Annotated in this window: 54 protein-coding genes, 1 other RNA gene and 3 pseudogenes (2 of these 58 cut by a window edge); 37 read left to right on the top strand and 21 right to left on the bottom strand. The window is 62.6% G+C overall.

The features are described from left to right. Positions 1-1,147, bottom strand: the start of a protein-coding gene (mprF, locus tag MHI61_RS27165; protein WP_239791256.1) for a bifunctional lysylphosphatidylglycerol flippase/synthetase MprF. 1,457 nt of this gene lie to the left of the window's left edge; only the first 1,147 of its 2,604 coding nucleotides appear in the window; the start codon lies at positions 1,145-1,147; the stop codon falls past the left edge of the window. 238 nt (positions 1,148-1,385) lie between these two features. Between mprF and MHI61_RS27160 the strand changes: the two genes are divergently transcribed. After that, positions 1,386-1,763, top strand: coding sequence for a DoxX family protein (locus tag MHI61_RS27160; protein WP_222139343.1), 378 nt, complete (start codon positions 1,386-1,388; stop codon positions 1,761-1,763). A 4-nt stretch (positions 1,764-1,767) separates the two neighbouring features. Here MHI61_RS27160 and MHI61_RS27155 read toward each other — a convergent pair whose 3' ends face one another. The 3 genes from MHI61_RS27155 to MHI61_RS27145 all read right to left on the bottom strand — a co-directional run bounded on the left by MHI61_RS27155 (position 1,768) and on the right by MHI61_RS27145 (position 5,751). Beyond that, a complete protein-coding gene (locus MHI61_RS27155) occupies positions 1,768-3,879 on the bottom strand; it encodes a mechanosensitive ion channel family protein (RefSeq protein WP_239791255.1) in 2,112 nt (703 codons plus the stop codon). 205 nt (positions 3,880-4,084) lie between these two features. Continuing rightward, on the bottom strand, positions 4,085-5,116 hold the full coding sequence (gene gnd, locus MHI61_RS27150) for a phosphogluconate dehydrogenase (NAD(+)-dependent, decarboxylating) (protein WP_239791254.1): 1,032 nt from the start codon (positions 5,114-5,116) through the stop codon (positions 4,085-4,087). A gap of 152 nt (positions 5,117-5,268) precedes the next feature. Next, positions 5,269-5,751: an SRPBCC domain-containing protein gene (locus MHI61_RS27145; protein WP_097604004.1), complete on the bottom strand. Its 483-nt coding sequence runs from the start codon at positions 5,749-5,751 to the stop codon at positions 5,269-5,271. A 55-nt stretch (positions 5,752-5,806) separates the two neighbouring features. Here MHI61_RS27145 and MHI61_RS27140 point away from each other — a divergent pair, with 55 nt between their 5' ends. From MHI61_RS27140 to MHI61_RS27130, 3 genes are all read left to right on the top strand, one after another. Continuing rightward, positions 5,807-6,142, top strand: a complete 336-nt coding sequence (locus tag MHI61_RS27140) for a helix-turn-helix domain-containing protein (protein WP_239791253.1) — start codon at positions 5,807-5,809, stop codon at positions 6,140-6,142. Positions 6,143-6,212: 70 nt separating this feature from the next. After that, on the top strand, positions 6,213-6,779 hold the full coding sequence (locus MHI61_RS27135) for a helix-turn-helix transcriptional regulator (RefSeq protein WP_239791252.1): 567 nt from the start codon (positions 6,213-6,215) through the stop codon (positions 6,777-6,779). A gap of 67 nt (positions 6,780-6,846) precedes the next feature. Further along, entirely contained in the window at positions 6,847-7,830 is a 984-nt protein-coding gene (locus tag MHI61_RS27130) for an NAD(P)-dependent oxidoreductase (RefSeq protein ID WP_239791251.1), read from the top strand. Between the two features lie 201 nt (positions 7,831-8,031). On the opposite strand, the gene ssrS is transcribed toward MHI61_RS27130, so the two are convergent. The 3 genes from ssrS to MHI61_RS27115 all read right to left on the bottom strand — a co-directional run bounded on the left by ssrS (position 8,032) and on the right by MHI61_RS27115 (position 8,929). Beyond that, a non-coding RNA gene (ssrS, locus tag MHI61_RS27125) (6S RNA) lies at positions 8,032-8,190 on the bottom strand. 69 nt (positions 8,191-8,259) lie between these two features. Next, on the bottom strand, positions 8,260-8,637 hold the full coding sequence (locus MHI61_RS27120) for a cell division protein ZapA (protein ID WP_239791250.1): 378 nt from the start codon (positions 8,635-8,637) through the stop codon (positions 8,260-8,262). A 16-nt stretch (positions 8,638-8,653) separates the two neighbouring features. After that, positions 8,654-8,929 carry a DUF4164 domain-containing protein gene (locus MHI61_RS27115; protein WP_009994078.1) on the bottom strand — a complete coding sequence of 92 codons (276 nt, stop codon included), beginning with the start codon at positions 8,927-8,929 and terminating at the stop codon, positions 8,654-8,656. A gap of 334 nt (positions 8,930-9,263) precedes the next feature. Here MHI61_RS27115 and tkt point away from each other — a divergent pair, with 334 nt between their 5' ends. The 8 genes from tkt to MHI61_RS27075 all read left to right on the top strand — a co-directional run bounded on the left by tkt (position 9,264) and on the right by MHI61_RS27075 (position 19,205). Then, positions 9,264-11,237 carry a transketolase gene (tkt, locus tag MHI61_RS27110; RefSeq protein ID WP_096769884.1) on the top strand — a complete coding sequence of 658 codons (1,974 nt, stop codon included), beginning with the start codon at positions 9,264-9,266 and terminating at the stop codon, positions 11,235-11,237. Between the two features lie 80 nt (positions 11,238-11,317). Next, on the top strand, positions 11,318-12,328 hold the full coding sequence (gene gap / locus MHI61_RS27105) for a type I glyceraldehyde-3-phosphate dehydrogenase (RefSeq protein ID WP_239791249.1): 1,011 nt from the start codon (positions 11,318-11,320) through the stop codon (positions 12,326-12,328). Between the two features lie 142 nt (positions 12,329-12,470). Further along, positions 12,471-12,785 carry a hypothetical protein gene (locus tag MHI61_RS27100; protein ID WP_097603999.1) on the top strand — a complete coding sequence of 105 codons (315 nt, stop codon included), beginning with the start codon at positions 12,471-12,473 and terminating at the stop codon, positions 12,783-12,785. A 134-nt stretch (positions 12,786-12,919) separates the two neighbouring features. After that, entirely contained in the window at positions 12,920-13,099 is a 180-nt protein-coding gene (locus MHI61_RS27095) for a hypothetical protein (protein ID WP_097603998.1), read from the top strand. A gap of 354 nt (positions 13,100-13,453) precedes the next feature. Further along, a complete protein-coding gene (locus MHI61_RS27090; protein ID WP_239791248.1) occupies positions 13,454-15,328 on the top strand; it encodes a potassium/proton antiporter in 1,875 nt (624 codons plus the stop codon). A gap of 70 nt (positions 15,329-15,398) precedes the next feature. Beyond that, the gene (locus MHI61_RS27085) at positions 15,399-16,601 is read left to right on the top strand and encodes a phosphoglycerate kinase (RefSeq protein ID WP_239791247.1); all 1,203 of its coding nucleotides are present in this window, start codon (positions 15,399-15,401) and stop codon (positions 16,599-16,601) included. A gap of 286 nt (positions 16,602-16,887) precedes the next feature. Further along, positions 16,888-17,913 (top strand): class I fructose-bisphosphate aldolase, encoded by a 1,026-nt coding sequence (locus tag MHI61_RS27080; protein ID WP_239791246.1) that lies wholly within the window; start codon positions 16,888-16,890, stop codon positions 17,911-17,913. Positions 17,914-18,281: 368 nt separating this feature from the next. Beyond that, positions 18,282-19,205, top strand: coding sequence for a PhzF family phenazine biosynthesis protein (locus MHI61_RS27075; RefSeq protein WP_239791245.1), 924 nt, complete (start codon positions 18,282-18,284; stop codon positions 19,203-19,205). A 22-nt stretch (positions 19,206-19,227) separates the two neighbouring features. Here the strand turns inward: MHI61_RS27075 and MHI61_RS27070 are convergent, their stop codons facing one another. Beyond that, positions 19,228-19,392 carry a hypothetical protein gene (locus tag MHI61_RS27070; protein ID WP_239791244.1) on the bottom strand — a complete coding sequence of 55 codons (165 nt, stop codon included), beginning with the start codon at positions 19,390-19,392 and terminating at the stop codon, positions 19,228-19,230. A gap of 173 nt (positions 19,393-19,565) precedes the next feature. On the opposite strand from MHI61_RS27070, the gene MHI61_RS27065 reads away from it, so the two are divergent. The 3 genes from MHI61_RS27065 (at position 19,566) to MHI61_RS27055 (ending at position 22,097) form a co-directional block, all read left to right on the top strand. After that, positions 19,566-20,846, top strand: a complete 1,281-nt coding sequence (locus tag MHI61_RS27065) for an MFS transporter (protein WP_239791243.1) — start codon at positions 19,566-19,568, stop codon at positions 20,844-20,846. A 154-nt stretch (positions 20,847-21,000) separates the two neighbouring features. Further along, positions 21,001-21,192: a DUF1192 domain-containing protein gene (locus MHI61_RS27060; RefSeq protein WP_010031580.1), complete on the top strand. Its 192-nt coding sequence runs from the start codon at positions 21,001-21,003 to the stop codon at positions 21,190-21,192. A 389-nt stretch (positions 21,193-21,581) separates the two neighbouring features. Continuing rightward, complete coding sequence (locus tag MHI61_RS27055; protein ID WP_004679442.1) at positions 21,582-22,097, top strand: DUF1465 family protein; 516 nt, start codon at positions 21,582-21,584, stop codon at positions 22,095-22,097. Between the two features lie 138 nt (positions 22,098-22,235). On the opposite strand, the gene rpmE is transcribed toward MHI61_RS27055, so the two are convergent. Next, positions 22,236-22,457, bottom strand: coding sequence for a 50S ribosomal protein L31 (gene rpmE / locus MHI61_RS27050; RefSeq protein WP_003566413.1), 222 nt, complete (start codon positions 22,455-22,457; stop codon positions 22,236-22,238). A gap of 192 nt (positions 22,458-22,649) precedes the next feature. Here rpmE and MHI61_RS27045 point away from each other — a divergent pair, with 192 nt between their 5' ends. The 5 genes from MHI61_RS27045 (at position 22,650) to MHI61_RS27025 (ending at position 27,828) form a co-directional block, all read left to right on the top strand. Then, a complete protein-coding gene (locus MHI61_RS27045) occupies positions 22,650-24,452 on the top strand; it encodes an ABC transporter transmembrane domain-containing protein (protein WP_239791242.1) in 1,803 nt (600 codons plus the stop codon). 141 nt (positions 24,453-24,593) lie between these two features. Further along, the gene (locus MHI61_RS27040) at positions 24,594-25,586 is read left to right on the top strand and encodes a tripartite tricarboxylate transporter substrate binding protein (protein ID WP_239791241.1); all 993 of its coding nucleotides are present in this window, start codon (positions 24,594-24,596) and stop codon (positions 25,584-25,586) included. A gap of 207 nt (positions 25,587-25,793) precedes the next feature. Next, entirely contained in the window at positions 25,794-25,982 is a 189-nt protein-coding gene (locus MHI61_RS27035) for a YegP family protein (RefSeq protein WP_097603990.1), read from the top strand. Positions 25,983-26,231: 249 nt separating this feature from the next. Further along, positions 26,232-26,570, top strand: a complete 339-nt coding sequence (locus MHI61_RS27030; RefSeq protein ID WP_097580340.1) for a YciI family protein — start codon at positions 26,232-26,234, stop codon at positions 26,568-26,570. A gap of 7 nt (positions 26,571-26,577) precedes the next feature. Next, the gene (locus tag MHI61_RS27025; RefSeq protein WP_239791240.1) at positions 26,578-27,828 is read left to right on the top strand and encodes a DUF6596 domain-containing protein; all 1,251 of its coding nucleotides are present in this window, start codon (positions 26,578-26,580) and stop codon (positions 27,826-27,828) included. On the opposite strand, the gene MHI61_RS27020 is transcribed toward MHI61_RS27025, so the two are convergent. From MHI61_RS27020 to MHI61_RS27010, 3 genes are all read right to left on the bottom strand, one after another. Then, complete coding sequence (locus MHI61_RS27020) at positions 27,829-28,860, bottom strand: peptidoglycan -binding protein (RefSeq protein WP_239791239.1); 1,032 nt, start codon at positions 28,858-28,860, stop codon at positions 27,829-27,831. A gap of 3 nt (positions 28,861-28,863) precedes the next feature. Next, entirely contained in the window at positions 28,864-29,967 is a 1,104-nt protein-coding gene (locus tag MHI61_RS27015) for a MotA/TolQ/ExbB proton channel family protein (RefSeq protein WP_097603986.1), read from the bottom strand. 112 nt (positions 29,968-30,079) lie between these two features. Then, complete coding sequence (locus MHI61_RS27010; protein ID WP_012485142.1) at positions 30,080-30,880, bottom strand: inositol monophosphatase family protein; 801 nt, start codon at positions 30,878-30,880, stop codon at positions 30,080-30,082. A 547-nt stretch (positions 30,881-31,427) separates the two neighbouring features. Here MHI61_RS27010 and MHI61_RS27005 point away from each other — a divergent pair. Continuing rightward, positions 31,428-33,174, top strand: a pseudogene (locus MHI61_RS27005) (chemotaxis protein). A gap of 30 nt (positions 33,175-33,204) precedes the next feature. Here MHI61_RS27005 and MHI61_RS27000 read toward each other — a convergent pair. Both MHI61_RS27000 and MHI61_RS26995 read right to left on the bottom strand, forming a co-directional pair. Further along, a complete protein-coding gene (locus tag MHI61_RS27000) occupies positions 33,205-34,287 on the bottom strand; it encodes a tetratricopeptide repeat protein (protein ID WP_239791238.1) in 1,083 nt (360 codons plus the stop codon). A gap of 10 nt (positions 34,288-34,297) precedes the next feature. Further along, positions 34,298-34,951, bottom strand: a complete 654-nt coding sequence (locus MHI61_RS26995; RefSeq protein ID WP_239791237.1) for a thiamine phosphate synthase — start codon at positions 34,949-34,951, stop codon at positions 34,298-34,300. A 108-nt stretch (positions 34,952-35,059) separates the two neighbouring features. Here MHI61_RS26995 and MHI61_RS26990 point away from each other — a divergent pair, with 108 nt between their 5' ends. Together MHI61_RS26990 and MHI61_RS26985 are read left to right on the top strand one after the other, a co-directional pair. Next, the gene (locus MHI61_RS26990) at positions 35,060-35,824 is read left to right on the top strand and encodes a sulfite exporter TauE/SafE family protein (RefSeq protein ID WP_239791236.1); all 765 of its coding nucleotides are present in this window, start codon (positions 35,060-35,062) and stop codon (positions 35,822-35,824) included. Positions 35,825-35,896: 72 nt separating this feature from the next. After that, on the top strand, positions 35,897-36,157 hold the full coding sequence (locus MHI61_RS26985; protein ID WP_003552646.1) for a metalloregulator ArsR/SmtB family transcription factor: 261 nt from the start codon (positions 35,897-35,899) through the stop codon (positions 36,155-36,157). 197 nt (positions 36,158-36,354) lie between these two features. Here MHI61_RS26985 and MHI61_RS26980 read toward each other — a convergent pair whose 3' ends face one another. After that, complete coding sequence (locus MHI61_RS26980) at positions 36,355-36,528, bottom strand: DUF465 domain-containing protein (RefSeq protein WP_009996782.1); 174 nt, start codon at positions 36,526-36,528, stop codon at positions 36,355-36,357. A 228-nt stretch (positions 36,529-36,756) separates the two neighbouring features. Between MHI61_RS26980 and MHI61_RS26975 the strand changes: the two genes are divergently transcribed. The 8 genes from MHI61_RS26975 to MHI61_RS26940 all read left to right on the top strand — a co-directional run bounded on the left by MHI61_RS26975 (position 36,757) and on the right by MHI61_RS26940 (position 43,702). Beyond that, positions 36,757-36,960 carry a DUF465 domain-containing protein gene (locus tag MHI61_RS26975; protein WP_010028538.1) on the top strand — a complete coding sequence of 68 codons (204 nt, stop codon included), beginning with the start codon at positions 36,757-36,759 and terminating at the stop codon, positions 36,958-36,960. Positions 36,961-37,003: 43 nt separating this feature from the next. Next, positions 37,004-37,498, top strand: a complete 495-nt coding sequence (gene purE / locus MHI61_RS26970) for a 5-(carboxyamino)imidazole ribonucleotide mutase (protein WP_004679370.1) — start codon at positions 37,004-37,006, stop codon at positions 37,496-37,498. After that, positions 37,495-38,571 carry a 5-(carboxyamino)imidazole ribonucleotide synthase gene (locus MHI61_RS26965; protein WP_239791235.1) on the top strand — a complete coding sequence of 359 codons (1,077 nt, stop codon included), beginning with the start codon at positions 37,495-37,497 and terminating at the stop codon, positions 38,569-38,571. The genes purE and MHI61_RS26965 overlap by 4 nt, the downstream gene beginning before the upstream one ends. 165 nt (positions 38,572-38,736) lie before the next feature. Beyond that, the gene (gene ykgO / locus MHI61_RS26960; RefSeq protein WP_003582204.1) at positions 38,737-38,862 is read left to right on the top strand and encodes a type B 50S ribosomal protein L36; all 126 of its coding nucleotides are present in this window, start codon (positions 38,737-38,739) and stop codon (positions 38,860-38,862) included. Positions 38,863-38,971: 109 nt separating this feature from the next. Next, positions 38,972-39,586, top strand: a complete 615-nt coding sequence (locus tag MHI61_RS26955) for a hypothetical protein (protein ID WP_239791234.1) — start codon at positions 38,972-38,974, stop codon at positions 39,584-39,586. Between the two features lie 120 nt (positions 39,587-39,706). Next, complete coding sequence (locus MHI61_RS26950) at positions 39,707-40,792, top strand: alpha/beta hydrolase (RefSeq protein WP_239791233.1); 1,086 nt, start codon at positions 39,707-39,709, stop codon at positions 40,790-40,792. A gap of 75 nt (positions 40,793-40,867) precedes the next feature. Beyond that, complete coding sequence (gene ggt, locus MHI61_RS26945; protein ID WP_239791232.1) at positions 40,868-42,604, top strand: gamma-glutamyltransferase; 1,737 nt, start codon at positions 40,868-40,870, stop codon at positions 42,602-42,604. 123 nt (positions 42,605-42,727) lie between these two features. Continuing rightward, the gene (locus MHI61_RS26940; RefSeq protein ID WP_239791231.1) at positions 42,728-43,702 is read left to right on the top strand and encodes a threonine/serine dehydratase; all 975 of its coding nucleotides are present in this window, start codon (positions 42,728-42,730) and stop codon (positions 43,700-43,702) included. 4 nt (positions 43,703-43,706) lie between these two features. On the opposite strand, the gene MHI61_RS26935 is transcribed toward MHI61_RS26940, so the two are convergent. After that, positions 43,707-44,600, bottom strand: coding sequence for a LysR substrate-binding domain-containing protein (locus MHI61_RS26935; RefSeq protein ID WP_183918224.1), 894 nt, complete (start codon positions 44,598-44,600; stop codon positions 43,707-43,709). Between the two features lie 117 nt (positions 44,601-44,717). Here MHI61_RS26935 and MHI61_RS26930 point away from each other — a divergent pair, with 117 nt between their 5' ends. Further along, positions 44,718-45,137 carry a tautomerase family protein gene (locus MHI61_RS26930; RefSeq protein WP_239791230.1) on the top strand — a complete coding sequence of 140 codons (420 nt, stop codon included), beginning with the start codon at positions 44,718-44,720 and terminating at the stop codon, positions 45,135-45,137. Continuing rightward, positions 45,134-45,685 carry a DUF4865 family protein gene (locus MHI61_RS26925; protein WP_239791229.1) on the top strand — a complete coding sequence of 184 codons (552 nt, stop codon included), beginning with the start codon at positions 45,134-45,136 and terminating at the stop codon, positions 45,683-45,685. The genes MHI61_RS26930 and MHI61_RS26925 overlap by 4 nt, the downstream gene beginning before the upstream one ends. Positions 45,686-45,687: 2 nt before the next feature. Here the strand turns inward: MHI61_RS26925 and MHI61_RS26920 are convergent, their stop codons facing one another. The 3 genes from MHI61_RS26920 to MHI61_RS26910 form a co-directional block, all read right to left on the bottom strand. After that, the gene (locus MHI61_RS26920) at positions 45,688-46,323 is read right to left on the bottom strand and encodes a LysE family translocator (RefSeq protein ID WP_239791228.1); all 636 of its coding nucleotides are present in this window, start codon (positions 46,321-46,323) and stop codon (positions 45,688-45,690) included. A gap of 124 nt (positions 46,324-46,447) precedes the next feature. Continuing rightward, on the bottom strand, positions 46,448-47,887 hold the full coding sequence (gene pyk, locus MHI61_RS26915) for a pyruvate kinase (RefSeq protein WP_097603966.1): 1,440 nt from the start codon (positions 47,885-47,887) through the stop codon (positions 46,448-46,450). Beyond that, complete coding sequence (locus tag MHI61_RS26910; RefSeq protein ID WP_010059370.1) at positions 47,887-48,282, bottom strand: DUF1036 domain-containing protein; 396 nt, start codon at positions 48,280-48,282, stop codon at positions 47,887-47,889. Before MHI61_RS26910 ends, pyk begins: the two co-directional genes overlap by 1 nt. A 292-nt stretch (positions 48,283-48,574) precedes the next feature. Between MHI61_RS26910 and MHI61_RS26905 the strand changes: the two genes are divergently transcribed. From MHI61_RS26905 to MHI61_RS26895, 3 genes and pseudogenes are all read left to right on the top strand, one after another. Next, on the top strand, positions 48,575-49,363 hold the full coding sequence (locus tag MHI61_RS26905; protein ID WP_239792919.1) for an N-formylglutamate amidohydrolase: 789 nt from the start codon (positions 48,575-48,577) through the stop codon (positions 49,361-49,363). Between the two features lie 15 nt (positions 49,364-49,378). Continuing rightward, positions 49,379-49,674 (top strand): annotated as a pseudogene (locus tag MHI61_RS26900) (DUF1244 domain-containing protein). An 87-nt stretch (positions 49,675-49,761) separates the two neighbouring features. Further along, positions 49,762-50,024 (top strand): annotated as a pseudogene (locus MHI61_RS26895) (DUF2312 domain-containing protein). Positions 50,025-50,189: 165 nt separating this feature from the next. Here MHI61_RS26895 and MHI61_RS26890 read toward each other — a convergent pair. Together MHI61_RS26890 and MHI61_RS26885 are read right to left on the bottom strand one after the other, a co-directional pair. Next, positions 50,190-52,031, bottom strand: a complete 1,842-nt coding sequence (locus tag MHI61_RS26890; RefSeq protein WP_239791227.1) for a DUF882 domain-containing protein — start codon at positions 52,029-52,031, stop codon at positions 50,190-50,192. A gap of 179 nt (positions 52,032-52,210) precedes the next feature. Continuing rightward, positions 52,211-53,758: a sigma-54 dependent transcriptional regulator gene (locus MHI61_RS26885; protein WP_239791226.1), complete on the bottom strand. Its 1,548-nt coding sequence runs from the start codon at positions 53,756-53,758 to the stop codon at positions 52,211-52,213. A 207-nt stretch (positions 53,759-53,965) separates the two neighbouring features. Between MHI61_RS26885 and MHI61_RS26880 the strand changes: the two genes are divergently transcribed. Continuing rightward, on the top strand, positions 53,966-55,674 hold the 5' portion of the coding sequence (locus MHI61_RS26880; protein ID WP_239791225.1) for a M3 family oligoendopeptidase. It continues 145 nt past the right edge of the window; the window shows 1,709 of its 1,854 coding nt (coding positions 1-1,709); the start codon lies at positions 53,966-53,968; its stop codon lies off the right edge, out of view.

The following is a 55,674-nucleotide window of genomic DNA, read 5'->3' as shown; positions in this document are numbered from 1 at the left end:
CGACCATCGGCAGCGGCAGATAGTTGGACAGAAATTCCAGATTCTGATCCGGCGTCGGTGTGACGCTCGAAAACACCAGCATGACACCGAGCAGCAGGGCCAAGGTCGACAGCAGCTGCGGCATCAGCCGTCCGCCGATGCGCCGGACGCTGGAGGCGGCCGGGTGATCGACAAAACGGCGCAGCTCCGTCGCGGAGACCGCGAGCACGGCAATCAACAGCGGCAATACATGATAGATCAGCCGATAGAGCACCAGCGATCCCAGCACCGCGTCGATATTCACCGCGCTGCCGAGCGAGGCGATGATCACGGTCTCGAACACGCCGAGCCCGGCCGGAACGTGGCTGAGCACGCCGAGACCGACGGCGATCGCATAGACGGCCAGGAAGGCCGGCCAGCCGATCGCCGTCTGCGGCAAGAGCACATAGAGCACCGAGGCCGAGGCGGCGATATCGAAGGCCGTCACCAGGAATTGGCGCGACCAGGTGCGTGAATCCGGCAAGCGGATCGCCACCGCACCGAGGTCGAGCACGCGGCCTTCGCGGCCGATGATCATGACAGCTCCGAGAATGGCGATGATCGAGCCGGCAATCAGCCGGAGAAGGAACGCGCTGACACCGATCAGCGGCCCGATCTCGCTGGCGATGATAATGAGGGCGATCGACGCGACCGCCGCGAGCCCGAGACCGAAGGACAGCGTGACGAAGGCGATGATGCGGCCGATATCTTCCGGCGAGAGGCCGAGGCGCGTATAGGCGCGATAGCGGATCGCACCGCCCGAAAGCGCCCCGAAGCCGGCTGTATTGCCGACTGCATAGGCGCTGAAAGCCGTCAGCGCCACATGCGGAAAGGGCAGCTTCTTGCCGATATATTCGATGGCGTTGAGGTCATAGAAGACCAGCGAGAGGAAACTGAGGGCCGTGAAGAGCAGCGCGAGCAGGATCGCGCTCGGCCTGGTCGCCGCCAGCGCACCGACGACATCATCATAGCGAACCTCGTTGGTGAGCTGCATGATCGCATAACCGACGAGACAGAAGACAACGAGTGTCGCGGCGGCCGTCAGTGGCGTCCTGTACCGTCTGAAAAGGGCGCGAAAAGAAAACCCGTCCGTCGCTTCCATCTCTTCCAAATTGCCGTGACCCGACATCTCGTACCTGCGCAATTTCCAAATTCGGCGGGAATCATTTTTCGAAGACGTAACATGGCAGGCATAGAAGCTCCATGAGGCCATGTCGCCGCTGCCCCAGCCCCGCCGCCTGCGCCTCAATCATCCTCAAATGGGGCGAAAGTGAGCAGGCAAACTGTATTGCCACATTGCATTTTCGTAAGCTTGCGAAGAGTTTGCGGTGATGACGAAGATTTGAGACGCGAGCGAAGGATTAGACATGCAGGATGACCTGGCCTTCCTGATCCTCATCCTCGGCAGATTGCTGCTCGGCGGCTTTTTCCTTGCCGCCGGTATCCATCATTTTTTCGTCATCGTGCCGATAACCGACGCCATCGAAGCCCGCGGCATACCTTTTGCGAAATGGGTGCTGCTGTCCGGCAGCGTCTTTCAAATTGCTGCCGGCCTCCTCATGATGCTGGGTCTCTTCGTCGCCGCGGCAGCGTTCGGCCTCATCGTCTTCACGCTTGCCGCCTCCGTGATGCTGCTGAATTTCTGGGACATGGAAGGCACTGCCCGCGACAGCGCCATCAGCAGCTGGAAAAGCAACATGGCCATTATCGGCGGTCTGCTAACCGCAGCCGCTGCGGCGATGTGAGACGTCAGGTGGACGGCTCACCGCCGGCCCCCGCATGCGCAGCATAGCGCGCCGCGGCGGCATCCACTTCTACTGCGCGATCGCCGGCCACGTGCACCGTCGGCACGGCGAATTCGATGCCGTTTTCCTTGAAAGCATTGCGGATCATCGCCAGTGCATTGCGGCGGATAACGAACTGTTCGCCAGGCTTCGTCATCATCGACAGGCGGATCTCGATCGCGAATTCGCCGAACTGCTCGACACCCTTCATCTTCAGCGTCTCGATGATGTGCGGGCCGAATTCGGGGTTTTCGAGCAACGTCTGGCCGATCTGCTTGATCACCTTCTTCGCTTTGACGAGATCGGTGTCGTAGGTGACGTTGAGGCTGATCTTGTCGATCGTCCAATCGCGGTTCAGGTTCTTCACCGCGCCAAGTTCACCGAACGGCACCGTCGTCAGCGGCCCGCGATGATGCCGCAGCTTCACCGAGCGCAGGCTGAAGGCCTCGACGACGCCTTTGTGACTGCCGCTTTCGATATATTCGCCGACGCGGAAGGCATCGTCCCACAGATAGAACATGCCGCTGATGACGTCCTTGACGATCGTCTGGGCGCCGAAACCCACCGCAACGCCGACGACGCCGGCGCCGGCAATCAATGGCCCGATCTCGATGCCGAGGCCCGAGAGCACCATGAGAACCGCAATGACGGCGATGACCACGGCAAGAATATTGCGGAAGATCGGCAGCAGCGTCTGAAACCGTGCATGTTTGGCCTTCTCCTCGTCCGTCGCGCCGCCGTCCAAGGGCGAGCCGAGCAGCTTGCCGTCGATATAGGCTTTGACGACGTGCCAGAGCAGATCGGCAGCAAGCAGGATGACGATTCCGCCGATGACGCCGCGGGCGATCTTATCGACCATTTTGTCGCCGGCCGCCATCGTGTCGGCGCCGACGCCGAGCAGTTGGCCGAGCCAGATGGCCGCGAATCCGATAATCAGCGCCCGCACGCCGCGGTCGAGCAATACGGCGGCAATGCGGCGCGTGGCAAGGAAGCTTGCCTCGGTCTGCTGCAGCGATTTCACCGCAATCGTCGAGACGGCGAGCACTCGCGGCAGCATCAGCACATAGATGCCGAGCCAGAGCAGCCAATTGAACCCGGTGACCCACAGCCCCCAGAGCAACAGGAAATAAACGGTGAGCGCCCAGGACATCCCATGACTGCGCTTCTCGTCCTTCTGAGGCCGCGACCAGACAGCTTCGATCGCGATCAGCAGCAGCCCGATGCCAAGGATGTAGCCGACGAAGAGCCGGGCGCTCGGGGAAAAGCCGAGCGGCTCCATCGACTGGATGGCCGCCCAGCCAAGCATGAAATAGATGACGAAAATCGCAGAGCGGCGATACCAGAAGAGCGCGACTGCGCGTGACGGCATGGTCGGCACGGTCACGCCTTGCCGCTCTTCCTCGGCCCGCGCCAGCCCGATGAGATCGACCAGGACGCCACCCACGCAAATCGTGAAACGCTGGACGATGAGCGCGACAGCGCAGAGGATCGCCACGCTCTGGCTAAGCGGCGGCCAACTGAGGCTGAAAAGCGCGAGCATGGTTGCTGCGGCAAAAATGAGAGCCGGCACGACGCGCGGCGTCAGATGCATGCCCGCCATCTGAGCCAGGCGCCGCCGACGACGGCGGAAGGCATAGCGGGCCATGCTTTCGACGATGGCCCCGAGCAGGAAGATCGCCAGAAATTGCGCGATCATTCGACTCCAGCCGGTGGCGGCGACTTCGCCGAAGAACAGCGAGGACGCATTGCCGAGCTGCGAGGGCAAGCTCATCGCCGCGTCGGACACCATCGAGACATGCTGGCGGGCATGCTGCAGCAGGCCCGAGAGAACCGACATCTGGTTCTGGGTCGCCGAATCGGCCGCAGAGGGTGCCGCCATCTGCGTCGCCATCCACTGCCTGACCTCCGGTGCCTGCATGAGCTGCATCATCTCACGCACCTGCGCCGGTGGGGTATTGGCAGCCGGCGCTTGCGCAGGCGTTTGGGACAAGCCGGGTGAAGCCCCCGCGAAAAGCGCAACGCATGCCAAGATGCCGAATATGGCGGCCTTCAAGCCCGCCGCCGTGCCACGTCCCATGACCGCCCTTCCAATGGAGTGTCGGCCGCTCTGATGGAAGCACCCCCGACATTTCCCTTTCCGCAATGGATACTCGTGACCGCAGCCGCCAGCAAGCGGCAGGAAAACCATACCAATGGCTAGGCATGGCGCCGAAAAATGTGAGCGGTTTTCGAGCGACGTCATGCTCTAACAGTTAATTTAGAACAGGATTCAGCTGCGGCCCTTAAGATTTCGGCGCCGGCTTTTCCACGTGGCCGCCGAAGCCGGCGCGCATCGCCGACAGAACCTTGTTGGCGAATTCGTCATTGTCGCGCGAGGAGAAGCGGCCGTAGAGAGCCGCACTCAGCACCGGCGTCGGCACGCTTTCGTCGATTGCCGCCATGATCGTCCAGCGGCCCTCGCCGCTGTCCGAGACACGGCCGGCAAACTTCGAAAGTGCCGGATCGGCATGCAGCGCATCGGCGGTCAGATCGAGCAGCCACGAGGTGATGACGCTGCCGCGGCGCCAGACTTCGGCGACATCCTGCAGATTGAAATCGTATTGGAAATGTTCGGGATGGGCGAGCGGCGCGGTTTCCGCATCGGCCTCATGCGAGGCGGCGCCGATATTGGCGTGTTTCAGGATGTTGATGCCTTCGGCATAGGCAGCCATCAGGCCGTATTCGATGCCGTTATGGACCATCTTGACGAAATGGCCGGCGCCATGCGGGCCGCAATGCAGGTAGCCCTGTTCCGCGGTGCTCACCGCTGCCGCTTCGGCGGTGCGGTTCGGCGATGCTTCCGTCGTGCCGGCGCCGGGGGCGAGTGTTGCAAAGATCGGCGAAAGATGGGCGACGGTGCCCTTTTCGCCGCCGATCATCAGGCAATAGCCGCGCTCCAGGCCGAAGACGCCGCCGCTGGTGCCGACATCGACATAATGGATGCCTTTGGTGATCAGCTCGGCGCCGCGGCGGATGTCGTCGTGGTAATAGGAATTGCCGCCGTCGATGACGATATCGCCGTTCTGAAGCAGCGGCACCAGGCTCGAAAGCACCTTGTCCACGATCGCCGCCGGCAGCATCAGCCAGATCGCCCGGGGATGCTGCAGCTTCGAGACGAATTCTTCGAGCGACGCGCTTCCGATCGCGCCGAGGCCTGCGAGCTCGGCAACGCTTTCGGGCCTGGCGTCATAGACGACGCATTCGTGACCGCCCCGCATCAGGCGCTGGACCATGTAGTTGCCCATGCGGCCCAAACCAATCATGCCAAGCTGCATATGAATCTCCTGGAAACCGAATGAAGTATCGACTCCGGAAACTAGCACCCGCAGTGTGACAGGCAAGCGAAGTCTCGGCCGTATCCGCGCCTGCGACGATTGCGCCGCGGCGAGATGGCGTCGGACCGAAGAGCCCGACGCCGGCTCATCCCTCACTCATCGGGCGCGCTGGCCGGTTCACCCTTCATCTCACTCAGGAACATGCCCTCGCGCAGGTTGATGCCGTACTCGACGAAGGCCTTCATGCAGCAAAGCATCTGCGTCCAGCCTTCACAATTGAGATAGGTGCCGCGCCGGCCGGCTTCGTCCTCGCGCCAGCCGTTCTCGGCAATCGTCACCAGCGTGCCGCCATCCTCCAGCGGTTTGAAATTCATCTCCACCAGCGTCTTGTACGTCGTCTTGTCCTCGCCGGTACCACCGTCCCAGCGAAGCACGATGCGGCTTTCCGGCACGAGTTCGACGACCTCGACCGGCGCATCCTTCCACCAGGTCACGGTCGTGCCTTGAACGAGCGGAGCGCTCGCCCCGCCGATCGTGGTGAAATAGCTGCTGAGCTTCTTCGGATTGACGACGGCGTCGAACACCTCTGCGACGGGACGGCCGATGCGGCCGGAAATGCGGATTCCGAGAGACATGGCATTGCTCCTCTTCTCCATTGTGTCTGGGCTCATTATGTTATAAAAATATAACATGTCAAGCGAATCAACCGACGATCCTGTTTTCAAGGCGCTGGCGCATCATCGCCGCCGCGAGATTCTCGATCGGCTCAAGGATGGCCCCCGCACCACAGGGACCGTTTGCGAGATGTTTCCTGACATGGACCGCTGCACGGTGATGCAGCATCTGAAGGTGCTGGAGGAAGCCGATCTGGTCATCGCCAGGAAGGAAGGGCGCGAACGCTGGAACCACCTGAACAGCCTGCCGATCAAGCAGATCTACGATCGCTGGATCAGCGCCTATGCCGGTCATGCCCTGTCGATCCTCGATCGGCTGAGAAGCGATCTCGAAGGCCAGCCGGAACAATGACCGGAGCACCCCATCTTGCCTCCCGGCCGGCCGCAATCCCATGCTGACCAAAAGACAAGAGACGGGACAGATGACGATATCGGGGGCCGGCATACGCCGCATGCGGCTGCTGCGCAGCATGAAGCAGCAACACCTCGCCGAACTCCTCGGCGTCAACCAGGCGACCATCTCGCGCTGGGAGCGAGATCAACTTGCCCTCTCATCGGAGCAGACCTTCAAGCTGGAGCGGATTTTCGCCTCGCCGCACCATGCCGCGGCCGATGCGGCCTTGAAACGGCTGGTCGAGGACTGCCTCCGGCCTGTGCATCTGATCTGCGACAGCACCCACCGGCTGCTGTCCGCCTCCCGTCCGCGGCAGGCGGAATGGCGTGCACCGATCGGCGCCTTTCTCGGCCGCTCCCTTTTCCCCTACGCCTCCGCCGAGATCGCCGCCGCCGAACAATCGCTGGAGGCATGCGGCTGGCATGAGGGCAGGCTCATGTCGTTGACATTCGATACCGGTGCCAACGGCAATGCGCGCCTGCCGATTGCCGCCGGCCGCGTCACCTGGGAACGGATCATGCTCTCCGACGGCAGCGCCGGTCGCCTCGTCACCACCGTCACCGAGCCTGCAGCTTTCCTGCACCCCCATGCATAATTTATGCGTTGTCCGAAAATGCCGGTCTTAATAGCCTCCGCCGCGGAAACGGTCTGGAGAAAATGCAATGACGATACTGGTGACGGGAAGCACCGGCCACCTCGGCGAGGCGCTGATGCGCGTCCTGAAGGCGCAAGGCCGATCGGCGCGCGGCGTCGACATCAAGCCTTCGGATTTCACCGACGCGGTCGGCTCCATCGGCGACCGCGCCTTCGTCCGGCAGGCGATGTCGGGCATCAGCCACGTCATCCATGCCGCCACGCTGCACAAGCCACATGTGGCCACTCACGGCAATCAGGATTTCGTCGACACCAATATCGGTGGCACGCTGAACCTGCTTGAAGAGGCGGCCGCCGCACGCGTTGCAAGTTTCATCTTCACCAGCACCACCAGCACCTTCGGCGCAGCATTGACGCCGGCCGCCGGCCAACCGGCCGCATGGATCACCGAGGACGTGCTTCCGGTCGCGAGGAACATTTACGGCGTGACGAAGCTCGCTGCCGAAGGTCTGTGCGAACTCTTCGCCCGCAAATTCGCATTGCCGGTCGTTATTCTGAGGACGTCGCGTTTCTTTCCCGAAGGCGACGACGACCCCGACATTCGCAACGCCTATTCGCCGGCAAATGCCCAGGCCAACGAGTTGCTCCATCGCCGCGTCGATATCGCCGATGTGGTCGGCGCCCATCTGCTCGCCCTCGAAAGGGTGCGTCACGTTGGCTTCGGTCGCTACATCATCTCGGCCACCACGCCGTTTTTACCAGACGATCTCGCCGAGATCAGGCGCGACGCGCCTGCGGTCGTCGAGCGGCTCTTTCCGGGAGCCCGCGGCCTCTATGCCGAACGCGGCTGGAAGATGTTCCCGGCGCTCGACCGCGTCTACGTCAACGAGCGCGCACGGCGCGAACTCGGCTGGCAGCCGCGCTATGATTTCCGCTTCGTGCTCGATTGCCTGCGCGAGAATCGCGAATGGCGCAGCCGATTGTCGCTCGAGGTCGGCTCCAAAGGCTATCACGACGAAATTTTCGCCGAAGGCCCCTATCCGGTCAATTAATGACAACGACTTCCTGACGCAGGATGGTTTCCAGGTGGGCGCAGCCTACAAGGCGGAAGGCGGCACCGACGTCGACACCATGTTCCAGGTCTTCCAGGTCACCCTTCCCGGCTCGAAGAAGTAGTCGCACCTGCTGAAAAAAGGCGGACGCGCGCCGCGTTCGCCTATCGATCTGCTGCCTTTGCCGGCGATGGAGAGAAAGTGCGATCCACGACCACCGATGGATGTTTACGATCCTGGGCGCCTACAAACGTAGGTGGGCACCGTGTGTCCAGGCCCACGGGCCTGGCCAGGGACAGCTCCCTTTGGATCGAGTATGGCCCCAGGGATTGTGGTTCCTGTCGAGAGGCGCAGACCGCATCGCGATATATAAGGTCGTTTGCATCGACGCGCCAGTGGCGACAGCAGGCCGCGCCGATTTAATTGAGGTCAATTGAGCTCGGGGGCGGAGCGGCCATTCAGCTTGTCGGTGATGCCGCGGATGCGGCTCGACACCTCGCCAAGCGCTGCCGCCAGCGTTTCCTCGGTGCGGGCGGTCGCGGCAAGCACCGTGTCGCGGTTGCCGCGCAGCGACTCCAGCTCGGATTCCAGCCCGGCGATGCGGCGCGTCAGTTCGGCGATCTCGTCCATGATCATGATGCCGGCCATGACGGTGATCCTGAGATCGCCGATCTCACCGAACTGATCCTTGAGATGGCCGACATAGCGATCGAAACGGGTGGCAAGATCGGTCAGATGATCCTCCTGCCCTTCCTCGCAGGCCATGCGATAGGCCTTGCCGTCGATCGTTACCGTCACCTGCGCCATGTCATATTCTTTCTCATCAGCGATCCAGAACCGCGCGGATCGTTTCCATGGCCGTCACCAGCCGCCGCGATACCTCGCGATTGACCTCTTCCAGCCGATTGGCGCGGAATTCGGCCTGGTCGAGCTCCTGCGCCAGCCGGGAGCGGTCAGCGTGCACGCGCCGCACTTCGCCCTCGATCTCCCCTTGCTCGCGCTGCCGCTCGATGCGCATGTCGACGGCGTTTTCGAGGCTCGAAATCGCCTGCCTCAGCTCGTTCAGCGCTGCTTCCATGGTTTTGCCTGTGGGCATCATGCCTTTCCGATTCCCGCGCAGGATCCGCGAATCGGCACTCTGCACCGATCCTGTGATGTCAAAAAGGATATGCAGTTCGCCAACGACCCGTCAATAAATCCCCATACCCGTCCGCTAGCCTATCTTGTGGATGAGCGTTTTATCGGTGCCTGCCGCATAAGATTTGTCATTTGTACAATCGCGCGAGCAAATGTCAAAAATCGCCGCAACCCCGCCGGATTCGGCCCGCCATTTATTGACTCGCCCGTCTTAACTGCTATGTCTCTGCCGCTTTCATTCGATGGTCTTGGAGGCTCGAGGCCATCCCCCGACACTCGGAGCTTGCGGAAAAGCCATGACCTCTCCCGAACAAAACGACCGGATGGCGAATGCGATCCGTTTCCTCGCCATGGACGCCGTTGAAAAGGCGAATTCCGGCCACCCCGGCATGCCGATGGGCATGGCCGACGTGGCAACGGTCCTGTTCACCAAATATCTGCGCTTCGATCCGAAGAAGCCGCACTGGCCGAACCGTGACCGCTTCGTGCTCTCTGCCGGCCACGGCTCGATGCTCCTCTACTCGCTGCTCTATTTGACCGGCTATCCCGATATGACGGTCGAGGATCTGAAGCAGTTCCGCCAGGTCGGCTCCAAGACCGCCGGCCACCCGGAATACGGTCATGCGACCGGCATCGAAACCACGACTGGCCCGCTTGGCCAGGGCATCGCCAACGCCGTCGGCATGGCGATCGCCGAGCGCAAGCTGCGCGAGGAATTCGGTGCGGACCTGCAGGATCACTATACCTACGTCATCAATGGAGACGGCTGCCTGATGGAAGGCATCAGCCATGAGGCGATCGCGCTTGCCGGTCATCTGAAGCTGAACAAGCTGATCCTCTTCTGGGACAATAACTCGATCACCATCGACGGCGCCGTCTCGCTGTCGGATTCGACCGACCAGATCGCCCGCTTCAAGGCCGTCCACTGGAACACCATCGAGATCGACGGTCACGATCAGGCCGCCATCGCCGATGCGATCGAGGCCGCCCACCAGTCCGATCGCCCGACCTTCATCGCCTGCAAGACGGTCATCGGCTTCGGCGCTCCGAACAAGGCCGGCAGCCACAAGGTTCACGGCAGCCCGCTCGGCGCCGATGAAATCGCCGCCACCCGCAGGGCTCTGAACTGGGATTACGAGCCCTTCGTCGTCCCTTCCGACATTCTCGAGGCATGGCGTTCGGCCGGCACCCGTTCCGACAATATCGTCAAGGCATGGGAAGAAACTCTGTCCAGATCGCCGGCCAGAGCGGAATTCTCCCGCCGTATGGCAGGCGACCTGCCGGAAGGTTTCGATGCCGCGATCAGCGCATATAAAAAGAAGCTCGCCGAGACCAGGCCGACGGTTGCAACCCGCAAGGCATCCGAGGACGCACTCGAAATCATCAACGGCTTCGTGCCGGAAACCCTCGGCGGCTCCGCCGACCTGACACCGTCGAACAACACCAAGACCAGCCAGATGCACTCGATCACGCCGACGGATTTCGCCGGCCGTTACGTGCATTGGGGCATCCGCGAGCACGGCATGGCGTCCGCCATGAACGGCATTGCGCTGCATGGCGGCCTCATTCCCTATAGCGGCGGCTTCCTGATCTTCTCGGATTATTGCCGCCCGCCGATCCGCCTCGCAGCACTGATGGGCATCCGCGTCATCCACGTCCTGACGCACGACTCGATCGGCGTCGGCGAAGACGGCCCGACGCACCAGCCGGTCGAGCAGCTCGCCGGCCTGCGCGCCATTCCGAACCTGCTGGTCTTCCGGCCGGCCGACGCCACGGAAACGGCGGAATGCTGGCAGATCGCCATCAAGACGCACAACCGTCCGTCGGGCCTTGCCCTGACGCGTCAGAACCTCAGCCCGGCCCGCACCGAATACAGCGAAAAGAACCTTTGCGAACAGGGCGCCTATACGCTCGCCGGCAATGCCGACGCCAAGGTGACGATCTTCGCCTCCGGCTCGGAAGTCGAAATCGCCGTCGCCGCTCGCGCCGCTCTTGAAGCCAAGGGTGTTTCGGTGCGCGTCGTCTCGGTGCCCTGCACCGAACTGTTCTTCGAGCAGCCGGACGCCTATCGCAAGGATGTTCTCGGCAACTCGCCGGTCAAGATCGCCGTCGAAGCCGCCGTCCGCGAGGGCTGGGACGCCTTCATCGGACCGGAAGGCACTTTCATCGGCATGAAGAGCTTCGGCGCGTCCGGCCCGGTCAAGGACGTTTACAAGCATTTCGGCATCACCGCCGACGCCGTCGTTGCGGCCGCGGAAGCAAAGCTTTAAAGAGGGCGCCTTGAGGCGCTCTCCATCTCCTCAATTCCAGGCCTCTCTATCGGGCTCTATTCTATCGGGAGTGAATGCACATGACAGTCAAGGTTGCCATCAATGGTTTCGGCCGCATCGGCCGTAACGTCCTTCGCGCTATCGTCGAATCCGGCCGCACCGACATCGAAGTCGTCGCCATCAACGACCTCGGCCCGGTCGAGACCAACGCCCACCTGCTGCGCTACGACTCGATCCACGGCAAGTTCCCGGCAAACGTGAAGGTCGAAGGTGACACGATCACCGTCGGCAACGGCAAGCCGATCAAGGTTACGGCGATCAAGGATCCGGCAACGCTTCCGCACCGCGAACTCGGCGTCGACATTGCCATGGAATGCACGGGCATCTTCACCGCCCGCGACAAGGCCGCCGCCCATCTGACGGCCGGCGCCAAGCGCGTCATCGTTTCGGCCCCTGCCGACGGCGCTGACCTGACCGTCGTCTACGGCGTCAACCATGACCAGCTCACCAAGGAGCACCTGGTCATCTCCAACGCGTCCTGCACCACCAACTGCCTGGTGCCGGTCGTCAAGGTTCTCGACGACGCCGTCGGCATCGACCACGGCTTCATGACGACCATCCACTCCTACACCGGCGACCAGCCGACGCTCGACACGATGCACAAGGACCTGTATCGCGCCCGCGCAGCCGCCCTCTCGATGATCCCGACCTCGACGGGCGCAGCCAAGGCCGTCGGCCTCGTCCTGCCGCATCTCAAGGGCAAGCTCGACGGCACCTCGATCCGCGTTCCCACCCCGAACGTTTCGGTCGTCGACTTCAAGTTCGTCTCCAAGAAGGCGACCACGGCCGGCGAAATCAACGAAGCCATCAAGGCCGCCTCCAACGGCGCGCTGAAGGGCATCCTCGGCTACACCGACGAGCCGCTGGTCTCCCGCGACTTCAACCACGACAGCCACTCCTCGATCTTCGCGACCGATCAGACCAAGGTCATGGAAGGCAACTTCGTGCGCGTCCTGTCCTGGTATGACAACGAGTGGGGCTTCTCCAGCCGCATGTCCGACACGGCCGTCGCCTTCGCCAAGCTCATCTGAGAGCCTGACGATCGAATCTTCGGAAACGGCCCGGGAAACCGGGCCGTTTTGTTATAGGTACCGCGCCGGATCGATTGCGAAACCTGATATGGTGCACCAAGCCCTGAACCGCTTCGCCGGCCGGGGAGATAGGGAGAGATGCATGGATTACTTTACCGTTGAGATCGCCGGCCGCGCCATTGCCAGCTTTCGTTCGAAAAACCATGAGGAAGCGACGCACTTCTTCGAGGCGGAAGATTTTCGCGACGACCTGACCATCCTGGAATCCGAAGGCAAGCCCCTGTGGGACCGTAAGGCCGCGCTCAGCCTGCGCAAGGCGACCGCCGAGGAAGCCAGCGAAGTCGAGCACGCCTATGAATTCGACGACGATCCGCAAAGGACCATCGACGACGAATTCGTCGTTTTCCTGGTTCCGGTCGAGGATCTGACCGACGGGGGCGACGACACCGCAGACTGACAGCCGATCTGCCTCATCTTCTGTTTTGAAAGCCGCTTCGAAGCGACGGGTTCGGTGGCCGCAAGGATGAAATCACGGTTGGCAATCCACTGGCCAAGCGTGATAGATTGAGGAAATGCAAGTGGAGGCGATAAATGGCAGAGGCGCAAAAACGCTTGTCCCATACCACCCTCAAGCGGCGGCAGCGGTTTCATCGCAAGCGGGACGTCAGACCTGCCGTGCTGGCAACGGCCAATCGTCTGGTCGTTCGGGCTGCCGTGTTCATCGGTCTTTCGTTTCTCGCCGTCATCACACTTCAGGCGGTGTTGGGATAGCACTCGCCCAAACCGCGGCTGCGATCCCTTCCTCTCGCCAGTGGACAAGACGAACGGGGGCGGCTCGCAGATACCGGCAGGAAAAATCGATCTTCGTGCCTTTCGCCCTGCTCTTGCCTGATTTGCTTATACATTCTTTGTAGAGAGTTTCTCCCGTAGCATTTCCGTGTCGGTGGCCGTCCGGCAGCCGTTCAGCAGCATGATGCAGCACGAGACGAGGTTAAGCCGCAAGGCCTACCCTTCGCTGCCGTTTTGCCGTTTACTGATGCATCGACGCGCGTGGTGGAGGGGTTGAGACAAGGCGGATCGGCCGGGGGTGGCCGCATCGGCAAGCATTCGATGGAAGGGGTGGGCATGGAAGCGTTCTATATCGTAGTGCTGGTCGCGACGGCGCTCGTGCTTCTTGCCGCTTTTTCGAGCCTGCTCGCCTTCCGCTTCGGCGCCCCGCTGCTTCTGCTGTTTCTGATGATCGGCCTTGCCGCCGGCGTCGACGGTCTCGGCATCGAATTCAGCAACAACTATCTGGCCTATATTCTCGGCTCCATCGCGCTTGCCGTCATCCTGTTCGATTCCGGCTTTGGCACGCCGATGCAGGCCTTCCGGCTGGCAGCCGTGCCCTCTCTCACGCTCGCCTCCGTCGGCGTGCTGATCACCGCCTCGCTCTTTGCCTTCGCCGCCATGTGGCTTTTGAACTTCACCTGGCTGGAAGGACTGCTGCTCGGTTCGATCGTCGCCTCGACGGATGCCGCCGCCGTCTTCTTCCTGCTGCGCATCGGCGGCATCAACATCCGTGACAAGGTGCGCTCGACGCTCGAAGTCGAATCCGGCACCAACGATCCGATGGCGATCTTCCTCACCATCGCCCTTGTCGAGGTGCTGGCGAGCGGCGAGCGTTACGACGGCATCAATATCGGCATGCTCGCCATGTTCGTGCAGCAGATGGGGCTCGGCGTCATCCTCGGCCTGCTCGGCGGCATGATGATCGTGCTGATCGTCAGCAAGCTCGATACCGACCGCGGCCTGACGCCGATCTTCGTGCTGGCGCTCGCCCTGCTCGTCTTCTCCTTCGCCGGCACGGTCGGCGGCAGCGGCTTCCTCGCCGTCTATGTTGCCGGCATCTACGCCGGAAATCGCAAGATGCAGGCGATCGGCACCATCAAGCGCTTCCAGGACGGCATGACCTGGCTGGCGCAGATCATCATGTTCCTGGTACTCGGCCTGCTCGCCACGCCGTCGCAATTCCCCGTCATCATCGTGCCGGCCATCCTGCTCGCCTTCTTCCTGATCTTCGTCGCCCGGCCGCTGGCGATCTGGCTGTCGCTGCTTCCCTTCGATTACACGCAGCAGGAAATCGGCTTCGTCGCCTGGGTCGGCCTGCGCGGCGCCGTCTCCATCCTGCTTGCCATCATGCCGATCCTCGGCGGGCTGGAGAACGGCCAGATCTATTTCAACACCGCCTTCATCATCGTGCTGGTCTCCCTGCTCGTCCAGGGCTGGACGATCAAGCCCGTCGCCAAGAAGCTCGGCCTCATCATTCCGCCGCGCATCGGCGCCGTCGACAAGGTCGAGGTCGACCTGCCGGGCGCCGCCAACCACGAACTGCTCTCCTATCGCGTCATCAAGGATAGTCCCGTGCTGCGCGGCGAGCGCATCCCGCGCTGGGCGACACCCTCGCTCGTCATCCGCGATGGCAAGTCGATGCGTTATCAATATGCCGGGCGGCTGCGTGAGAACGATCTCGTCTACCTCTTCATCGTGCCAAGCTACTCCCGCCTGCTCGACCGGCTCTTCGCCAGCCGTGCGCCTGTGGACGAAGACGATGCTGAATTCTTCGGTGCCTTCGCGCTCTCGCCTGCCCGCCCCGCCGCCGATCTTGACGCCGCCTACGGTCCCGGCCTGCTCAACGAGTCCGAAAAAGGTCTGACGATCGCCGAATTGATGCGGCAGCGCCTCGGCGGCAAGGCCGATTATGCCGACCGCGTCCGCCTCGGCTCGATCATTCTCATCGTCCGCGATCTCGACGAACACGACCACGTCACCTCCGTCGGCATGTCGCTCGAAGCGGTCGAACCGGCAATCACCCTGCCGATCTTCATCAATCTCAAGGACATCATCCAGCGCATCCGCGAGCGACTGAAAGGACGCCGGAATCGCGAAGTGGCGGCCTCCGAAGACGCGCCGAAAGCATCGGCAGAAGGCGACGAAGCCAGGCGCGAAAACGGCCGTTGAACGCCTTGCGTCTCGAATGATCCTTGCTATGGTCGGCGCAACTTCCGCCAACCAAGACTGGATCCTCCCCATGCCTGCTTTCAAGACCCTCGACGATCTCACCGACATCAGCGGCAAGCGCGTTCTCGTACGCGTCGACCTCAACGTTCCGGTCAAGGACGGCAAGGTCACCGATACGACGCGCATCGAGCGTGTGGCGCCGACGATCCTCGAATTGTCCGACAAGGGCGCCAAGGTGATCCTGCTTGCCCATTTCGGCCGGCCGAAGGACGGCCCTTCGCCGGATCTGTCGCTGTCGCTGATCGCCCCTTCCGTCGAGGAAGTGCTCGATCACGCCGTGGCGACGGCTTCCGACTGCATTGGCGAGGCCGCCGCTTCCGCCGTCGCCGCGATGAACGACGGTGATATCCTGCTTCTGGAAAACACCCGCTTCCACAAGGGCGAGGAAAAGAACGACCCCGACTTCACCAAGGCGCTTGCCGCCAATGGCGATATTTATGTCAACGACGCCTTCTCCGCCGCCCACCGCGCCCATGCCTCGACCGAGGGCCTTGCGCATCACCTGCCGGCCTATGCCGGCCGCACCATGCAGGCCGAGCTGGAAGCGCTGGAAAAGGGCCTCGGCGCCCCGGCCCGCCCGGTGGTCGCAATTGTCGGCGGCGCCAAGGTTTCGACCAAGATCGACCTCCTGATGAACCTCGTGAAGAAGGTCGACGCGCTCGTCATCGGCGGCGGCATGGCCAACACCTTTATCGCCGCCCGCGGCACCAATGTCGGCAAGTCGCTCTGCGAGCATGACCTCGCTGAAACCGCCAAGCAGATCATGATCGAGGCCGCGACATCAGGCTGCGCCATCATCCTGCCGGAGGACGGCGTCGTTGCCCGCGAATTCAAGGCGGGTGCCGCCAACGAGACGGTCGATATCAGCGCCATTCCCGCCGATGCGATGGTGCTCGACGTCGGGCCGAAATCGGTCGAGGCTATCAACGCCTGGATCGAGCGCGCCGCAACGCTCGTCTGGAACGGTCCGCTCGGCGCCTTCGAAATCGAGCCCTTCGATACCGCAACGGTCGCTGCCGCGAAATACGCCGCCGAGCGCACGGCAGCCGGCAAGCTCACCTCGGTTGCCGGCGGCGGCGACACCGTCTCGGCGCTCAACCATGCCGGCGTTGCCGACGATTTCACCTATGTCTCGACCGCCGGAGGCGCCTTCCTCGAATGGATGGAAGGCAAGGAACTTCCCGGCGTCGCCGTCCTCAACGCCGCCGGATAAGACCGAGCGCCTCGGCGCGAAAAAGCGCATTCGGCGTCGCATCTTGCAATAGGCGGTGCGGCGCTGCAAAACGCAATTTGGCAGGTTTTACATGTGGATAGACCGCGGTGGCGAGAAGCCTTCCGCGGTCTTTTGCTCAAGACTTGAAAAAAATCCCATTTTTTCAAACGATTGAATTGATTTCAATCGTTTCAGTGACTTAGCCTTCCATTTTCCTCTCTATAAACTTCTGTTATCGCCGTCCTATATTCTTAAACCGCCGATGTTAACGCTGTGGAGAGATCGAATGAGCGAACGACTGGAAGACATTGCAGTGCAGATGGTTGCAGGTGGCCGGGGACTGCTTGCGGCTGACGAATCGACCTCCACCATCAAGAAGCGTTTCGACACGATCAATCTCGAATCGACCGAAACCAGCCGTCGCGACTACCGCGAGATGCTCTTCCGCTCCGACGAGGCGATGAAGAAATATATTTCCGGCGTCATTCTTTTCGAAGAGACGCTCTACCAGAAGGCCGCCGACGGCACGCCTTTCGTCGACATCATCCGCGCTGCCGGTTCGATTCCCGGCATCAAGGTCGATACCGGCGCCAAGCCAATGGCCAAATTTCCCGGCGAAACCATCACCGAAGGCCTCGACGGCCTCGGCGAGCGCCTTGCCCGCTATTATGAAGCCGGCGCCCGTTTCGCCAAGTGGCGCGGCGTCATCGCCATCTCGTCGACGCTGCCGACCCGCGGCTCGGTCCGTGCCAACGCTCAGGCGCTCGCCCGCTATGCGGCTCTCTGCCAGGAAGCCAAGATCGTGCCGATCGTCGAGCCGGAATGCCTGATGGACGGCAAGCCGGGCGACCATAACATCGACCGCTGCGCCGAAGTCACCGAAGCCACCCTGCGCATCGTATTCGAGGAACTGGCCGAAGCCCGCGTCAGCCTCGAAGGCATGATCCTGAAGCCGAACATGGTGATCGACGGCAAGAACGCCCGCAAGGCATCGGTCGAAGAAGTTGCCGAAGGCACCGTCAAGGTTCTGAAGGCGACCGTTCCCTCCGCCGTTCCCGGCATCGCCTTCCTCTCCGGCGGCCAGACGACCGAAGAGGCGACCGCGCATCTTTCCGCCATCAATGCCACCGGCGACCTGCCCTGGCTTGTCACCTTCTCCTACGGCCGCGCCCTGCAGGACAGCGCCCTCAAGGCCTGGAACGGCAAGCCGGAAAATGTCGCCGCCGGCCAGCGCGAATTCACCCACCGCGCCGAGATGAACAGCCTCGCCGCCAAAGGCAGCTGGAAGAAGGATTTGGAAAAGGCCGCTTGATTTTGGACTTGGGATTTGGGTGGGGGCGGCAACCACAACATCGCCGCTCCCGCCAATCCCTTCGGCTCCCGCATTCCTGTGCTCGTCACAGGAATCCAGTGCGCCCAAGTCCTTGCGCGCGAAAGACTCTTTTCCCTGAAATATTGATTCACTCACGGCGCGGACGCGCCGTGGCTGGATTCCTGTGACGAGCACAGGAATGAGTGGCTGGAGAGACGCCGTCCTTCCCATTGCCACCGGGGAAGTTGCGTGGACAAAAAGTGCGGCGCGTAAGACGCTCACCCCCGCATTGTCACGGCGACAAGAAACTACTTCATTCCCTTAAAAACCATGCTTACTCATGACCGCCTGCCACAACAGGAGCCGCCATGAACACCATCTCCTACGTCACCGTCGACGTCTTCACCTCCACCCGCTTCGAGGGCAATCCGCTTGCCGTCATTTCCGATGCCCGGGGCTTGAGCGATGCGGCGATGCAGAAGATCGCCACCGAGTTCAACTATTCCGAAGTCACCTTCGTTCTGCCGCCCGAAGACGATCGGAATTCAGCCCGCGTGCGCATCTTCACTCCGACGATGGAGATCCCTTTCGCCGGCCATCCGAATGTCGGCACCGCCTACGTGCTCGGCCGGCAGGCCGAGATCTTCGGCAAGCCGGTCGGCGACAGGCTGCGCTTCGAGGAAAGGGCCGGCATCGTCGAAGTCGACCTGAAACGCAACGGCGGACAGATCGAGGCCACCGCCATCCGCGCGCCGCAGCCGCTGACGATCGGCGACACCATTGCCGAGGAAACCGTCGCCCGTTGCATCTCGCTCGATCCGGGCGACATCGTCTCCACCACCCACGCGCCGGTCTTTGCCTCCGTCGGCCTGAACTTCGCCGTCGCCGAATTGAAGGGGCTCGAAACCCTGGCCGCCGCCCGTCTGAACCTTGCCGGCTTCCAGGCGGCCGCGGGCCGGCAGGCGACGAGCGGCCACGACTTCTCGCTCTTCGTCTATGCCAGGACATCCGACGATCCGTGGCATATTCGCGCCCGCATGTTCGCGCCCCTCGACAACGTGCCCGAGGATCCGGCAACCGGCAGCGCTTCGGCAGCACTCGGCGCCTATCTTGTCTCGCTTGCGCCGGACGCCGATATGGACGTCCACATCACCATCGAACAAGGCGTCGAAATGGGCCGCCGCAGTATCATTGCCCTCGATGTCGTGAAATCCGGCGGGATCGTCACCGATGTCGTCATCTCGGGACGCTGCGTTTCCGTCATGCGCGGAGAAATCATCCTGCAGGACTGACGATCCGGGCTGGAGTGCGGGCTTACATCAGGAAGTCGCGCGATAAGAGCGCCACGGCCCAGACACCGAAGGCGATGAGCGCGATCTTCCAGAAATCCATGCGCCGCCGGAGGCCGGGGAGCCCGAGCGGCTTGATCATCTGTATCGCCATGGCAAGCAGGAGCAGCAAGGCTATCAGCTTTGTCATGCTTTATTTTTTCCATTTTTCGGAATGTCACAGGACGGACATTTTTCCGCGCGAACAAGAGCATCTCGACACGCCGTAAAGATATTCCGGGGCACAATCAATCATCTTGAGGCTGGCCAGGCGCAGGTCTTGCCTTATGTCCGTTTACAATCGCTGAGACCGAGTCTGGGGAAATGAAGAGAAATCTGCTGTCCGTCGCCGCGTTGCTCTTTGGCACGCTCTTCCTTTTCATGGGCAACGGCCTGCAGGGCATCCTGCTTCCCGTGCGCGGCAATCTCGAAGGCTACGCCACCACGACGCTCGGCCTGCTCGGCACCTCATGGGCCGGAGGATTCGTCATCGGCTGCCTGGTGGCGCCGAACCTGGTGCGCCGCGTCGGCCATGTCAGAGCCTTCTCCGGCTTCATCTCGATCATCGCCATCATCGCGCTGGTCAGCGGCATCATCATCGATCCTATCTGGTGGGTGGTCCTGCGCGCCGTCACCGGCTTCTCCACCGCCGGCACTTCGATGATCATCGAAAGCTGGCTGAACGAGCGCGCCAGCAACGAAAGCCGCGGCGCGATCTTCTCGCTCTATATCGGCATCACACTGCTCGGCGTCGTCGGCGGCCAGATGATGATCCCGCTCGAGGATGTGCGCACGCCGGTGCTGTTCATGATCTGCGGCATCTTCTATTGCATCGCCATGCTGCCGACGACACTTTCGACCGCCGCCTCGCCGCAGCCGCTGAAGGCCGTGCGTCTCGACCTGCCGGCGCTCTACCGCAATTCGCCCGTCTCCTGCCTCGGCATCCTGCTCGTCGGCATCGCCAACGGCGCCTATGGCACGCTGGGCGCCGTCTTCGGCGCCGGCGCCGGCCTTTCCGACACCAGCATCGCCGTCATGATGAGCGCCACCATCTTCGCCGGCGCCGTGATGCAGTTGCCGGCCGGCCGACTTTCCGATCGTATCGACCGGCGCTACGTGCTCGCCGCCATGTCGGCGATCGCCGCCCTCGCCGGCCTGCTGATCTTCATGCTCCACCCGACATCGCCCGCCTTGCTGATCGGGCTGGTTGTCCTTTACGGCGCGGTGGCCAACACGCTCTACCCGATCGCGGTCGCTCACGCGAACGACTTCGCGGCATCGGAGGATTTCGTCAAGGTCTCCGGCGGTCTGCTTCTCCTCTACGGCATCGGCACGGTTATCGGCCCGACGCTCGGCGGCCCCGTCATGTCGGCGATCACACCGCATGCGCTTTTCCTGGTCACGGCCATCGCCCATGTGCTGATCACCGTTTATGCGATTATCAGAAGCCGCATCCGCGCTGCCGTCCCGGCCAGCGACCGCGACGCCTATACGACGATCCCGACCGGCACTTCGCCGATGCTGACGCCGGAAAGCATGTCCCTTGCCGACCGCGGCACCGGCAAGTCTCCCGAAAGCAGCGATCCTGCTGTAAAGTTCGGATAGAGCGTCCCGCAGGACTGCGCTGCGTTTTTTTCCGTAACTCATGAACGGGAAGCTCAGGACAAGGGTGCGTTTAGGCCGGATCGGTCTAAATTTCCCTTCCGTATCACCCGTATTTTTCGCCATCATGCTGCCTGCAGCAAAAGGAGGAGAACCGATGAGCTTTATCGATGACGACCGGCCGCAGAAGAAAACCGCCCATGAGATCGGCGCCGATCTCTCCCTGCTTTCGGTGGACGAGCTGAAGGCGCGAGTGGAGTTGCTGAAGACCGAGATCACCCGCCTGGAAGCCGAGGCCGCCCGCAAGGCCTCCGGACGACAGGCGGCGGAAAGCTTCTTCCGATCATGATCCGTAAAAACCTCAAAAAACAACAGCATGGCTGACCAAACGAGCCAGCCTCAAGTCTTCATTCGGCACAATGTTAATAAAATATTAAGCTTTATAAGGTATTACTATATTCATCCAGATTTCCTCTGGGTCTCAGACAGTTTTCCATGCGGTGAATTGGTCTGATTTTTCTCCCTGTTTTACCTTGAGAGCCGCTTTTGCGGCTCTTCTTTTTGCTGCGGCCGGCGCATTTCCATGAAACTGTGGAGATTAACCCTTTCTTAAGAAACGGCTTGCGCATTTGCGCTAATGATACCATCTTAAAGTCATAAAGACCGGCTCGGGAAACTTTTCCGTCGGCGCCGGCGTTACCTGACCATAAGTAGCTGCGTGCAACAGGGACTATTGCGATGTCGGAAGTTGGATTGAACACGATCAGTTTTGCGGGCCGCGCGGCTGCATCCTCACAGTTCAAGGCGCTTTATGCCGAAGGCATGTCGCTGGTCGAGGAGACCGCCGCCTATCTCGACGGCCAGGGCCGCGCAGCCTCCAAGGTTCTGCCGCGCATGGCGTCCGTCCTCTATGCCGCGGAATCGATGCGGCTGACCACCCGCCTGATGCAGATGGCTTCCTGGCTGCTGCTGCAGCGCGCCGTCAACAACGGCGAAATGTCCCGCGATCAGGTGCTGGCCGAGAAGAACAAGGTTCGCCTGGACGGCTTCAACGTCGACCGCGCCGCACCGGGCTGGGGCGATTTGCCGGAATCCTTCCGCGATCTCGTCGAGCGCTCGCTGCGCCTGCAGAACCGCATCGCCCTGCTTGATCGCGAAATCTATCGCCCGGCCGAAGCCGTGATCGTTCACGACAATCAGAACAGCGTGCAGGCCCAGCTTTCCCTGCTGCAGACGGCCTTCGGCAACAACTGACCGATCTGACAAATTCCATTTGAACCGGCTGCGCCTTGCGCGGCCGGTTTTTCATTTGCTGCGCTACCGCGCCAGCCTGCAAACGCAAAAAAGCCCGGCAGAACCGGGCTCTTTTCAAATTCCGTCGAGCAGAAGCGATTAGAGGCCGAGGCCGCCGAAACGCTTGTTGAACTTGGAAACGCGGCCACCGCGGTCCATCAGCTGCTGGTTGCCGCCGGTCCAGGCCGGATGCGACTTGGAATCGATTTCGAGGTTCATGACAGCACCTTCCGAACCCCAGGTCGAGCGGGTTTCGTATTCGGTGCCATCGGTCATGACTACCTTGATCATGTGATAGTCGGGATGGATGCCTGCCTTCATAACAATCTTCCTGCGATACCGGAGTTCAATTTGCCGCATGCAGTTGCGGCCACCGAACCGATTGAATAAATGAAGCCGCAGTCGTGATGGCTACGGCTTCCCATTAGGATGGCGTGCCTATACATGAAGGACGCCGGGATAACAAGAGCCAACAGGCCGCATTAGCGGGTCCTCGCGGCGATCGGAGATGATTTGGCAGAACAGGGACGGGCTGAAGAAAACAAAAGGCGGTCGTTGCGACCGCTTGGCAGACTGACGCCTTATCTCATGCGCTATCGCGGCCTGATGGCCGGTGCGCTTATTTCGCTGACGCTTGCTGCCGTCACCTCGCTGGCGCTGCCGCTCGCCGTACGCCGCATGATCGATCACGGCTTCACCCAGTCGGATGGCCGCTTCATCAACAGCTATTTCGCCATGCTGATGGTCATGGCGGTCGTGCTCGCTGTTGCAAGCGCCATGCGCTATTATTTCGTCATCACCATCGGCGAACGCATCGTTGCCGATCTGCGCCGCGATGTCTTTGCCCATGTGACGCGGCTGTCGCCCTCCTTCTTCGACGTCAACCAGTCCGGCGAAATCATCTCGCGTCTGACTGCCGACACGACGCAAATCAAGTCCGCCGTCGGCGCCACTGCTTCCGTGGCGCTCAGGAACCTGATCCTCTGTCTCGGCGCCATGGGCATGATGGTCGTCACCTCCCCGAAGCTTTCCAGCCTCGTCATCGGGGCGATCCCGCTCATCGTCTTCCCGCTCGTCGCCTTCGGCCGCTCGGTGCGCAGGCGCTCCCGCGCCGCCCAGGATACGCTTGCCGAAGCGTCCGCCTTTGCCAACGAGACGATCGCCGCAACCCGCACGGTCCAGGCCTTCAACGGCGAAGGTGCCGCAGCGACGCGCTACGGCGGCGCCGTTGAATCCGCCTATGAGGCCGCCCGCGCCGCCATCCGCTCGCGCGCCTTGCTGACCGGCATCGCCATCACGCTGATCTTCGGCAGCGTCGTCGCCGTGCTTTGGGTCGGCGCCCACAGCGTGCTTGCCGGCACGCTTTCGGCCGGCACGCTCGGTCAGTTCCTGCTCTATGCCGTCATTTCGGCCGGATCTCTTGGCGCACTGTCGGAGGTCTGGGGCGAACTCTCGCAGGCGGCCGGCGCTGCCGACCGTCTGACCGAGCTTCTCGACGAGGTCTCGCCGATCGCCGCCCCAGCCAGCCCCGAAGCCCTGCCCTCGCCCAGCCGCGGCCGCGTCGAATTTTCCGACGTGCATTTCGCCTATCCCTCGCGCCCCGGCAAATCGGCGCTGCATGGCTTGAACTTCGCCATCGCACCGGGCGAAACCGTCGCCATCGTCGGCCCCTCCGGCGCCGGCAAGAGCACCGTCTTTTCGCTGCTGCTACGCTTCTACGATCCGCAGCAGGGCAGCGTGACGATCGACGGTGTCGACGCCCGGCTGACGACACCGGACGAGTTGCGCCAGCGCATTGCCATCGTGCCGCAGGATGTCACCATCTTTGCCGCTTCGATCCATGACAACATCGCCTTCGGCCGCCCCGGCGCCTCGCGTGAGGAGGTCCGCGCCGCAGCCCTTGCCGCCCAGGCCGACGAGTTCATCGCCCGGCTGGAGAGCGGCTATGAGACCGAGGTCGGCGAACGCGGCGTCACCCTCTCGGGCGGCCAGCGGCAGCGCATCGCCATTGCCCGCGCCATCCTGAAGAACGCGCCCGTACTGCTGCTCGACGAGGCGACGTCAGCCCTCGACGCCGAAAGCGAGACCCTGGTGCAGAAGGCGCTCGACGGCCTGGTCGACGGCCGCACGACCCTCGTCATCGCCCATCGCCTCGCCACCGTGCTGAAGGCCGACCGCATCCTCGTCATGGATCAGGGCCGCGTCGTCGAGGAGGGCACGCATCAGAGCCTCATCCGCCACGGCGGCATCTATGCGCGCCTCGCCCGGCTGCAGTTCGATGCCGCCAACGAGGATGTACTCGCTTCCGCGAAATGACCGGCATCCGCTTTTCCCAGGACAGCAACTAAAGTCTGAGCTCTCTTGCACTCTCTCGCGGTTGCCTTTCCCGCCTCCTGCCCTACCCTCTTCATGCCCCCTGGGTAGGGGTTGCTGTTGAAATCGTGGGAGGAGATAGGAATGGCGCTTTCCAACATGACGCGACGCACGGGCCTTGCGCTCGTTTTCGGCCTGGCTGCAACGCTCGGTCTCGGCACGGCTTCCGTTGCCGCGGATTTTCCGGATCGCGCGATCACCATGGTCGTGCCCTTCGCCGCCGGCGGCTCGACCGATGTCGTCGCCCGCATCGTCGCGCAGAAGATGTCGGAAGATCTCGGCCAGCAGGTGATCGTCCAGAACGTCGCCGGCGCCGGCGGCAATCTCGGCGCCGGCAACGTCGCCCGCGCGGACCCCGACGGCTACACCATCCTGATGGGCACGGTCGCGACCCACGCCCTCAATCCGCTGATCCTCAAATCGACCCCCTATGATCCCGAGAAGGATTTCGCGCCGATCTCGCTGCTCGTCGTCGTGCCGAACGTGCTGGTCGTCAATCCGGAATTGCCGGCAAAGACAGTGCCGGAATTGATCGCGCTGCTGAAGGCGGAGCCCGACAAATACAGTTACGCCTCGTCGGGCAACGGCACGCCGCTGCATCTTTCCGGCGAACTCTTCAAATCCATGGCCGGCGTCAGCATGCAGCACATCCCCTATAAGGGCGCCGGCCCGGCTTTGAACGATGTCATCGGCAACCAGGTCCCGATCATGTTCGACAACCTGCCCTCCTCATCCAGCCATATCAAGGCGGGCACGCTGAGGGCGCTGGCAGTGACGACGGCTGAGCGCGCGCCCTCCTTCCCCGACGTGCCGACGGTCGCCGAATCCGGTATTCCAGGCTATGAGACCTATACCTGGAACGCGCTCTTCGCGCCGGCAAAGACGCCGAACGAGGTGGTAGTGCGCCTCAATGCCGCAGCCAAGAAGGCGCTCGCCGATCCCGCCGTTGCCGAGCGGATGAAGGAGTTCAGCGCCACCATTGTCGGCTCGACCCCGGAGGAACTCGCAGCCCATGTGAAAGCCGAGCTCGCCAAATGGGGGCCGGTCGTCAAGGGCGCGAATATCCAGATGGAATGACGCGGCGGCATCCCACCGGCTATCCCATCCGCTTGCGCCCAATGGAATGGTGCCGATGGGACGCGACAACCCGCGTCCACACGATGACTCAATCAAACCAGGAGAGGCTCCAGGCACCCCAATTCTCATTAAGGTAGTGGAAAAGCTCGCCATTTTGATCTAGCCTCTCGACGCTGATGGTACAATTCAGCGTTTCGGGAGACATCCATGTACAAATTCGAAGTTTACAAGGATAAATCAGGCGAATTCCGCTTCCGCTTCAAGGCATCGAATGGGGAAACCATGTTCCTGTCCGAAGGCTACAAGGCGAAGGCCTCGGCCATGAGTGCCATCGAATCCATCAAGAAGAACTCGCCCGGCGCCGACGTCGTCGATCAGACGAAGGCCGAAGCCTGAGCAGGACGTCACGGGCGGCGTGAGCGCCGCCCGCTTTCTTTCGCACCTTGAGCGGCACTGGCGCCTTTGAGCTTGGCTCACCTGCTTTCGAATTTCCGGCGTTGTTTTCTTTTTCAAGTATTTTTCAAAGCCATGTCGAAACGACCGCCGCTCGCGCCTCATTGTCTCGGAACGGCTGAGCCGCTCCACCAGGCATAACGGCTTTCGTCGGCCTGCCTGGAAGGCCAACAACGAGATCAGGAGTTTTCCATGCAATATGCTCTCATCATTCGCGAAGCGCCCGAAGATTTCGCCCGCCGCAGCGATCCTGCCTATCGCGACGGTTGGGTCGCCTACAGCAAGGCGCTCGCACAGGCAGGAATCATGACGGGCGGCGCCGGCCTGACAGCCCCCGAGACCGGCACGATCCTGCGCCGCAAAGGCGAGGATCACGATGTCCAGGACGGTCCCTATCCAGAAGGCAAGGAACAGCTCGGCGGCTTCTATCTGATTGAGGTCCCCGATATCGACACCGCGCTGGAATGGGCGACCCGCGTTCCGATCTCCGACAAGGGTTCGGTCGAGGTGCGCCCGCGCCTGCAGCTGTGAGGCGGGAATGTCCGCCGATACCGGACGCGCCGCCGAACAGGTGGCGCGTCAGTCCTATGGCAAGCTGATCGCCTTTCTCGCCGCCCGCTCGCGTGACGTGCCGGCGGCGGAAGACGCATTGTCGGATGCGCTGGCTTCGGCTTTGCGCGTCTGGCCGGAGCGCGGCATTCCTGGCAATCCGGAAGCCTGGCTGCTGGTCGCCGCTCGCCGCAACCTCATGCAGGCGGCCCGCCACCGCACCGTCGAGGCCAACGCACGAACGACGATATCGCTCGCCCTCGAGGAAGCGGAGGAGCGCATGAACGTGACCGGCAATTCCGTTTTTCCCGATGAGCGGCTGAAGCTGCTCTTTGCCTGTACCCATCCAGCCATCGACAGCTCCGTGCATACGGCGCTGATGCTGCAGACGGTTCTCGGCATCGAGGCGAGAACCATCGCACGGGCCTTCGTCGTTTCGCCGCAAGCGATAAGCCAGCGGCTGGTGCGGGCCAAGGTGAAGATCCGTGATGCCGGTATTCCCTTCGCCGTTCCGCCTCGGCCCACCCTGCCGGGGCGACTCGCCGCCGTGCTTTCGGCGATCTACGTTGCCTACGGCCTCGGATGGGATGGCCTTGACGGCGAGGAGGCGCACCAGTCGCTTGCCGCCGAAGCGATCTGGCTCGGCCGGGCGCTGCTGACGGTGCTGCCGGACGAGCCGGAAACGATCGGCCTCCTGTCGCTGATGCTTCACTGCGAAGCCCGCCGTGATGCCCGACGCGACGGCGAGGGCCGATATGTGCCGCTGGACGAGCAGGACACGGCGGTCTGGAAGGCGATCATGATCGCCGAGGCAGACGGACTGCTGCGCAAGGCCGGGAGCTTCGAGCGTTTCGGCCCCTTTCAGTGTCAGGCGGCAATTCAATCCGTGCATGCGGCGCGCCGCCTTTCCGGGACGACCGACTGGCAGGCGCTGACGACGCTCTATGCCGCGCTACTGCTGATGAAGCCGACGCTCGGCGCCCGCGTCGCCGAGGCGGCGGTGATCGGCAGGGCCTCAAGCGCTGCCGAAGGCATCAGCCGGCTCGACAAGATCGATCCGCGCTCGATCGCGGCCTATCAGCCATACTGGGCCGTGCGTGCCTTTCTTCTGGCACGGGCCGGCGACAATACCGCCGCGGCTGACGCTTACGTGACGGCGATCGGCCTCAGCGACAGTCCAGCCGTTCGCGCCTTTCTCGCCGACAGGCTCGAGGAGTGGCGGCAGACAATATCAAGCTGATTATTTCTCGGTCAGCTTTAGCTCGATGCGGCGGTTGGTGGCGCGCGCATCCGGCGTATCACCGGGTGCGATCGGCTGGAACTCGCCGAAGCCGGCGGCGACGAGCCGGTCGGCCGGCACGCCTTGGCCGATCAGGAACTTGACGACCGACGTCGCTCGCGCCGAGGAAAGCTCCCAGTTGTCGCGATAGCGGCCTGTTCCGGCAAGCGGCACATTGTCGGTATGGCCGTCGACACGCAGCACCCAGTTGATCTCAGGCGGAATTTCCTTGGCGAGGTCGAGCAGGGCGGTTGCAAGCTTCGCCATCTCCGTCTGCCCCTCCGGGTTGAGATCGGCGCCGCCCGAGGGAAACAGCACCTCCGACTGGAAAACGAACCGGTCGCCGACGATACGAATATTCTCGCGGTCCGAAAGGATCTCGCGCAAGCGGCCGAAGAAGTCGGAACGGTAACGGTTCAGCTCCTGCACGCGGGCGGCGAGCGCCACGTTGAGACGGCTACCGAGATCGGCGATCTTGGTCTGCGAGACCCGATCCTTTTCCTCCGAGGCCTGAAGGGCTGCCTCGACGGCGGCAATCTGGCTGCGAAGCGCTGCGATCTGCTGGTTCAGCAGCTCGACCTGGCTGAGGGCCCGTTGGCTCACCTGCTTCTGCTCGTCGAGCTCCTGCGTCATCGCGCCGATCCGCTTCTGCGCCGCGTCCTGGCCACCCGAACCGGCACTCAGCAGCGCCTGCAGCCGCGAGCGCTCGCCTTCGACGTTGGCAAGCGACGCCTGCAGGTTGGCGACCGAGTCCTGGAGATCCTGATTACTGCCCTTTTCGAGCGCGAGAAGCTGCGTTAGCTCGTTGATCTGGCTGTTGAGGCGGTTGAGCACCTCGTCACGTCCTGTGATCTCGCGGCTGAGAATGAACTGCCCGACGACGAAGACCGTCAGCACGAACATGATCGAAATGAGCAGCGTCGAAAGCGCATCGACGAAACCCGGCCAATAGTCGACCGTGCGTTCGCGGCGGCGGTTGCGGGCAAGAGCCATGGCTTACTTGCCCTCACTCTTCTCTGTGTGGCTTGTGCGTTCGCGGTGACGTTCGGGTTTCTCACCGGCCCGCTCCTGCAGGCCGATGCGTTCGGCCAGCCGGTCGAGCGTGCGGCGCATTGCCTTCGCCTCGTCCTGCTGTGCCTCGATCCAGTCGCGCAGCATCTGCTGCTCGTTGCGCATATTCTTGACGAGCCCCTGGATGCCTTCGGCAAGGCTCGCCATGGCGGCGACCGAGCGCTGGCTGCCGACACCCCCCTCTTCGGAGGCCTTGCGCAGATATTCGGAGAGCGCACGCATGTCCTCAGAGGACGAACCGGACACGGCGTCGAGCGCCGGCGCAAGATCGGAACCGACATCGGTAACGGAGGAGAGCCAGTTTTCCAGCTCCATGTAGAAGCGGTTCTGCGCGCGGCCGGCCTGCAGGTCGAGGAAGCCGAGAATGAGCGAACCGGAAAGGCCGAGCAGCGAGGACGAGAAGGCCTGACCCATGCCCGAAAGCGGCGTGGACAGACCGTCCTTCAGTGCCGAAAGCACGTCCCCGGTGCCGTTCGAGCCGGCATCAAGCGATTGGATGACACCACTGATCGAACCGATCGTGCCGATGAGGCCCCAGAACGTGCCGAGCAGGCCGAGGAACACCAGGAGGCCGATCAGATAGCGCGAGACGTCGCGCGATTCATCGAGGCGCGTCGCGATCGAATCGAGGATCGAACGCAGCGCCGTCGTCGATAGCGCCAACGAGGTCTTGCGATTGCCGATCAGTGCCCGCATCGGCGCCAAAAGCCGCGGATTGCGATTGACCTTGTCGGCGCTGCCCGCGGCGCGGAAGGAGTTGAACCAGCGCACTTCGGGGCGAAGCGCCAGCACGTGACTGAAAACAAGGATGATGCCGACAGCGAGAACGCCGACGATCAGGCCGTTGAGGCCCGGATTGTGCATGAAGGCAGTCTGCGTCTGCCGGAAGAGGATGGCGGCAATGAACCCGACGATGACGAGGAAAAGCAGCATCGTCCAGAGGAAGGGCATGGGGCTCGAAAGCCTGTAGACATAACCGCCGGGCGTCTTTTCGGTGGAGCCGATCTCCGCCACATTCACATTTTCCATAGGTTCAGCAGCCTCCGAACTCATTGCTGGCGGAGACTAGAGCAACATTGTGCCGAATTGAAGTATCTGGAGGCGAAAACCGTGACTTTACAACAGCCGTGTTTTCTCTCGCCTACTTGGCGGGAATCGGTCGCTTGATGACCTCGATGAGCGCCTTGTGAATGTGTTCGTTGCCGGCGACAATCGCGCCACCCTCCAGAATGGCCGCTCCGCCGTCCCAATCGCTGGCAAAGCCGCCGGCTTCGCGGATGAGCAGGATCCCGGCCGCCATGTCCCAGGGTGCAAGCTCCGCCTCCCAGAAACCATCGAAACGTCCGGCGGCGACATAGGCGAGATCAAGCGTCGGCGAGCCCAGGCGACGAATGCCCGCCACCTCGCCCATCACGTGGCGAAGCTCGACCAGGAATTTGCCGTGATTGCGCTTGCCGAGCGCCGGCACGCCGCAGCCGATGACGCAATCCGACAGCACGCGGCGTGCGGCGACGCGCAGGCGCCGGTCGTTCAGGAAGGCGCCACCGCCGCGCTCGGCAGTATAGAGCTCGTCGGTCGCCGGATTGAAGACGACGGCCGCAACGATCTCGCCGTTGCGTTCAAGTGCGATCGAGACGGCGAAGGCCGGGATGCCGTGCAGGAAGTTCGTAGTGCCATCGAGCGGATCAACGATCCAGCGATGCGCGCCGTCGGTGCCCTTGATCTCCTCGCTCTCCTCGCCGAGGAAACCGTAGGTGGGGCGCGCCTTGAGCAGTTCTTCCCGGACGATCTTTTCGGCCTTGCGGTCGGCGGCGGAGACGAAGTCGCCCGGTCCCTTCACCGATACCTGCAGGTTCTGCACTTCGCCGAAATCACGCCCCAGCGATTTTCCTGCCTTGAGGGCAGCCTGAACCATGACATTGAGAAGAGCTGAACGGGCCATCGGCGCATTTCCTTGGGACTGATACGGGACGCGCGCTGCCAGGGGCGGGAAATGTCCCTGAACATGCATGACAGGCAGCGCTGCAAAGATTGGCGGCCTCAAGACCACAAAACCAGGGAAATTTCAAGAGGAGGCGCGCATGGCTGCCCTTCCTCGTCGGGAACCCGCGATTTTATTCGAAACGGATCGGTTCAAAACTGGTCTCAGAATTTCCGATGCGTGATCATCACTTCGCGAGCGATCTGATCGAGCGGCAAGACGCGGTCGACGCCGCCCTTGGGGTACAAAGCGGTTGTATGAAACTACCATATAACGAGTCTTGAGACCCGCAATTCTGATCCGGAATAAAGTTGTGATCAAAATTTAGCAACAACAAATAAAAGCAATGGGTTAATCCGTATTAACCGACCACGAGGTCGCGACGGCGCCCAATCCCCATCTTTCGTTAATCACAACGCTGACGAGTCCGGCGTGTTTACCGGACGTTTCCATCCTGCGCGTAAAAATAGTGTCAGATAAGCCTGTGTTTTAAGAAAAGGTATAAATGTTGGCACACGCTCTGGTATCGCCGACCGCTGCAGCCTACACCTCCGGGCGGGACATTGGCCGGACCCTGGAATCCGCCCGCAGCCGGGTCGAGGAACGTTTTCTCGAAGGCGGCACGGTATTGCTGTCGGTGATGGATGTTCTCAACCGTTTGTTGAATTCTCTCGAGAGCGTCACGGCGGCGCTCGACAATGGGGAGCAGAGCGATACCGGCGCCGATCTCCGTGCCACGGTGGAGAGCCTGACGGCGCTGCCGGTCACCGAAGAAAATCGTCAGCAGGCGCTGGTCTCACTGGCGCAGACCGGCCGGGAGCTGCGCAAATATGTCTCCGACATGCAGGAGACGATGCGTTATCTCAGAACTTTCGCCGTGACCGTGAAGATCACCGGCGCCGGCCTTGCTGAATTTGCCGGCTTCGCACAGGAAATCCTGGAGCGAATCTCATTCCGGCACCGATGAAGTCAACCGTTTCGCCGCGCATCTCGACAGCCTCGACAAGGAGGTCAAACTCGCCGCCTCCTTCGGCGCCAGCGTCTCCAAGGGCTACGCCGATACCGTTCCGGCCGTTGCCGCCGCCCTGCGCGGCGACGCCGCCAAGATCGCCGAACATCGCAAGCATCTCGGCGTCGTCGCCCGCGAGGTCGGCGCGATTGCACGCGGCGTTCAGAGCAAGGTCGCCTCGACGCTCTCTGCCCTGCAGATCGGCGACATCACCCGCCAGCGCATCGAGCATGTACAGGCCACCCTCTCGCTGCTTGAGGAGTTCTTTGCCGGCGAGGGCGCCAAGCTCGATGCCGGCGCGCGCAAGCGCCTTCAGAACGTCATTCACCATCTGACCGCGGCGCAGATGAACGACATGTGCGTAAATTTCCAGCGGGAATCGGAAAACGTCGTCACGACGATCGCCAGTTTCGACCACGACATGCGGGAAATCCTCAAGCTGCGCGACCAGATGAGCGGCGCGAGCGGCGAATCCGGCGGCAACTTCATGCGCGCGCTGGAATCGAGCGTTTCGGCCGCTCACGAAATCGTCCGGCAGGTCGATACGGCAAGCCGGCAGGCCGACCAGGTGAGCCAGTCGACGATCGACACGGCCGCCAAGCTCTCCCAAGCGATCGCCAGTATCCGCGCCGTCAAGACCGACATCCATTATATGGCCTTGAACACCAATCTGCGCTGCAGTCGTCTCGGCGAGGAAGGCAGGTCGATCAACGTCGTCACGGCCGAATTGCGCATCTTCGCCGGCAAACTCGACGAATCCGCCGATGCCATCGTCACCGGCCTGCCGGCGCTCGAAGCCGCGGCCGGACGCATCGCCCCCGCCACCGATGCCGGGGCGGGCGGCCTGGGAGAGGGCCTGACATCGGCCGTCGGCAACATCCGCGCCGCAGCCGACGTCATGGAAAACGAGCTGAAAGTGCTTGCCGAAAACGGTCGCGAGGTCGCCACCAAGATCGGCCTGCTGATCGGCAAGCTCGATTTCCAGCGTGACCTCGGCGAGGTCTTTGCCCGCTGCGCCGATGTGCTTGATGAGGCCGCCGGCAGCGAGGTCGCCGATATCTCCGATCTCGCTGAGGCGATCGCCCTGCTCGAGCGCAAGATCTTCAAGCACTATACGATGGTTCAGGAGCGCAACATTCATCGCGAGATCATCCCGGCCTGCGAGGAAAGCGCTGCTGCCCCTGCTCCCGCCGAGCCTGCCAAAATCGAAAACGACGAGGATCTTTTCGCCGACGCGCTGTTTTAACGTCGCTCTTGGGACGCGAGGCGCTATTATCTAGCGTCGGCGGAACTTGTTGGCGGCGTCGATCGCCGCCTTCTGCTGCTCGTCCTCGATGCCCAGATAAAAATCCTCGAGCCCCGGATCGGCAAGCCCGGCGCGGCGCGACAGCACGTACCACTTCGCCGCCTCGACCGGATTGGGCGGCGTGCCGATGGCATTGACATAGAGGTGGGCGAGCTTGTTTTGCGCCGCGACATTGCCGCCATTGGCGGCAAGTTTCAACCATTCGAAACCTTTGACATAATCCTTCGGGCCGCCGACGCCGTTGACGAGCCAGATGCCGAGATCGAGCTGGGCCGTGTCGAAGCCGGCACGCGCCGCGCGCGCCATCCACTCGCGGGCGAGTCGCTTCTTTTCCTCCGGCAGGTCTTTCAGCGTCGCGTAAAGCTGCGCCACCGCATATTGCGAATCGGCAATGCCCTGCTCGGCCGATTTCTCATAGAATGGCAGCGCCAGCTTCAGCCCCTTCTCGCCGGGATTGTCGGCCACGAGGATCTGCGCCCAGTTGAACTCCGCTGAAGGGTTGCCGGCCTCGGCCGCCTTGCGCATGTAGTCGTCGGCCTTGACCTTGTCGCGCGGCACGCCTTCGCCTTCCATCAGCATCAGCGCATATTTGAACATTGCCGCCGGATCGCCGCCTTCGGCCGCCTTGCCGTACCAGAAGGCCGCGTTCTTCACGTCCTTCTTGACGCCGAGACCCTGTGAGAGGATTTCGCCGATCAGCGTCTGCGCTGCCGGATCTCCGAGTTGGGCGCGCGGCAGCGCCTTATCCATCGCTGTCAGGTAATAACCGCGTTGGTAAGCGCCGTAAGCCTCGTCGATCGGTCCCTTGTAGTCCTTCTCCGGCGGCAGGTCCGGCAGTTTCGCGCCCATCCGGTCGAAGACCCCGACGCCATCGGAGGGTCGCACGCCGGGACCGGCGGGCCGGTCGGTGCGAAAGGTCGAAGCCGGCGCCGTGCCCGGCTGGCTGATGACGCTGTCGGCTGTCTGCGCCAGGGCGACACCCGGCCCGGCTGCAAGGAGAACGGCGATGCTGGCGAGCAGATATTTCAACTGGCGGGCGGGCGGGATCGGCATGAGCGCGATTTCAATCCTCAAACCGTGGCGCTTTTTCGTCAAGCAGCGCGTTGATTTCGGCAATGACGGATGGCGCCCGGGCGGGCTCACCGAAGACCGCCAGCCGCAGCGCCACGAACTCCGCTCCGGTTTCGGCAACGGCGAGCGCCGAGGCCGGATCGGTGCCGCCCATCACGATGCAGGGGATTTCGATCATCGAAGCCCACCATTCGCCGAGCGCAAGGTTCTTCGGATGGGCCTCCGGCTTGATGTCGCCATCGAGCTTGCCGAAGAAGATATAGTCCGGCCTCACTTCGCCGATCTCCAGCGCCGTGTGCCGGTCGGCCGCATTGCCGCCGCCGACGATCAGCTTCGGTGCGTGCTTGTCGATCGCCTCCGACAGCGCCTCGGCATTGCCAGAAAGATGCAGGCCATCGGCCTTTGCCCGTCCCGCCACGCGGCTGTCGCCTGCAATCAGCGCCGCCGCCCCGGCATCCTGGATCAGCGGCACCAGCTTTTCGGCATGTTTTTGAAAGGCGCCGTCGTCGAGCCCGTATTGCGGCACGATCACCGAGGCGACATCGCCGCCTTTCAGCGCGTCGGCGACGATCTTTGCCTGTTCATCGGCATCGGCGATATCGGGGGCGATGAGCACAAGGCGACAGCGGTTTTCCGGTTCGGTCATGAGGTCTTTCCGTTTCCAGCGAATTCCCCTTTCGAAAGGACGGATCCGCACTCGTTTTGTGTGAGTAGTTCCGTTAGAGGAGGCTTGCAAGAGGAGGATGCCGAAAGCATGCCGCAGGATTTGTCATTCTACTACGCCGCCGTGCCCGCCGTCCTCCTGGTCGGCCTCGCGAAAGGCGGCATGGGCGACGCTTTGTCGCTGATCGGCCTGCCCTTTCTCGCTCTGGTCGTCTCGCCGGTCGAAGCGGCGGCGATCCTGCTGCCGATTCTGATCTTCATGGATATGATTTCGCTCGTCATCTGGCGCAAGCATGGCGATTGGACGACGCTGAAGATCATGCTGCCGGGTGCAATCTTCGGCATCGGCCTCGGCTGGGCGACGTCGGCGCTGGTTCCGGGCAACATGCTACGCATCGTCATCGGGGCGGTTACCATCCTCTTCTGCCTGCGTTATTTCTGGAGCAATTTCGGCCCCGGCATCGCCAAGGTGATCCCGCCGCGCGGCCAGCGGTCGGTTGCCGCCAGCCTCTGGGGGACGTTTTCCGGTTATGGCAGCTTCGTCGCCCATGCCGGCGGCGCGCCCTTCCAGGTCTATGCCCTGCCGCTCAAGCTGCAGCCGCGCGAATATACCGGCACCAGCGTGCGCTTCTTCGCGATCCTCAATGCCGTCAAGCTGATCCCCTATTTCGCGCTCGGCCAGCTCGACACGCAGAACCTTGCGACCTCGGCGACGCTGCTGCCCTTCGCCCCGCTCGCCACGCTTGCCGGCGCCTGGTGCGTGCGCCGCATGCAGCCGGCGATGTTCTACCCCTTCATGTATGCGATGGCCTTGATCGCCGCCTTGCTGATCGTGCGCGAGGGCCTTGGCGGGTAAGGGCCGCCCTGCTCCACGCTGCAACGCACAATTTTCTTGCCGCCGCGGCCGGTTTGCCGTAGCGTTCCCGCCATGTCGAACACGGACCCCTTCTCTGCGATTGCCGATCCGAACCGGCGGTTTCTGCTGGAAGAATTGCGGCGCGCGCCGCGGACAGTCAACGAGCTCGCCGAGGGCCTGCCGATCAGCCGGCCGGCCGTGTCGCAACACCTGAAGGCGCTGCTCGACAGCAACCTCGTCTCGGTGACGTCGGAAGGCACCAAACGCATCTACGCGGTCAATAACCGCGGCTTCGACAAGCTCAATCTGTGGCTGGATCAGTTCTGGGCCTGATCGCCCTCCGACAAGACCCCAAACCTAATCCTATGACGCGATCGGCGGCGGGAGATGCAAAGCGCCAGCCGCGATGCCGCGAGCATCGGGCTGGCGCAATTCTGGTGTCAAATCACCGGGTCTTGCAAATTTTAGGCGGAATGGATGAATTTACCTCTTCATACGCAAGATGATCGGCCGGCGAACCCTTGGGAAGATCAGTGGACGGATGACTTGAGACGCTGAATCTCGTCCTTGATGCGCAGCTTGCGGCGCTTGCATTCGGCAATTTCCGTATCGGAGATAGAGGGAGCTGTTCTGAGCGCGTGCAGCTCCTCCTCGAGAGCAACATGCTTTTTCTGGAGTGATTCAAGATGAGCTTGAACTGTCATTTGACCCTTCCTTCCTCTTACCCTCCCCGACCATCATCGTCGGGGATCAAGGTGTCAACGCGCCGGACTGTGACATATTTTTGAAGGCTTGTCGAAGGCGAAAAGATGAAGATGAGATGGCAAATTCATGATCAAGACTAACTAGCCGTTACCCGTATTTGGTGATAGGAGCTTGCGGAAATCATCGGCAGATCGGACAAGATCCGAAGACGACAACGGGGAATGCATATGGCCGATCAGGAACAGGCGGAAATCAGGCTCATGGTGGCGCGGCTGCGTCAGGAGCACGAGGATTTCGACGCCGCGATCAACGCCATGATCGAGACCGGATGCGACGCTCTGCGAATCCAGCGCATGAAAAAGAAGAAGCTCGTCATCAAGGACAAGCTTTCTAAGCTGGAAGATCAGATCGTCCCTGATATCATCGCCTGATCGCATCGCCCGATCGCATTGCTTGAGAGGAATAGCGGCAACGATGACAGACAGACCACCCGTCGCCATTATCATGGGCAGCCAATCCGATTGGGAAACCATGAAGAACGCGGCCGATACGCTGGAAGCCCTGGAAATCCCTTATGATGCGCGCATCATCTCGGCGCACCGCACGCCCGACCGCATGGCGAATTTCGCCAAGGGCGCGCGCGCCGAGGGCTTCAAGGTCATCATCGCCGGCGCCGGCGGCGCTGCCCATCTGCCGGGCATGACCGCATCGATGACGCCGCTGCCGGTCTTCGGCGTCCCGGTCCAGTCGAAAACCATGTCCGGCCAGGATAGCCTCCTGTCGATCGTGCAGATGCCGGCCGGCATTCCGGTGGGAACGCTCGCCATCGGCAAGGCGGGCGCGGTCAACGCTGCCCTTCTCGCCGCCGCCGTGCTTGCCCTTTCCGACGAAGAAATCGCCGAGCGGCTCGACGAATGGCGCGAACGTCAGAGTGCCAGCATCGCCGAATACCCGATGGACGACCAATGACCGTAAGCACGATCGGCATTGTCGGCGGCGGCCAGCTCGGCCGCATGCTGGCCATCGCCGCCGCCAGACTGAATTTCCGCACGATCATTCTCGAGCCGCAGGCGGACTGCCCGGCCGCTCAGCTCGCCAACCGGCAGATCGTTGCCGCCTATGATGATCCGGCGGCGCTGGCCGAACTTGCCGCTGCCTGCGATGTCGTCACCTACGAATTCGAGAACGTGCCCGTTGCCGCCGCAGAAACGCTTTCGGCAAGCATTGCCGTCTATCCGCCGCCGAAGGCGCTGGAAGCCGCCCAGGACCGACTGGTCGAAAAGCGCTTCCTCAACGATTGCGGCATCCCCACCGCCCGCTTTCACGCGATCGACAGCCAGGCCGACCTCGAGGCGGCCCTGAAGGATTTCGGCGGTCAGGGCGTGTTGAAGACCCGCCGTCTCGGTTATGACGGCAAGGGACAGAAGCTTTTCCGTTCAATGGCCGACAGCCCTGACGGCGCCTATGCCGCTCTCGGCGCCGTGCCGCTGATCCTCGAAAGCTTCGTCGCCTTCGAGCGCGAGGTTTCGATCATCGCCGCGCGCACCGCCGACGGCGCGGTCGTCTGCTTCGATCCTGCCGAAAATATTCACCGCAACGGCATCCTCCATACCTCGACGGTTCCCGCCGCGATCTCCGCAGCGACGGGCGAAGCCGCACGTCGCTCGGCCGAAAAAATCCTCGCGGCATTGAACTATGTCGGCGTCATCGGCATCGAATTCTTCGTGCTTGTCGACGGCAGCCTGATCGCCAACGAGATGGCCCCGCGTGTACACAATTCCGGACACTGGACGGAGGCGGCCTGTACCGTCAGCCAGTTCGAGCAGCATATCCGCGCCGTCGCTGGCCTGCCGCTCGGCGATGGCGCGCGCCATTCCGACTGCGTTATGCAGAACCTGATCGGCGACGATATCCTTGCCGTTCCCGACTGGCTGCGACGCCCCGATACGCTGGTCCATCTCTACGGCAAGACAGAGTGGCGGCCCGGGCGCAAGATGGGCCATGTCACCACGTTGGCGCCGAAATCCCCGCTTTCCCGGTGAGAAAACACCCTCTCGCCCCGGGAAAAACACCGTCACGTGGTTGACACGGAAAAGGTGACGGGGTATCTGCTCCCCCACCTAAAGAGCGCGCCCCGACGGCGCGCTTTTGATTGTTAAAGATACGGGCGAATGTGAATTCCCCCATAGAGATCGCGGATCAGAAAAATGAAGATCAAGAATTCGCTCAAGTCGCTCAAGGCTCGCCACCGTGACAACCGTCTGGTTCGCCGCAAGGGCCGCATCTACATCATCAACAAGCTGAACCCGCGCTACAAGGCTCGTCAGGGCTGATTGCGCGCATCCGGATCGCCGCGCCGCGCAGTTTGCGCCGTCGGACATCCGGTAGGTCGCTGCGGTGATCACGTCAAATTTGTTTGATCTTCGGCGTTGGCGGGCTAATATGTCCGCCATGCGCTTTTTTGCTTTGACGCCAGCGGCCTTGCCGCTCTTCCTCGTTCTCTCCACCTCTCCGCTTCCGGCCATCGCGGCGGAAAAGGATGTCATCGTCGAGCAGAGCAATGCCGCCAGTTCGCCGAAGCAGCGCCTCGATCAGCTCTTCAGCCAGCTGAAGCGCGAGCGCGATCCCGACAAGGCCAGCGGCATCGCCAACGAAATTCGCCTGGAATGGAATGATTCCGGCAGCGCGACCGTCAATCTGCTGATGCAATGGGCCGACAAGGCGATTGAGGAAAAGCGCAATCCCGCCGCTCTCGATTTCCTCGATGAGGCAATAGCGCTGAAGCCCGATTACGCCGAAAGCTGGAATCGGCGCGCCACGCTGAATTTCGTCATGGGCAATTACCGCAAGTCGATGTCCGACATCGAACATGTGCTGGATCTCGAGCCGCGCCATTTCGGCGCGCTCTCCGGCATGGCCGCGATCCTCAGCAATTCCGGCAACGATCAGCTGACGTTGAAAGCCTGGGAGCGGTTCCTCGATATCTATCCCGCCGAGCGCACTGCGCAGGAACAGGTCAATACGCTGTCGGAAAAACTTGCCGGCAACCGCACGTGATGTCGGCTCGCCCAATCTTGAAGCCCGGCCGGACCGCACAATTTTAGCATTATCGAGGGAGCCACGCGGCGCTTCGCCCAGCGCTCTCGAGATCCGCCGCAACCATCGCCCGTAAAGATCATGCTTGCAGAAGTTTCCGCTCTTCTCGCTCCCCTCGCCGCCGCCATCGGTTACTCCTCCTACAAGGCGCGGCGCTTCGAACGGACCTATCCCAATATCGGTGAGCTGACGGATGTCGGCGGCTACCGGATGAATGCCGTCCATATCAAGCGTCCGGAACATGCCGATCTGCCGGCGCTCGTCTTCATTCACGGCGCCAGCGGCAATCTGCTCGACCAGGTCGTCGCCTTCCGCGCAGCCCTCGAAGGCCGGGCGGAAATGCTCTTCGTCGACCGTCCCGGCCACGGCTATTCCGAACGCGGCGGCCCTGAAAACGCGGTCCCTTCCGGCCAGGCGGATGCGATCGCCCGGCTGATGGAGGCCCGCGGCATCGAGAGGGCGATCATCGTCGGTCATTCTTTCGGCGGCGCGATCACCGCAACCTTCGGCCTGCGCCATCCCGAAAAGACAGCCGGCCTGCTCTTTCTGGCACCCGCGACCCATCCCTGGCCGGGCGGTATCGACTGGTATTATCACGTCGCGACGGCGCCGGTCGTCGGCTGGCTGTTCAACCACGCCATCGTCGTGCCGCTGGGGCTCAGCCGGCTGGAGCGCGGCACGCTGAATGTCTTCCGTCCCAATCCGCGCCCGCTCGATTACATCGAAAAGACCGGCCCATCGCTGGTGCTGCGGCCCCGCACCTTCCGCAACAACGCCGTCGATTTCAAAAGGCTGCTTGCCTATCTGAAGGAACAATCGCCGCTCTATTCACAGATCACCGCGCCGACCGTCATCATAACAGGCGACAGCGACGAGATCGTCTGGGAACACCTGCATTCACGCGGTCTTGCCCGCGATATAGCCGGCTCCGAGCTCATCACCGTCCGCGGCGTCGGCCACAAGCCGGATTATCTCGCGACCGATGTCGCCATCGCTGCCATGGAAAAGATCGCCGGCAAGCCGTGCGACCTGCAGGCAATCGCCCGCCGGGCCGAGGAGCGGCTCGCCGCGGCGTCGCGCGATCGGACATCTCTGCCGTCGCTGGAGCCGGGCGCCCCGCGCGGGCATGATCCTTCAGCCGGAAACTCGATCGAACGCCTCGCATAAAGCCGATCGCGCGCATTGCCTCGAGCCGGCGCAGCCCCATATGTTTTTCCGTTGTTGTCCATAGGAGGGGAAATCATGGGCCGCCTGCATATCGGGACGATCTCGGTCATATCGGCATTGTCGCTCTGCCTGACCTCGGCTTTCGCGGCCTCGCCCGCACCTGTTGAAGCCGAACACGGCATGGTCGTTACCGCTCAGCATCTGGCGACCGATGTCGGCGTCGAGGTGCTGAAGAGCGGCGGCAACGCCGTCGATGCGGCCGTCGCCGTCGGTTACGCGTTGGCGGTGGTCTATCCCTCGGCCGGCAATCTCGGCGGCGGCGGCTTCATGACCATCCGCCTGAAAGACGGCACCAAGACCTTCCTCGATTTCCGCGAACGCGCGCCGCTCGCCGCGACGAAGACCATGTATCTCGATGCCAAGGGCGAGATCGTGCCGCGCGCCAGCCTCGACGGTTATCTCGCCGTCGGCGTTCCCGGCTCGGTCATGGGTTTTGAAACCGCGCGCGAGAAATACGGCACCCGCTCACGCCAGGATCTGATCGCGCCGGCCCTTCGCTTCGCCAAGGAAGGCTTCACACTGGAACAGGGCGACGCGGCCATCCTCGCCGGCAGCGCCAAACGCCTCGCCAAGGATGAGACGGCGGCGAAAATCTTTCTGAAACCGGATGGCAAGCCCTATGCATCGGGCGAAAAACTTGCGCAGCCGGATCTCGCCGCGGTCCTCGCCGCCATCTCCGAAAAAGGCCCCGACGCCTTCTACAAGGCCGCACCCGCCGAGGCGATCGTCACGGCAAGCCAGGCCAAGGGCGGCATCCTCGCCAAGCAGGATTTCGAGCAATATGCCGTGCGCGAATTGAAGCCGATCGAGTGCAATTACCGCGGCTACGACATCATCTCCTCGCCGCCGCCCTCCTCCGGCGGCGTCATCATCTGCGAAATCCTCAACGTCCTCGAAGGTTATCCGCTCTCCTATCTCGGCTACGCCTCGGCCGAAACCGTGCACGTGATGGTCGAGGCGATGCGCTACGCCTATGTCGACCGTAACGCGGCGCTCGGCGATCCTGATTTCGTCGAGAACCCGGTCGAAAAATTGCTCGACAAGGGTTACGCCAAGGAGACCGCAGCAAAGATCGATCCCTACAAGGCCGGCACGTCGGCGAATTTGAAACCGCTCGGCGGCAAGGAAAGCAACGAGACGACGCATTATTCGATCATCGACGACGAGGGCAACGCCGTCGCCGTCACCTACACGCTGAACGGCTCCTTCGGCGCCGCCGTCGTAGCACCCGGTACCGGCGTTCTGCTCAACAACGAGATGGACGATTTCACCTCCAAGCCCGGCGTGCCGAACCTCTACGGTCTGGTGCAGGGCGAGGCGAACGCCATCGCCCCGAAGAAGACGCCGCTCTCCTCGATGAGCCCGACGATTGTCACCCGCGACGGCAAGCCCTTCATGGTGATCGGCAGCCCCGGCGGCTCGCGCATCATCACCATCACGCTGGAGGCGATCCTCAATGTCGTCGATTTCGGCATGGATATCAGCCAGGCGGTCAATGCGCCGCGTTTCCATCACCAATGGCAGCCTGACAAGGTCTATCTCGAGCCCTATGCGCTTTCGCCGGATACGGAAAAGGCCCTCGCCGCCATGGGTTACAGTTTCGACGGCGGCAATGATGCGCCGGTCTGGGGCCAGGCTGCCGGCATCCTCGTCGGCGGCAAAAGCCTTGCCGCCATCGCAAAGGGCGGCGGCGCCCGCTACAACGGCGCCATGGACGCTCGCGCGGCGGAAGGCTCGGCCGGCGGCTATTGACGGGCGCCAAACGGTTCAGGCGGCGACGGATATCCATTCATGTCACGGTGACAAAGTCGACGTTCACAAACGGCGTGCCGCATCCTATGCATGTGCGAACTCTCCAAGCAGGACGATTCCCGAATGGCAAGCATTGAAATGATTGTCGCCGCCCGCGCCCGTTTGCGCGGCCATGCGCGCCGCACGCCGCTTCTCTCCTCCCCCTTCCTCAACGACATCGCCGGCCGGCGCCTGTTCGTGAAGGCGGAATGTCTGCAGCATTCCGGCTCCTTCAAATTTCGCGGCGGCTGGTCTGCCCTCTCCGGCCTCGACCCGGCCGTACGCGCCCGCGGCGTTATCGCCTTCTCCTCGGGCAATCATGCGCAGGGCGTGGCGCTGGCCGCCAAGCTGCACGGCGTGCCCGCCGTCATCATCATGCCGAGCGATGCGCCGAAGCTGAAGATCGCCAACACCCGCGCCTTCGGCGCCGAAGTCGTGCTCTACGACCGCGCCAACGAGGATCGCGACGAGATCGGCGCCCGGCTTTCGGCCGAGCGCGGCCTGACGCTGATCAAGCCCTTCGACGAACCGCTGGTGATCGCCGGCCAAGGCACGACCGGCCTCGAGATCTCCGAACAGGCCGAAGAAGAGGGTGTGACGTCAGCCGAGGTCCTCGTGCCCTGCGGCGGTGGCGGATTGACCTCCGGCATCGCCCTTGCCCTCGAAGCCAGTGCCCCCGGCCTCCGCGTCCGGCCCTGTGAGCCCAAGGGTTTCGACGACACCACCCGCTCGCTCGCCTCCGGCAGGATCGAACGCAACGCGTCGATATCAGGCTCGATCTGCGATGCGATCCTGACGCCACAGCCCGGCAACATCACCTTCCCGATCCTCAAGCGCCTTGCCGGCGCCGGCATCGTCGTCACCGACGAGGAGGCGCTGCGCGCCATGGCGCTCGCCTTTACCCGGCTGAAGATCGTCGTCGAGCCCGGCGGCGCCGTGGCGCTCGCCGCCGCCCTCTTCCACGCCGAGGCGCTGGAAAGCGATGCAGTCATCGCCGTCACCTCGGGCGGCAATGTCGATGCCGATCTCTTCGCCATGGCGCTGGAGCGCTTCGGCTGAGATATTAGAGCCTTTGCTGCAGCGCGCCCTCTACCGACTGCAGCACGAGCTCGCCGAGCCGCGCCGCAGCCGGCGGCAGCTCGGCTTCGGCCCGATGCAGAACCAGGCCAAGCTTCGGCAGGTCGGGCAGGCCGACGGCCTTCGGCATAAGCGGCCGGAGCTTCGCCGGCAGGCCGATCGGCGTGCGGATGGTGAGACCGAGGCCGGCTGCCGTCGCCGCCCAGAGGCCGCCAAGACTGGCACTGACGAAGGCGAGCCGCCAGGAAATGCCGGCCGCATCAAGCGCCTTTGTCGCCGCACTGCGCAACAGGCACGGCGCCTCCAGTGAGGCGAGCGGCATCGGCTCGCCGCTGGCCGCATGCCAGCCGATCGGCCCCTCGGCAGGCCCGATCCAGCACATCGGCACTTCGCCGATCCGCTCGCAATGTGCCGTCAGCGCGCCGTCGCTCCAGGCAAGCGCCAGATCGAGCTTGCCTGATGTGACGCGCTCGAGCAGTTCGGTATTGCGTGCCACCCGCGCCTCGATGCGGACCTTCGGATGAGCGCGGGCGAAACGGCCGAGCACCTCGGGCAGCAAGGTCTCTCCGAAATCCTCCTGCAGCCCAAGCCGCACCCAGCCCTCCAGCTCGATGCTGTGCACGGCGGCGGCCGCCTCGTCGTTGAGCTCCAAGAGCCGCCTGGCATAGCCGAGCATCGTCTCGCCGGCATCGGTCAGCGCCAGCCCACGCCCGGCCTTGCGGAAGATCGGCGTGCCCGCCTGTTCCTCCAGCTTCTTCAGCTGCGCGCTGACCGCCGAGGTCGAACGCCCGAGCCTTTCGGCCGCCTTGGCGAAATTGCCGAGCTCCATACCGGTCGAAAAGGTTCGAAGCACATCGAGATCAAAGATGGTCCGCCGCATCACACAGTCCATATTTTCAGGATTATTTGTCCATAATATTCTGATTTTCAGCATCATCGTGCCGTGCGATGGTGCTGTTGTCAAGGCCGGCGGACGGCCCCAACCATGGAGATCCCGATGCCCTTCGTTCGCATTTCCCTTCGTAAAGGCAAGTCGCCGGACTATCTCGCGGCACTCGCCGACGCCATCCAACGCGCCCTGGTCGAGACCTTCGACGTGCCTGAGAACGATCGCTTCCAGGCCATCCACCAGCATGACGAGAACGAGCTGATCTTCGACAGCAGCTATCTCGCCGGCCCGCGCTCCGGCAATTTCGTCTATATCTCGATCACCATCGGCCGGCCCCGAATCGCCGAAATGAAGGCGGCGCTCTATCGCCGGCTTGTCGATCTCGTGTCGCAATCGCCGGGTCTTCGGCCCGAGGACGTGATGATCGTCATCAGCACCAGCGCCCCTGATGATTGGTCCTTCGGCAACGGTATCGCGCAGATGACGGATCCCGACTGGCGGCTGCGGGCAGCAGGGGAACGGTCATGATTGCCATGCAATACAGCTTCACCCTGCCCGCCGATTACGACATGTCGATCGTCGACCGACGCATACGCGACAAGGGGCCGCTGCTCGACGGTTTCCCCAATCTCGGCTTCAAGGCCTATCTCAGCGCCCGCCGAGGCGAATGCGCCAGCCGCGACAATCTCTATACGCCCTTCTATCTCTGGCAGAAACCGGAAGGGGCGAGCGACTTTCTCTGCGGCCCGGGATTCGAAGCCCTGACCGGCGCTTTCGGCTGGCCAACGGTCAGAACCTGGATTGTCTGGCAGGCGGAGCTTTCGGCAGAGATTGCCGCTGCCAGGTTTGCGACCCGCGATATCCTGCTGACCGAGCCTTACGCGCCGCTTGCTGATATCCGGCGGGCCGAAAGCGCGCAGGCTGACGCCGAGGTTGCGGCAGGCGGCGCGCTCGCCTCCGTCTCCGGCTTCGAACCGACGACATGGACGCGGGTGCGCTTCAGGCTATGGCGCGAGATGCCCGAGATCGACGCCCAGACGCAGGCCTATCGCGTCGGTCACCTGTCCCTGCCCTGACGTCAAACGGTTGCCCGGCGGTAGAAGGCGAGCGACCCTGCAAGCGCCAAGAGCGCCCCGCCGCAGGCTCGCTCCAGCCAGAGGGCGCCCGACGTCTTCAGAAAACGCACCGCCTGCGAACCGAAGAAGGCGTAGCCGAACATGATAATGAAATCGAGCGCGGCAAAGACCAGCGCCAACAGCGCATATTGCCCCGCCTGCGGCAGCGTCGGGTCGATGAACTGCGGCAGAAAGGCCGAGAAGAACAGGTAGCCCTTCGGATTGGTCGCCGCGACCATGAAACTCTTCAGGCCGATCGAGAAGATCGATGCCGCGCCCGCCGGCGCGCCTGCTTTCAACGCCGCATCGATCCCGCCTTTCGAGCGCAGCAGCATGATGCCGAGAAAGGCAAGGTAGGCAGCACCTGCCCATTTCAGCATCGAGAACCAGAATTCCGATGCCGCGAGCAGCGCGCCGAGCCCGACCGCCACGGCGCCGATCAGCACGAAATCGGATAGCACCGCACCGACCATGCCGGCGATTGCCGGCCGCAGACCATGCCTCGAACCATTCGTCAGCGCCAGTAGCACTGTCGGCCCCGGCGTCGCGATGCCGACGAACGAAACGGCTGCAAAGGCGAGAAGCGTGACGGTGTCCATAATGATCCCTCCCAGGTCAGAGGAACGAAACTTGCACGCGCCGCAAGCCCTGGCAATGCCGGACCGTCAACAAAAAACCCGCAGCCTCTGTGAGGCTGCGGGCTCTCGAAGGAATGCGATCGGATCAGATACCGCTCTGGCCGTCGGAACCGATATAGGCGATGCGGATCATGTTGGTGGCGCCGGGCGTGCCGAGCGGCACGCCGGCCGAGATGATGATGCGGTCGCCCGGCTTGCCGAAGCCTTCATCCGCGACGATGCGGCAGGCGCGGTTGACCATGTCGTCGAGATCGGTGGCGTCATGGGTAACGACGCAATGCAAGCCCCAGACGATGGCGAGGCGCCGCGCCGTCTTGATGATCGGCGACAGCGCCAGGATCGGCACCTGCGGGCGCTCGCGCGAGGCGCGAAGGCCTGTCGTGCCCGACGAGGTATAACAGACGATCGCCGACAGTTTCAGCGTTTCGGCGATTTGGCGCGCAGCGAGCGAGATCGCATCGGCGCCGGTCGCTTCCGGCTGGGCGCGCTGGGCATAGATGATGCCGGGATAATGCGGCTCGCGCTCGATGGCGGTGGCAATCGACGCCATGGTCGAGACGGCTTCGACGGGATAGTCGCCCGAGGCCGACTCGGCCGAGAGCATGACGGCATCGGCACCTTCGAAGACGGCGGTCGCGACGTCGGACACTTCGGCGCGCGTCGGCACCGGCGCCGAGATCATCGATTCCAGCATCTGCGTGGCGACGACCACCGGCTTGCCCGAACGGCGGCAGGCGCGAATCAGCTGCTTCTGGATGCCGGGAACCGATTCGAGCGGCATTTCGACGCCGAGATCGCCGCGGGCGACCATCAAGGCATCGGAAAGCTCGATGATTTCCTCGATGCGCTCGAGAGCCTGCGGCTTTTCGATCTTCGACATCAGGCCGACGCGGCCGCGGGCGATCTTGCGCACTTCGGCAAGGTCGTCGGGACGCTGGACGAAGGAAAGCGCCACCCAGTCGACATCGTCGGTGGCGAGCACCGCGTCGAGGTCGGCGCGGTCCTTATCCGTCAGCGCACCGACGCCGAGCAGCGTGTCGGGAAGGCTGACGCCCTTGCGATCGGAAATGCGCGTGCCCGATATAACCGTCGTGACGATGCTCTTGCCGTCGCACTTTTCCGCCCGCAGCGCGAGCTTGCCGTCGTCGATCAGCAGGCGATGGCCGGGCTGCACCGATTCCAGGATTTCGGGGTGCGGCAGATAGACACGGGTCTGGTCGCCAAGCGCCTCGTTGTTGTCGAGCGTGAATGTCTGGCCGGGCTTCAGGTCGACTTTGCTGTCGACGAACTTGCCGACGCGCAGTTTCGGTCCCTGCAGGTCGGCGAGAATGCCGATCGGCCGGCCGGAGCGCGCTTCGACCGAGCGGATGCGCTCGATGAGCGTACGCATCAGGTCGTGGCTCGCATGGCTCATATTGATGCGGAAGACATCGGCACCGGCCTGGTGCAGCTTCTCGATCATCGATTCCTCGGAGGAGGCAGGCCCGAGGGTGGCGAGGATTTTAATTTTGCGATTACGCTTCATCAATTCTGGCTTTCTTGCGTCCCTGGGGTGTCGGAGAGTTGGACCATCCAGCTGCCCTGGCGGCCCGTGTCGTATTCCTTGAAACCCATCTTCTGGTAACCGCGGGCATAACAATCCTGTACACCCGAGATCTTGAACTCGTTTTCCGCTACGCACATCTGCACGTCACCCGTCCATCGTCCTCCCCGGGCGGCGTCCTCTGCGTAGAGGTAATAATAACGCGACTGCAGTTCTCCCTCGATCAGCGTGGCGCAGGTGGTTGCCGGCACTTGCCACCAGCCTTCCGTGACCCAGCCATCCTTGGCCCGGTATCCGATCGCGACGCCGACGAGATTCTGTGTTCCGTTGCAGACGCGAAAATCGGCGCGTGCGGCATCTGCGATGAAGAACGGCATAAAAGCTGCAAGAGCGAACAGAGCGAGTCGGACCAGCGGTCCGGACCGCGTGAGGAAACTTGGCGCGGCTTAAATCAACACGGCTCCCAAATAGCTCCACGGTTATTCGTATCCGTGTCTTCTTGCGCCGCCGTCATGCGAAAGTCAACGCGATGCTAATCGATTATATTTCCTTTCACAAACTGCGCATCCAGGCTTCATCTTCGCTTCCCGCCGCCTGTCGCGCTTGAACCGGCGGCAGCCCCATGCGATCACTGCGCCCGACTGCGCAATGACGAACGGCAATTCCTTCATGGACGACTTCCAATCCTTCGAAAGCCTACCGGGAAAACATGACAAAGGGATGGTGATCCTCGCCGATCACGCGATGAACCGCCTCCCCGCGCGATACGGACGGCTCGGCCTGCCCGAGGCGGCCTTTGCCCGCCACATCGCCTATGACATCGGCATCGAGGGCCTGACGCGGCAGCTCTCGGCGAGACTCGGCGTGCCCGCGGTGCTCGGCGGCTTCTCGCGCCTGCTGATCGACCCGAACCGCGGCGAGGATGATCCGACGCTGATCATGAAGATTTCCGACGGCGCCGTCATCTCGGGCAACCATCCGATCACACCGCAGGAGTGGGAGTATCGCATCGAGACCTTCCATCGCCCCTATCACAATGCCGTGGCGGACACGATCGACAAGGTGGCGAACGCCACCGGCCGGGCGCCGCTGGTCCTGTCGCTGCATTCCTTCACGCCGGCATGGAAAGGAATTCCTCGCCCCTGGCATGCCGCAGTCCTCTGGGACAGCGACCGGCGCGCGGTCGGTCCGCTGCTCGACATGCTGCGCGCCGATCCCGATCTCTTCGTTGGCGACAACGAGCCCTATGACGGCGCCCTGAAGGGCGATACCATGTACCGGCACTGCATGATGACCGGCATTCCGCACGCGCTGCTCGAAGTGCGCCAGGATCTGATCGCAGACGAGACCGGGATTGCTGCATGGGCCGAACGCCTGGCGCCGATCTTTGCGGCGATGAACGCCGATCCTGCCTTGCACGACTTCGACGTCCATCTGTCGCGCACCGGTCCCTATTGAAGGAAGGAAAGCGAGATGACCGCGCTCAGTAAAGAACAGCAGACCGAATTCGAAGCCGCCGCCTTATCGCGCATCTTCGTGAGCGCAGCGACGTGCAGAACATCGACTTGATGAACCTGGCCGGTTTCTGCCGCAACTGCCTGTCGAATTGGTACCGCGAAGCGGCCGAGGCCGAGGGTGTCGCGGTAACCAAGGACGAATCGCGTGAAATGGTCTACGGCATGCCTTACGAGGACTGGAAAAATCTCCACCAGAACGAGGCCTCGCCTGTGCAAAAGGCCGCTTTTGAACTGAACAACCCGCACAAATAGCCCATCACCGAGCGAATAGGCTTGACCCTCGCGCCGCTTCGCGGCAGTCACGGGCATCCAAAATGATCATCCAATCAGGAGAACACGATGTCTGATGCTCATGGCGTCGCCCGCGACCAGCTTCGCGCTTTCATCGAGCGCATTGAACGGCTGGAAGAAGAAAAAAGACCATCGCCGACGACATCAAGGACGTCTACGGCGAAGCCAAGGGAATGGGCTTCGACACCAAGATCCTGAAGAAGGTCGTGGCGCTGCGCAAAAAGGACGAGCAGGAGCGCATGGAAGAGGAAGCGATCCTCGACACCTATCTGCACGCGCTCGGCATGATCGAGTCCCCGCCGGAAGGCTGATCCGACTGGAATCACCGATGTCGACAAGCCGCTGGAGCGATCCGGCGGCTTTTCTTTTGCGGAGAACGCGCCGGGCCGAACATCGACGGTGTCCGATCGAAACGACCAAAAGAAAAACCGCCGGATCACTCCAGCGGTTTTTCGATATTCCGATGATCGGCACGCTCAGTTCGTATTGAACTTGCGCACCTCCATGAAGTTGACGGCCGTGCCGCTGAAGCGGGCCGGGTCGACCGAAGCGGTCTTGACGTTGAAGCCTTCGGCATAGACGGCGGTCGGCTGGGCGCGCATCGTCTGGCTGATGAAGCGCGGCGCCTTGACCTGCTTGGAGGCCATTTCGAGACGCGCATTGGTCAGCGCCCACTGCGAAATCATCTTCTGCGTCAGCTTCGGCTCGGTCCGCACCGTCGCGCGGCTGGCGTCGGCGGCGGCGGCTTGCTTCTGCGTCGGGCGGCCACCCTTGGTGGGAAGAGCCGGCACCACGGCGTTTTCGGCGGCCGGTTCGTCGAAGGCGTCGCCGAAGCTTGCCGACTTCGTTGCTGGCGCCAGGGCTGCGAGCTGAAGCGACGGTTTCTGGGCAGGCGCCTGTTGCGGCATCGCCGCATTGATCGCCTGCTCCACCGTCATCTCGGGCGCGTGCGCGGCGACCTGGTTTTCGTCACCCTTGTTCTGCTGGTCGAGCGCATCGGCAAGGGCAGGAGACAGTCCGCCGTCCTGATCGGCCTCGTCGGCCTCTGCTTCCGGATCGGCATTGGCGGCAGCGAGAAGCTTCTCGGCAAGGGCCGGACGTTCGACCGGCGTCGGAACCGGCATTCCGCTCAGCATGGCAGGATCGGTCGACGCGACTTCGGCATCGCCGGGCGCGCGGCGCTGACCAAGAAGCGAGGGAACCGGGATGCTGTAGGCGCTGAGATCGGCGAATTGCTGCGGCTGGGCCTGATCGGCCGGGAGCGCGGCGGCCAGAGCCTGCTGCGCGGCATTACCCGAAGACGGCGCGACCAGCGCGCTTGCCACTTCGCTGCCGGCCGGCTGGTTGCTGAATGCCGGACGAACCTGCGGCACCGGCGCGTTCACATCGGCGACCTCGGTCTGCTGCGGCTCGGCAGGGGCAGGCTCGGCCTTCGGCGGCGTCGCCTTGGCGACGGCGACCGGGGCCGAATCGTCGGAATCGTCTTCCTGCTCATCGGCGCCGCCGCCGAAGAGCGCCTCAAACAGCGTCTTGTGCTTCGGTGCCGATTCGGAAGCGCTGGCGATCTCGATCTGCGTGCCGCTGGCGCGGCGCTTGTAGTCGGCCATCGCCTGCTGGTAGCCCGGCAGCGGCTTGCCGTCGGCCGGAATATGGATGGTATTGCCGTTCGGGAAAAGCCGGACAAGCTCGTCGCGGCTCATGCGCGGCCAGGCGCGAACACCGCCGACATCCATGTGCACGAAGGGCGAACCGGACTTCGGATAGAAGCCGACACCGCCGACCTGCATCTTCATGCCGATGGCCCGCAGCGTCGCCAGCTTGACGTCGGGAATGAAGAAATCCATCGCCTTGCCGAGCATGTGCTGGCTCTTTTCGGCAACACCGGTTTTGCGCGAGCGGCCGCGCAGCATTTCATTGGTGGCTGGCGAGCGGAAACCGCAGACGACGTTGATGTAGTCCCGTGAACCGCTCTGGCGATAAACTTCCCAGATCAGGTCGAACAGGCGCGGATCCATCTTCGTCGGCTGGTTCTTGCGCCAGTCGCGCAGGAAGCGGTTCAGCTGCTCCAGACCCTTGGGGTCGAACTTGCCGTTGCGCTTGTAGGTGATGACCGCTTTTTCGCCGGTATGGATGAAATAGAGCTTGAGGCTGCGGGTGTCGCCCGCTGCCTGAGCCGGCGTACTGACGAATACCGGCGTGGAAACCGCAAGCGCAAGAAGGGCGGCCGCCGCCGTCCTCACTGCCTTTCCGCAGATGTCGGCGCACAAAGAACGCCAGCTCAAGCGCGAAGGCTTGGAATTCCCATTCAGATTCGGCAACTCGATCCCCGTCAGACAGACAATGTCCCGTACTGTCCCAGATGACTGTCAAATGCGGTCACACGATGGCAAAAATGCCACACATGATCAACCTTTTCTTTACATAGTGAACGAGCCACTAACAAGTGGTTTATGAACAGTAACAAATCGTGGTTGCCCGAGTCTTAACAAATGCGGGCTTAGGCCGCATCTTTCTGGGGATTATCGGGATCTATGCCGTAATCTTTGAGCTTGCGATAAAGTGTGGACCGCCCGATGCCAAGCTTGCGTGCCACTTGACTCATCTGTCCGCGATAGAATTTAAGCGCGAATCGGATGAGTTCCTCCTCGACATCGGCAAGCTTGCGCACGTCGCCTGAGGGGTTGACGCTGGCGATTGCATTTTCGGAGGTTTCGGACAAGCGGTGGTGGTGAACCTCCCCGTGTGTCGGAACCCGGTATTCTTCATTATATGCCTCGTCTGGGTCGAGGCCGGTATTGTCAGCCACGAGCGCCAGGTGATCCACCACTTCATATTCCGGAAGCTGGGCGGCGATCTGCGGGAAGTCCGCCTCGGTCAACTCCGGCCCCTCGGCGAGAACGACCGCGCGGAAAATCGCGTTTTCGAGCTGGCGGATATTGCCCGGCCAGTCATAGGCGGTCAAAAGCGCCAGCGCGCCCGAATTCACCGTCATGCGACGGCCGTTCTTCTGCTCGCTGGAGAAGCGGTCGGCAAAGACGCGCACCAGGTGCGGAATATCTTCCTTGCGTTTGCGCAACGCCGGAATGGTGATCGGGAAGACGTTGAGGCGATAGTAGAGATCTTCGCGGAAATGGCCGTTCTTGACCTCCTCGATCAGATCCTTGTTGGTCGCCGAGATCAGCCGGACATTGACCTTGTGGGCGGTGCGCGCACCGACGGTCTCGATCTCGCCCTGCTGCACGGCGCGCAGCAGCTTCACCTGCACTTCGAGCGGCAGGTCGCCGATCTCGTCGAGGAAGATGGTGCCGCCGTCGGCTTCCATGAACTTGCCGATGTGACGTTCGGTCGCGCCGGTGAAGGCGCCCTTTTCATGGCCGAAGAGAATGCTCTCGACGAGGTTGTGCGGGATCGCTCCGCAATTGACGGTGACGAACGGCTTGTTCGAGCGTTCGCCGCCGGACTGGATGGCGCGCGCCACCAGTTCCTTGCCGACGCCGGATTCCCCTTCGAGCACGACGGGAATGTTGGACTGAGCCGCCCGCTGGGCGAGATCGATGACACGGAGCATCGCCGGACTTGCCGAGACGATATCGTCGAAACCGACCGAGCCTGAGCGCGATCTGCGTCCGGCCCGCGCCTTCACCTCGCGCTGGTCGAGCTTCATCGCATTCGAGATCGACGTGGCGATGCGTTCGGGCGAGACCGGCTTGACGACGAAATCGAAGGCGCCGGCGCGCATCGCCTGCACCACGGTTTCAATGCCGCCCTGCCCCGTCTGCACGATCACGGGGATCTGCGTGCCGAATTCGTGAAGCGCGTCGAGGAATTCAAGGCCGGTCATCTCGGGCATCATCAGGTCGAGCACGATGACGTTGAAAAGGCCGCTGTCGCGCTTGACCATTTCAAGGCCGATCCGGCCGTTTTCCGCCTGGTGCACGACATGGCCGTGACGCTCGATTGCGTTCTTGAGCAGGCGGCGCTGCACCGGGTCGTCTTCGACCACGAGGATTTGCCCTGCTCCCTTGAGCTCATTGTAACCGGTCATTGTCGCCTCACTTCATGCGAAACCATGGAGGGCACTCTGGCAGAAAGGCTTGAACATCCAGTTTTGAGAAATAATTGCATTTTAACGATTGCGACGGCCGATTTTCGTGCCGAAGCGAGGCCTTTGATGAGGCGAAAGGCCCTTGATGCGGGGCGTTCTCACGCTTATTCAAACAGACCTGTTTTAAAGTGGAGAGGAATTGCGTCCATGAAAATCAAGCTCCCGCACGCCAGCCTTCGCTTGTCGCCTGCAGCGCCGGCTGGGCCCGCCGATCCGGCGCTCGGCGAGTTGCCGGTCTGGAAGCTGCAGGACCTCTATCCCTCCGCCACGTCAACGGCCTTCGTCGCCGACATGGAAAAGGCCGGCAAGGCCGCGATCGCCTTTGAGGAAAGGTGGAAGGGCAAACTCGCCGACGCCGCGACGAAAACCGGGACCGACGGCATCGGCGCGGCGCTGAAGGAATATGAGGCGCTTGATGACATCATGGGCCGCCTCGGCTCCTTTGCCGGCCTGACTTATTTCTCCGACACCACAAACCCGACCAACGGCAAGCTCTACGGTGACGTGCAGGCCAAGATCACCGAATTCTCAGGTCATCTCCTGTTCTTCGCGCTGGAACTGAACCGCATCGACGACGCGGTCATCGACGCCTGCATCGCCAACGACCCCGATGCCGGCCATTATCGCCCTTGGCTCATCGACCTCAGGAAGGACAAGCCCTATCAGCTCGATGACAGGCTGGAGCAGCTCTTCCTCGAAAAGTCGATGACATCGGCCTCCGCCTTCAATCGCCTGTTCGACGAAACCATGGCTGAACTCCGCTACGAGATCGATGGCGAGAAAGTGCCGCTCGAGGTGGCCTTGAACATGTTGCAGGAGAAGGATCCGGACGTGCGCCGCAAGGCGGCCATGGCGCTCGCCGAAACCTTCAAGGCCAATATCCGCATCTTCACGCTGATCACCAACACGCTTGCCAAGGACAAGGATATTTCCGATCGCTGGCGCGGCTTCGAGGACATTGCCGACTCCAGGCACCTCGCAAACCGCGTGGAGCGCGAGGTCGTCGATGCGCTCGCCGCCGCCGTCCGGGAAGCCTATCCCCGCCTTTCGCACCGCTATTATAAGATGAAGGCGAAATGGCTCGGCATGGAGCAGATGAACTTCTGGGACCGCAACGCGCCGCTTCCGGAAACCTCCAGCGCCGTCATCTCCTGGTCGGAGGCAAAGGACACGGTGCTGTCGGCCTATGGCAATTTCGCCCCCGAGATGGCCGATATCGCCAGGCGCTTCTTCGACGAGCAATGGATCGATGCCCCGGTTCGCCCCGGCAAGGCGCCCGGCGCCTTCGCCCATCCGACGGTTCCCTCGGCCCATCCCTATGTGCTCGTCAACTATATGGGCAAGCCACGCGACGTAATGACGCTTGCCCACGAACTCGGGCACGGCGTGCACCAGGTCCTGGCCGGCGCGCAAGGGGCGCTGATGTGCCAGACGCCGCTGACGCTCGCCGAAACCGCCTCCGTCTTCGGCGAGATGCTGACCTTTCGCACGCTTCTGGAAAAGACCACCGACAACCGCGAGCGCAAAGCGATGCTCGCCCAGAAGGTCGAGGACATGATCAACACGGTCGTGCGCCAGATCGCCTTCTACGAGTTCGAACGCCAGCTGCACACCGCCCGCAAATCAGGTGAACTCACCGCCGACGACATCGGCGAACTCTGGCTCTCCGTCCAGTCCGAGAGCCTCGGGCCGGCGATCAGCATCTCCGAGGGCTACGAGACCTATTGGGCCTATATCCCCCATTTCATCCACTCGCCCTTCTATGTCTACGCCTATGCTTTCGGCGATTGCCTGGTAAATTCGCTCTATGCCGTCTACCGGAAGGCCGAGAAGGGCTTCCAGGAGAAGTATTTCGA

It is taken from the genome of Rhizobium sp. K102 (assembly GCF_022385315.1).
Taxonomy (GTDB): Bacteria; Pseudomonadota; Alphaproteobacteria; order Rhizobiales; family Rhizobiaceae; genus Rhizobium; species Rhizobium croatiense.
Note: the sequence above shows the minus strand (reverse complement) of the source record. Positions and strands in the feature narration are given on the sequence as shown.

Excerpts from the sequence above, each read along its gene's own strand:
- MHI61_RS27035 (WP_097603990.1), top strand. The coding sequence starts at position 25,794 with ATGTACAAATTCGAAGTTTACAAGGATAAATCAGGCGAATTCCGCTTC.
- MHI61_RS26975 (WP_010028538.1), top strand. The coding sequence starts at position 36,757 with ATGGCCGATCAGGAACAGGCGGAAATCAGGCTCATGGTGGCGCGGCTG.
- MHI61_RS27010 (WP_012485142.1), bottom strand. The coding sequence starts at position 30,880 with ATGGCCCGTTCAGCTCTTCTCAATGTCATGGTTCAGGCTGCCCTCAAG.
- gap (WP_239791249.1), top strand. The coding sequence starts at position 11,318 with ATGACAGTCAAGGTTGCCATCAATGGTTTCGGCCGCATCGGCCGTAAC.
- MHI61_RS26885 (WP_239791226.1), bottom strand. The coding sequence starts at position 53,758 with ATGACCGGTTACAATGAGCTCAAGGGAGCAGGGCAAATCCTCGTGGTC.
- MHI61_RS27025 (WP_239791240.1), top strand. The coding sequence starts at position 26,578 with ATGTCCGCCGATACCGGACGCGCCGCCGAACAGGTGGCGCGTCAGTCC.
- MHI61_RS26930 (WP_239791230.1), top strand. The coding sequence starts at position 44,718 with ATGCCCTTCGTTCGCATTTCCCTTCGTAAAGGCAAGTCGCCGGACTAT.
- MHI61_RS27015 (WP_097603986.1), bottom strand. The coding sequence starts at position 29,967 with ATGGAAAATGTGAATGTGGCGGAGATCGGCTCCACCGAAAAGACGCCC.
- MHI61_RS27115 (WP_009994078.1), bottom strand. The coding sequence starts at position 8,929 with ATGATGCCCACAGGCAAAACCATGGAAGCAGCGCTGAACGAGCTGAGG.
- MHI61_RS27065 (WP_239791243.1), top strand. The coding sequence starts at position 19,566 with ATGAAGAGAAATCTGCTGTCCGTCGCCGCGTTGCTCTTTGGCACGCTC.
- MHI61_RS27100 (WP_097603999.1), top strand. The coding sequence starts at position 12,471 with ATGGATTACTTTACCGTTGAGATCGCCGGCCGCGCCATTGCCAGCTTT.
- MHI61_RS26935 (WP_183918224.1), bottom strand. The coding sequence starts at position 44,600 with ATGCGGCGGACCATCTTTGATCTCGATGTGCTTCGAACCTTTTCGACC.
- MHI61_RS26965 (WP_239791235.1), top strand. The coding sequence starts at position 37,495 with ATGACCGTAAGCACGATCGGCATTGTCGGCGGCGGCCAGCTCGGCCGC.
- pyk (WP_097603966.1), bottom strand. The coding sequence starts at position 47,887 with ATGAAGCGTAATCGCAAAATTAAAATCCTCGCCACCCTCGGGCCTGCC.
- MHI61_RS27030 (WP_097580340.1), top strand. The coding sequence starts at position 26,232 with ATGCAATATGCTCTCATCATTCGCGAAGCGCCCGAAGATTTCGCCCGC.
- MHI61_RS27080 (WP_239791246.1), top strand. The coding sequence starts at position 16,888 with ATGAGCGAACGACTGGAAGACATTGCAGTGCAGATGGTTGCAGGTGGC.
- MHI61_RS27090 (WP_239791248.1), top strand. The coding sequence starts at position 13,454 with ATGGAAGCGTTCTATATCGTAGTGCTGGTCGCGACGGCGCTCGTGCTT.
- ggt (WP_239791232.1), top strand. The coding sequence starts at position 40,868 with ATGGGCCGCCTGCATATCGGGACGATCTCGGTCATATCGGCATTGTCG.
- MHI61_RS27095 (WP_097603998.1), top strand. The coding sequence starts at position 12,920 with ATGGCAGAGGCGCAAAAACGCTTGTCCCATACCACCCTCAAGCGGCGG.
- MHI61_RS26905 (WP_239792919.1), top strand. The coding sequence starts at position 48,575 with ATGGACGACTTCCAATCCTTCGAAAGCCTACCGGGAAAACATGACAAA.
- MHI61_RS27000 (WP_239791238.1), bottom strand. The coding sequence starts at position 34,287 with ATGCCGATCCCGCCCGCCCGCCAGTTGAAATATCTGCTCGCCAGCATC.
- MHI61_RS27160 (WP_222139343.1), top strand. The coding sequence starts at position 1,386 with ATGCAGGATGACCTGGCCTTCCTGATCCTCATCCTCGGCAGATTGCTG.
- MHI61_RS27040 (WP_239791241.1), top strand. The coding sequence starts at position 24,594 with ATGGCGCTTTCCAACATGACGCGACGCACGGGCCTTGCGCTCGTTTTC.
- MHI61_RS27055 (WP_004679442.1), top strand. The coding sequence starts at position 21,582 with ATGTCGGAAGTTGGATTGAACACGATCAGTTTTGCGGGCCGCGCGGCT.
- MHI61_RS27020 (WP_239791239.1), bottom strand. The coding sequence starts at position 28,860 with ATGGCTCTTGCCCGCAACCGCCGCCGCGAACGCACGGTCGACTATTGG.
- purE (WP_004679370.1), top strand. The coding sequence starts at position 37,004 with ATGACAGACAGACCACCCGTCGCCATTATCATGGGCAGCCAATCCGAT.
- MHI61_RS27075 (WP_239791245.1), top strand. The coding sequence starts at position 18,282 with ATGAACACCATCTCCTACGTCACCGTCGACGTCTTCACCTCCACCCGC.
- MHI61_RS26910 (WP_010059370.1), bottom strand. The coding sequence starts at position 48,282 with ATGCCGTTCTTCATCGCAGATGCCGCACGCGCCGATTTTCGCGTCTGC.
- MHI61_RS26940 (WP_239791231.1), top strand. The coding sequence starts at position 42,728 with ATGGCAAGCATTGAAATGATTGTCGCCGCCCGCGCCCGTTTGCGCGGC.
- rpmE (WP_003566413.1), bottom strand. The coding sequence starts at position 22,457 with ATGAAGGCAGGCATCCATCCCGACTATCACATGATCAAGGTAGTCATG.
- MHI61_RS26950 (WP_239791233.1), top strand. The coding sequence starts at position 39,707 with ATGCTTGCAGAAGTTTCCGCTCTTCTCGCTCCCCTCGCCGCCGCCATC.
- MHI61_RS27060 (WP_010031580.1), top strand. The coding sequence starts at position 21,001 with ATGAGCTTTATCGATGACGACCGGCCGCAGAAGAAAACCGCCCATGAG.
- MHI61_RS27120 (WP_239791250.1), bottom strand. The coding sequence starts at position 8,637 with ATGGCGCAGGTGACGGTAACGATCGACGGCAAGGCCTATCGCATGGCC.
- MHI61_RS26955 (WP_239791234.1), top strand. The coding sequence starts at position 38,972 with ATGTCCGCCATGCGCTTTTTTGCTTTGACGCCAGCGGCCTTGCCGCTC.
- MHI61_RS26990 (WP_239791236.1), top strand. The coding sequence starts at position 35,060 with ATGCCGCAGGATTTGTCATTCTACTACGCCGCCGTGCCCGCCGTCCTC.
- ykgO (WP_003582204.1), top strand. The coding sequence starts at position 38,737 with ATGAAGATCAAGAATTCGCTCAAGTCGCTCAAGGCTCGCCACCGTGAC.
- MHI61_RS27155 (WP_239791255.1), bottom strand. The coding sequence starts at position 3,879 with ATGGGACGTGGCACGGCGGCGGGCTTGAAGGCCGCCATATTCGGCATC.
- tkt (WP_096769884.1), top strand. The coding sequence starts at position 9,264 with ATGACCTCTCCCGAACAAAACGACCGGATGGCGAATGCGATCCGTTTC.
- MHI61_RS27130 (WP_239791251.1), top strand. The coding sequence starts at position 6,847 with ATGACGATACTGGTGACGGGAAGCACCGGCCACCTCGGCGAGGCGCTG.
- MHI61_RS26925 (WP_239791229.1), top strand. The coding sequence starts at position 45,134 with ATGATTGCCATGCAATACAGCTTCACCCTGCCCGCCGATTACGACATG.
- MHI61_RS27140 (WP_239791253.1), top strand. The coding sequence starts at position 5,807 with ATGTCAAGCGAATCAACCGACGATCCTGTTTTCAAGGCGCTGGCGCAT.
- MHI61_RS26985 (WP_003552646.1), top strand. The coding sequence starts at position 35,897 with ATGTCGAACACGGACCCCTTCTCTGCGATTGCCGATCCGAACCGGCGG.
- MHI61_RS27145 (WP_097604004.1), bottom strand. The coding sequence starts at position 5,751 with ATGTCTCTCGGAATCCGCATTTCCGGCCGCATCGGCCGTCCCGTCGCA.
- MHI61_RS26980 (WP_009996782.1), bottom strand. The coding sequence starts at position 36,528 with ATGACAGTTCAAGCTCATCTTGAATCACTCCAGAAAAAGCATGTTGCT.
- MHI61_RS27070 (WP_239791244.1), bottom strand. The coding sequence starts at position 19,392 with ATGACAAAGCTGATAGCCTTGCTGCTCCTGCTTGCCATGGCGATACAG.
- MHI61_RS26995 (WP_239791237.1), bottom strand. The coding sequence starts at position 34,951 with ATGACCGAACCGGAAAACCGCTGTCGCCTTGTGCTCATCGCCCCCGAT.
- gnd (WP_239791254.1), bottom strand. The coding sequence starts at position 5,116 with ATGCAGCTTGGCATGATTGGTTTGGGCCGCATGGGCAACTACATGGTC.
- MHI61_RS26920 (WP_239791228.1), bottom strand. The coding sequence starts at position 46,323 with ATGGACACCGTCACGCTTCTCGCCTTTGCAGCCGTTTCGTTCGTCGGC.
- MHI61_RS27135 (WP_239791252.1), top strand. The coding sequence starts at position 6,213 with ATGACGATATCGGGGGCCGGCATACGCCGCATGCGGCTGCTGCGCAGC.
- MHI61_RS27085 (WP_239791247.1), top strand. The coding sequence starts at position 15,399 with ATGCCTGCTTTCAAGACCCTCGACGATCTCACCGACATCAGCGGCAAG.